This is a genomic window from Pantanalinema rosaneae CENA516 (assembly GCF_050753385.1).
Taxonomy (GTDB): domain Bacteria; phylum Cyanobacteriota; class Cyanobacteriia; order Leptolyngbyales; family Leptolyngbyaceae; genus Pantanalinema; species Pantanalinema rosaneae.
Map to the genome: position 1 here is coordinate 1 of NZ_JBLZFZ010000033.1, position 57,671 is coordinate 57,671.

Annotated in this window: 52 protein-coding genes and 1 tRNA gene (1 of these 53 running past the window's edge); 31 read left to right on the forward strand and 22 right to left on the reverse strand. The window is 49.9% G+C overall.

Annotated elements, in window-relative coordinates:
• Positions 1–112 precede the first annotated feature (112 nt).
• The 6 genes from ACN4EK_RS18625 (at position 113) to ACN4EK_RS18650 (ending at position 6,725) form a co-directional block, all read left to right on the forward strand.
• Positions 113–1,222 carry an S-(hydroxymethyl)glutathione dehydrogenase/class III alcohol dehydrogenase gene (locus tag ACN4EK_RS18625; RefSeq protein WP_431659619.1) on the forward strand — a complete coding sequence of 370 codons (1,110 nt, stop codon included), beginning with the start codon at positions 113–115 and terminating at the stop codon, positions 1,220–1,222.
• Positions 1,223–1,385: 163 nt separating this feature from the next.
• Complete coding sequence (locus ACN4EK_RS18630; RefSeq protein ID WP_431659621.1) at positions 1,386–1,625, forward strand: hypothetical protein; 240 nt, start codon at positions 1,386–1,388, stop codon at positions 1,623–1,625.
• A gap of 11 nt (positions 1,626–1,636) precedes the next feature.
• Entirely contained in the window at positions 1,637–2,347 is a 711-nt protein-coding gene (locus ACN4EK_RS18635) for a two-partner secretion domain-containing protein (protein WP_431659712.1), read from the forward strand.
• 119 nt (positions 2,348–2,466) lie between these two features.
• On the forward strand, positions 2,467–2,862 hold the full coding sequence (tnpA, locus tag ACN4EK_RS18640) for an IS200/IS605 family transposase (RefSeq protein ID WP_431658256.1): 396 nt from the start codon (positions 2,467–2,469) through the stop codon (positions 2,860–2,862).
• On the forward strand, positions 2,855–4,123 hold the full coding sequence (locus ACN4EK_RS18645; RefSeq protein WP_431657960.1) for an RNA-guided endonuclease InsQ/TnpB family protein: 1,269 nt from the start codon (positions 2,855–2,857) through the stop codon (positions 4,121–4,123). Before tnpA ends, ACN4EK_RS18645 begins: the two co-directional genes overlap by 8 nt.
• A 304-nt stretch (positions 4,124–4,427) precedes the next feature.
• Positions 4,428–6,725: a CHASE2 domain-containing protein gene (locus ACN4EK_RS18650; RefSeq protein ID WP_431659623.1), complete on the forward strand. Its 2,298-nt coding sequence runs from the start codon at positions 4,428–4,430 to the stop codon at positions 6,723–6,725.
• Positions 6,726–6,788: 63 nt separating this feature from the next.
• Here the strand turns inward: ACN4EK_RS18650 and ACN4EK_RS18655 are convergent, their stop codons facing one another.
• Together ACN4EK_RS18655 and ACN4EK_RS18660 are read right to left on the reverse strand one after the other, a co-directional pair.
• Complete coding sequence (locus ACN4EK_RS18655) at positions 6,789–7,004, reverse strand: hypothetical protein (RefSeq protein ID WP_431659624.1); 216 nt, start codon at positions 7,002–7,004, stop codon at positions 6,789–6,791.
• Positions 7,005–7,164: 160 nt separating this feature from the next.
• Positions 7,165–7,401, reverse strand: a complete 237-nt coding sequence (locus ACN4EK_RS18660) for a hypothetical protein (protein WP_431659625.1) — start codon at positions 7,399–7,401, stop codon at positions 7,165–7,167.
• Positions 7,402–7,744: 343 nt separating this feature from the next.
• Here ACN4EK_RS18660 and ACN4EK_RS18665 point away from each other — a divergent pair, with 343 nt between their 5' ends.
• The 4 genes from ACN4EK_RS18665 to ssb all read left to right on the forward strand — a co-directional run bounded on the left by ACN4EK_RS18665 (position 7,745) and on the right by ssb (position 10,861).
• Positions 7,745–9,076, forward strand: coding sequence for an ATP-binding protein (locus ACN4EK_RS18665; RefSeq protein ID WP_431659627.1), 1,332 nt, complete (start codon positions 7,745–7,747; stop codon positions 9,074–9,076).
• A 9-nt stretch (positions 9,077–9,085) separates the two neighbouring features.
• Positions 9,086–9,517, forward strand: coding sequence for an acyl-CoA thioesterase (locus ACN4EK_RS18670; protein WP_431659628.1), 432 nt, complete (start codon positions 9,086–9,088; stop codon positions 9,515–9,517).
• Positions 9,501–10,169 carry an endonuclease III domain-containing protein gene (locus ACN4EK_RS18675; protein WP_431659629.1) on the forward strand — a complete coding sequence of 223 codons (669 nt, stop codon included), beginning with the start codon at positions 9,501–9,503 and terminating at the stop codon, positions 10,167–10,169. Before ACN4EK_RS18670 ends, ACN4EK_RS18675 begins: the two co-directional genes overlap by 17 nt.
• Before the next feature lie 149 nt (positions 10,170–10,318).
• Positions 10,319–10,861, forward strand: a complete 543-nt coding sequence (gene ssb, locus ACN4EK_RS18680; RefSeq protein WP_431659630.1) for a single-stranded DNA-binding protein — start codon at positions 10,319–10,321, stop codon at positions 10,859–10,861.
• A 46-nt stretch (positions 10,862–10,907) separates the two neighbouring features.
• On the opposite strand, the gene ACN4EK_RS18685 is transcribed toward ssb, so the two are convergent.
• On the reverse strand, positions 10,908–11,408 hold the full coding sequence (locus ACN4EK_RS18685; RefSeq protein ID WP_431659631.1) for a DUF29 domain-containing protein: 501 nt from the start codon (positions 11,406–11,408) through the stop codon (positions 10,908–10,910).
• 93 nt (positions 11,409–11,501) lie between these two features.
• Here ACN4EK_RS18685 and ACN4EK_RS18690 point away from each other — a divergent pair, with 93 nt between their 5' ends.
• On the forward strand, positions 11,502–12,578 hold the full coding sequence (locus ACN4EK_RS18690) for a zinc-dependent alcohol dehydrogenase (protein WP_431659632.1): 1,077 nt from the start codon (positions 11,502–11,504) through the stop codon (positions 12,576–12,578).
• 31 nt (positions 12,579–12,609) lie between these two features.
• Here the strand turns inward: ACN4EK_RS18690 and ACN4EK_RS18695 are convergent, their stop codons facing one another.
• Positions 12,610–13,455 (reverse strand): hypothetical protein, encoded by an 846-nt coding sequence (locus ACN4EK_RS18695; RefSeq protein ID WP_431659633.1) that lies wholly within the window; start codon positions 13,453–13,455, stop codon positions 12,610–12,612.
• Positions 13,456–13,964: 509 nt separating this feature from the next.
• Between ACN4EK_RS18695 and ctpB the strand changes: the two genes are divergently transcribed.
• Positions 13,965–15,275 carry a carboxyl-terminal processing protease CtpB gene (ctpB, locus tag ACN4EK_RS18700; protein WP_431659635.1) on the forward strand — a complete coding sequence of 437 codons (1,311 nt, stop codon included), beginning with the start codon at positions 13,965–13,967 and terminating at the stop codon, positions 15,273–15,275.
• 83 nt (positions 15,276–15,358) lie between these two features.
• On the opposite strand, the gene ACN4EK_RS18705 is transcribed toward ctpB, so the two are convergent.
• From ACN4EK_RS18705 to ACN4EK_RS18715, 3 genes are all read right to left on the reverse strand, one after another.
• The gene (locus ACN4EK_RS18705; protein ID WP_431659636.1) at positions 15,359–15,901 is read right to left on the reverse strand and encodes a MogA/MoaB family molybdenum cofactor biosynthesis protein; all 543 of its coding nucleotides are present in this window, start codon (positions 15,899–15,901) and stop codon (positions 15,359–15,361) included.
• The gene (locus ACN4EK_RS18710; protein WP_431659638.1) at positions 15,870–17,210 is read right to left on the reverse strand and encodes a sensor histidine kinase; all 1,341 of its coding nucleotides are present in this window, start codon (positions 17,208–17,210) and stop codon (positions 15,870–15,872) included. The genes ACN4EK_RS18705 and ACN4EK_RS18710 overlap by 32 nt, the downstream gene beginning before the upstream one ends.
• Before the next feature lie 291 nt (positions 17,211–17,501).
• Entirely contained in the window at positions 17,502–18,416 is a 915-nt protein-coding gene (locus ACN4EK_RS18715; protein WP_431659640.1) for a GlcNAc-transferase family protein, read from the reverse strand.
• 150 nt (positions 18,417–18,566) lie between these two features.
• Here ACN4EK_RS18715 and ACN4EK_RS18720 point away from each other — a divergent pair, with 150 nt between their 5' ends.
• The 3 genes from ACN4EK_RS18720 to ACN4EK_RS18730 all read left to right on the forward strand — a co-directional run bounded on the left by ACN4EK_RS18720 (position 18,567) and on the right by ACN4EK_RS18730 (position 21,185).
• Positions 18,567–20,216, forward strand: coding sequence for a peptidoglycan recognition protein family protein (locus ACN4EK_RS18720; RefSeq protein WP_431659641.1), 1,650 nt, complete (start codon positions 18,567–18,569; stop codon positions 20,214–20,216).
• Positions 20,217–20,234: 18 nt separating this feature from the next.
• Positions 20,235–20,723: a TIGR00725 family protein gene (locus tag ACN4EK_RS18725; protein WP_431659643.1), complete on the forward strand. Its 489-nt coding sequence runs from the start codon at positions 20,235–20,237 to the stop codon at positions 20,721–20,723.
• A gap of 186 nt (positions 20,724–20,909) precedes the next feature.
• A complete protein-coding gene (locus ACN4EK_RS18730) occupies positions 20,910–21,185 on the forward strand; it encodes a DUF7219 family protein (RefSeq protein WP_431659644.1) in 276 nt (91 codons plus the stop codon).
• 164 nt (positions 21,186–21,349) lie between these two features.
• Here ACN4EK_RS18730 and wecB read toward each other — a convergent pair whose 3' ends face one another.
• Both wecB and ACN4EK_RS18740 read right to left on the reverse strand, forming a co-directional pair.
• On the reverse strand, positions 21,350–22,465 hold the full coding sequence (wecB, locus tag ACN4EK_RS18735; RefSeq protein ID WP_431659645.1) for a non-hydrolyzing UDP-N-acetylglucosamine 2-epimerase: 1,116 nt from the start codon (positions 22,463–22,465) through the stop codon (positions 21,350–21,352).
• Between the two features lie 150 nt (positions 22,466–22,615).
• Positions 22,616–22,990, reverse strand: a complete 375-nt coding sequence (locus ACN4EK_RS18740) for a hypothetical protein (RefSeq protein ID WP_431659646.1) — start codon at positions 22,988–22,990, stop codon at positions 22,616–22,618.
• Positions 22,991–23,614: 624 nt separating this feature from the next.
• Here ACN4EK_RS18740 and ACN4EK_RS18745 point away from each other — a divergent pair.
• The gene (locus ACN4EK_RS18745; RefSeq protein ID WP_431659647.1) at positions 23,615–24,295 is read left to right on the forward strand and encodes a bL12 family ribosomal protein; all 681 of its coding nucleotides are present in this window, start codon (positions 23,615–23,617) and stop codon (positions 24,293–24,295) included.
• A gap of 140 nt (positions 24,296–24,435) precedes the next feature.
• Positions 24,436–24,792 (forward strand): hypothetical protein, encoded by a 357-nt coding sequence (locus ACN4EK_RS18750; RefSeq protein WP_431659648.1) that lies wholly within the window; start codon positions 24,436–24,438, stop codon positions 24,790–24,792.
• Positions 24,793–25,060: 268 nt separating this feature from the next.
• On the opposite strand, the gene pruA is transcribed toward ACN4EK_RS18750, so the two are convergent.
• Complete coding sequence (pruA, locus tag ACN4EK_RS18755) at positions 25,061–28,057, reverse strand: L-glutamate gamma-semialdehyde dehydrogenase (RefSeq protein ID WP_431659650.1); 2,997 nt, start codon at positions 28,055–28,057, stop codon at positions 25,061–25,063.
• 268 nt (positions 28,058–28,325) lie between these two features.
• Between pruA and ACN4EK_RS18760 the strand changes: the two genes are divergently transcribed.
• The 3 genes from ACN4EK_RS18760 (at position 28,326) to ACN4EK_RS18770 (ending at position 31,514) form a co-directional block, all read left to right on the forward strand.
• On the forward strand, positions 28,326–29,336 hold the full coding sequence (locus ACN4EK_RS18760) for a multicopper oxidase domain-containing protein (RefSeq protein ID WP_431659651.1): 1,011 nt from the start codon (positions 28,326–28,328) through the stop codon (positions 29,334–29,336).
• Positions 29,337–29,467: 131 nt separating this feature from the next.
• Positions 29,468–30,496, forward strand: a complete 1,029-nt coding sequence (locus ACN4EK_RS18765; protein WP_431659652.1) for a helix-hairpin-helix domain-containing protein — start codon at positions 29,468–29,470, stop codon at positions 30,494–30,496.
• Positions 30,497–30,590: 94 nt separating this feature from the next.
• Positions 30,591–31,514 carry an FTR1 family iron permease gene (locus ACN4EK_RS18770; protein ID WP_431659653.1) on the forward strand — a complete coding sequence of 308 codons (924 nt, stop codon included), beginning with the start codon at positions 30,591–30,593 and terminating at the stop codon, positions 31,512–31,514.
• Positions 31,515–31,529: 15 nt separating this feature from the next.
• Here ACN4EK_RS18770 and ACN4EK_RS18775 read toward each other — a convergent pair whose 3' ends face one another.
• From ACN4EK_RS18775 to prfB, 4 genes are all read right to left on the reverse strand, one after another.
• Positions 31,530–31,997 carry a diacylglycerol kinase family protein gene (locus tag ACN4EK_RS18775; RefSeq protein ID WP_431659654.1) on the reverse strand — a complete coding sequence of 156 codons (468 nt, stop codon included), beginning with the start codon at positions 31,995–31,997 and terminating at the stop codon, positions 31,530–31,532.
• 153 nt (positions 31,998–32,150) lie between these two features.
• Positions 32,151–32,672: an rRNA maturation RNase YbeY gene (ybeY, locus tag ACN4EK_RS18780; protein WP_431659656.1), complete on the reverse strand. Its 522-nt coding sequence runs from the start codon at positions 32,670–32,672 to the stop codon at positions 32,151–32,153.
• 10 nt (positions 32,673–32,682) lie between these two features.
• Complete coding sequence (locus ACN4EK_RS18785) at positions 32,683–32,895, reverse strand: DUF3285 domain-containing protein (RefSeq protein ID WP_431659657.1); 213 nt, start codon at positions 32,893–32,895, stop codon at positions 32,683–32,685.
• Between the two features lie 135 nt (positions 32,896–33,030).
• Positions 33,031–34,144 (reverse strand): peptide chain release factor 2 gene (prfB, locus tag ACN4EK_RS18790; RefSeq protein WP_431659714.1). Its coding sequence is split into 2 segments (ribosomal slippage): positions 33,031–34,071 and positions 34,073–34,144, totalling 1,113 coding nucleotides; the frame shifts between segments, so codons are not numbered across the junction.
• A gap of 323 nt (positions 34,145–34,467) precedes the next feature.
• On the opposite strand from prfB, the gene ACN4EK_RS18795 reads away from it, so the two are divergent.
• Positions 34,468–35,253, forward strand: coding sequence for an RNA polymerase sigma factor SigF (locus tag ACN4EK_RS18795; RefSeq protein WP_431659658.1), 786 nt, complete (start codon positions 34,468–34,470; stop codon positions 35,251–35,253).
• Between the two features lie 130 nt (positions 35,254–35,383).
• On the opposite strand, the gene ACN4EK_RS18800 is transcribed toward ACN4EK_RS18795, so the two are convergent.
• The 3 genes from ACN4EK_RS18800 to miaA form a co-directional block, all read right to left on the reverse strand.
• Complete coding sequence (locus ACN4EK_RS18800; protein ID WP_431659715.1) at positions 35,384–36,289, reverse strand: 4-hydroxybenzoate solanesyltransferase; 906 nt, start codon at positions 36,287–36,289, stop codon at positions 35,384–35,386.
• A gap of 111 nt (positions 36,290–36,400) precedes the next feature.
• A complete protein-coding gene (locus ACN4EK_RS18805; protein WP_431659660.1) occupies positions 36,401–37,489 on the reverse strand; it encodes a hypothetical protein in 1,089 nt (362 codons plus the stop codon).
• A gap of 341 nt (positions 37,490–37,830) precedes the next feature.
• A complete protein-coding gene (gene miaA, locus ACN4EK_RS18810) occupies positions 37,831–38,883 on the reverse strand; it encodes a tRNA (adenosine(37)-N6)-dimethylallyltransferase MiaA (RefSeq protein WP_431659662.1) in 1,053 nt (350 codons plus the stop codon).
• A gap of 152 nt (positions 38,884–39,035) precedes the next feature.
• Here miaA and gyrB point away from each other — a divergent pair, with 152 nt between their 5' ends.
• Complete coding sequence (gyrB, locus tag ACN4EK_RS18815) at positions 39,036–40,976, forward strand: DNA topoisomerase (ATP-hydrolyzing) subunit B (RefSeq protein ID WP_431659664.1); 1,941 nt, start codon at positions 39,036–39,038, stop codon at positions 40,974–40,976.
• Between the two features lie 62 nt (positions 40,977–41,038).
• Here gyrB and ACN4EK_RS18820 read toward each other — a convergent pair whose 3' ends face one another.
• Both ACN4EK_RS18820 and ACN4EK_RS18825 read right to left on the reverse strand, forming a co-directional pair.
• Positions 41,039–42,079 carry a sensor histidine kinase gene (locus tag ACN4EK_RS18820; protein ID WP_431659665.1) on the reverse strand — a complete coding sequence of 347 codons (1,041 nt, stop codon included), beginning with the start codon at positions 42,077–42,079 and terminating at the stop codon, positions 41,039–41,041.
• 67 nt (positions 42,080–42,146) lie between these two features.
• Complete coding sequence (locus ACN4EK_RS18825; RefSeq protein ID WP_431659666.1) at positions 42,147–42,857, reverse strand: response regulator; 711 nt, start codon at positions 42,855–42,857, stop codon at positions 42,147–42,149.
• A gap of 166 nt (positions 42,858–43,023) precedes the next feature.
• Here ACN4EK_RS18825 and ACN4EK_RS18830 point away from each other — a divergent pair, with 166 nt between their 5' ends.
• From ACN4EK_RS18830 to ACN4EK_RS18845, 4 genes are all read left to right on the forward strand, one after another.
• Entirely contained in the window at positions 43,024–44,877 is a 1,854-nt protein-coding gene (locus ACN4EK_RS18830; RefSeq protein ID WP_431659667.1) for a tetratricopeptide repeat protein, read from the forward strand.
• Positions 44,878–44,936: 59 nt separating this feature from the next.
• Positions 44,937–45,013: transfer RNA gene (locus ACN4EK_RS18835), tRNA-Met, on the forward strand.
• A 170-nt stretch (positions 45,014–45,183) separates the two neighbouring features.
• Positions 45,184–46,743 carry a slr1306 family protein gene (locus tag ACN4EK_RS18840; RefSeq protein WP_431659668.1) on the forward strand — a complete coding sequence of 520 codons (1,560 nt, stop codon included), beginning with the start codon at positions 45,184–45,186 and terminating at the stop codon, positions 46,741–46,743.
• Between the two features lie 16 nt (positions 46,744–46,759).
• Positions 46,760–48,193, forward strand: a complete 1,434-nt coding sequence (locus ACN4EK_RS18845) for a DUF697 domain-containing protein (RefSeq protein WP_431659669.1) — start codon at positions 46,760–46,762, stop codon at positions 48,191–48,193.
• A gap of 363 nt (positions 48,194–48,556) precedes the next feature.
• Here ACN4EK_RS18845 and ACN4EK_RS18850 read toward each other — a convergent pair whose 3' ends face one another.
• On the reverse strand, positions 48,557–48,697 hold the full coding sequence (locus tag ACN4EK_RS18850; protein ID WP_431659670.1) for a hypothetical protein: 141 nt from the start codon (positions 48,695–48,697) through the stop codon (positions 48,557–48,559).
• Positions 48,698–48,904: 207 nt separating this feature from the next.
• On the opposite strand from ACN4EK_RS18850, the gene ACN4EK_RS18855 reads away from it, so the two are divergent.
• Positions 48,905–50,698 (forward strand): cytochrome D1 domain-containing protein, encoded by a 1,794-nt coding sequence (locus ACN4EK_RS18855; protein WP_431659671.1) that lies wholly within the window; start codon positions 48,905–48,907, stop codon positions 50,696–50,698.
• A 179-nt stretch (positions 50,699–50,877) separates the two neighbouring features.
• On the opposite strand, the gene ACN4EK_RS18860 is transcribed toward ACN4EK_RS18855, so the two are convergent.
• A complete protein-coding gene (locus ACN4EK_RS18860; protein WP_431659672.1) occupies positions 50,878–51,972 on the reverse strand; it encodes a Gfo/Idh/MocA family oxidoreductase in 1,095 nt (364 codons plus the stop codon).
• 272 nt (positions 51,973–52,244) lie between these two features.
• Between ACN4EK_RS18860 and ACN4EK_RS18865 the strand changes: the two genes are divergently transcribed.
• The 3 genes from ACN4EK_RS18865 to ACN4EK_RS18875 all read left to right on the forward strand — a co-directional run bounded on the left by ACN4EK_RS18865 (position 52,245) and on the right by ACN4EK_RS18875 (position 56,405).
• Positions 52,245–53,912 (forward strand): hypothetical protein, encoded by a 1,668-nt coding sequence (locus tag ACN4EK_RS18865; protein ID WP_431659717.1) that lies wholly within the window; start codon positions 52,245–52,247, stop codon positions 53,910–53,912.
• A gap of 138 nt (positions 53,913–54,050) precedes the next feature.
• The gene (locus tag ACN4EK_RS18870; RefSeq protein WP_431659673.1) at positions 54,051–54,539 is read left to right on the forward strand and encodes an MgtC/SapB family protein; all 489 of its coding nucleotides are present in this window, start codon (positions 54,051–54,053) and stop codon (positions 54,537–54,539) included.
• A 228-nt stretch (positions 54,540–54,767) separates the two neighbouring features.
• On the forward strand, positions 54,768–56,405 hold the full coding sequence (locus ACN4EK_RS18875; protein ID WP_431659674.1) for an ArnT family glycosyltransferase: 1,638 nt from the start codon (positions 54,768–54,770) through the stop codon (positions 56,403–56,405).
• 49 nt (positions 56,406–56,454) lie between these two features.
• Here the strand turns inward: ACN4EK_RS18875 and ACN4EK_RS18880 are convergent, their stop codons facing one another.
• A complete protein-coding gene (locus tag ACN4EK_RS18880) occupies positions 56,455–57,390 on the reverse strand; it encodes a phosphodiester glycosidase family protein (RefSeq protein ID WP_431659675.1) in 936 nt (311 codons plus the stop codon).
• 80 nt (positions 57,391–57,470) lie between these two features.
• Here ACN4EK_RS18880 and ACN4EK_RS18885 point away from each other — a divergent pair, with 80 nt between their 5' ends.
• Positions 57,471–57,671 carry the start of a pentapeptide repeat-containing protein gene (locus tag ACN4EK_RS18885; protein WP_431659677.1) on the forward strand. It continues 630 nt past the right edge of the window, so only the first 201 of its 831 coding nucleotides appear in the window; its start codon is at positions 57,471–57,473; its stop codon lies off the right edge, out of view.

Here is a 57,671-nt window from a genome sequence, read left to right on the forward strand (position 1 = left end):
AATTGTGATTTACGAGAATTGATTCAGGTTGACGTGTATTTAACCTGTTAAAAATATTTTGATGAAGCCAGGGTGAGACAGGCTTACAACAGTTTTTCTGGAGGAAATGATTATGGATATTAAAGCGGCGATCGCGTGGGAAGCTGACAAGCCTTTAAGTATAGAAACCATTCAACTGGAGGAACCGAAAGCGGGAGAGGTTTTAGTTGAAATCAAAGCGACTGGAATTTGTCATACCGATGCTTATACGCTGTCAGGGAAGGATCCAGAAGGACTATTTCCGGCAATTTTGGGGCACGAAGGAGCAGGAATTGTGGTGGAAGTGGGTGATGACGTTAAAAGTTTAAAACCGGGTGATCATGTCATTCCACTATATACTCCAGAATGTCGTAATTGTGAATATTGTCTTAGTCAGAAAACAAATCTCTGTCAGGCGATTCGGGGGACACAGGGAAAAGGTGTGATGCCCGACGGCACCAGTCGCTTTTCTCAAAATGGCAAGATGATTCATCACTATATGGGAACATCAACCTTTGCGAATTACACGGTGTTACCAGAAATTGCCCTTGCCAAAATTCGTGAAGATGCTCCTTTTGATAAGGTCTGTTATATCGGTTGTGGCGTGACGACTGGAATTGGTGCAGTCATTAATACGGCAAAGGTAGAACCGGGATCAACCGTGATTGTGTTTGGATTGGGTGGGATCGGACTCAACGTGATTCAGGGTGCGCGAATGGTGGGGGCTAATCGGATTGTGGGCGTAGATATCAATCCGGCAAGAAGGGAATTAGCAGAACGGTTTGGGATGACTGACTTCGTAAATCCCCAAGAAGTTGAGGGAGATTTAGTGACCTATTTAGTCGAATTAACTAAGGGGGGAGCAGACTATACCTTTGAGTGTATTGGCAATGTCAATGTCATGCGTCAAGCACTAGAGTGTTGCCATAAAGGGTGGGGCATTAGCACCATTATTGGTGTAGCGGGGGCAGGGGAAGAAATTAGGACTCGCCCCTTTCAATTAGTGACTGGTCGAGTTTGGCAAGGTAGTGCGTTTGGTGGGGCTAGAGGTCGAACGGATGTCCCCAAAATTGTCGATTGGTATATGGAGGGCAAAATCAATATTGATGATTTAATTACCCATACGATGCCGATCGAACGGATTAATGATGCTTTTGATTTAATGTATCGAGGAGAGTCAATTCGTAGCGTTGTGACCTTTTGAACCTACTATCAGCATACGCTGGTGATATTCGGCGGCAAAATGCAAAGTTCTGGTGATTCCTCGTTGCAAACGATTAAAGATTTACGATCTGAACGATCGCTTCTCCGGGGGGCAGCCTGTTGTCAGGCTAAATAGTAATACACCCTCTTAATGCTGCCCAACTATGAGAGCGATCGAACTCCGGCTTTGGCTTCTGCGTAGTTTTGTCTTCGTGTCAGCTTTGACCGCTGCCTTCCCATCTGCTCAAGCCCAAATTGTGCCGGATAGTACATTGCCAGAGAACTCTCGTGTGGTGACAGATTGCAGCCAATGTGTGATTGAGGGGGGAACCGTCCGAGGGGATCATTTATTCCATAGTTTTCGGGAGTTCTCTATTCCCACGGCTGGTACTGCCATCCAGTAACAGTTCAGAATATTCTGACACGAGTAACGGGGAATACGATTTCTCATATTGATGGACTATTGAAAACGAATGGAACTGCCAACTTATTTCTCCTCAATCCCAATGGCATTCATTTTGGAGCTAATGCCCGGTTAGAAATTGGTGGCTCCTTTCTAGCCAGCACTGCCAGCAGTCTTCGGTTTCCCGATGGCAGCGAGTTTAGTGCGATCGATCCGCAAGCTCCTCCATTGTTAACGCTCAACATTACCCCCGGTTTGCAGTATGGTGCTAGCCGAACTGGGGCAACGCTGATCAATCAAGGTAACCTCAGGGTTGGACAGGATTTAATTCTGAATGCCGATCGGTTGGAGCTACAGGGATCGTTACGCGCCGGTCGAAATTTAACCCTTCAGGCACAGGATACTGTCCGGATTCGCGATACTGTGAGCGCTCCTTTTCTGGCTCAAGCCCTGGGAACTCTGATGATTCAGGGCGATCGTACAGTCGATATTTTTGCCTTGAATCATGCTGATAGTGGCATCTTAGCGGGGAGCAATCTGATCCTACGCAGTGCTAATCCCGTGATTGGGGATGCACATTTTACGGCTGGAGGAAATGTGCATATCGAACAACTGAATGGTCAACCTGGACTCTTATATAGCCCACAGGATCCAATTATTCGCTCGAATGGGGATGTGATTTTAGGGGGATATACGGGTGCCTCATTACCAAAAACGAGCTAAAGCCCCTGAGTTCAGGCATGGGGATATAAGCGATTCGCGGCTTTAGCCGCCTAATGTAAGTAACAAAGCGGCTTCTGTGGCTTTCCCGGATTAGATAGCTCACTGCTGTATAATGAAGCATGAGCAAATTCAAGTCAAACAATAACGTTGTTTATTCCTGCAAATATCACGTTGTCTGGTGCCCTAAGTATCGACGCAAAGTTTTAGTCAATGGGGTAGAGGTTCGGCTTAAAGAACTGCTTCAAGAGATTTGTGCCGAATTCACGTCAGAGTTGATTGAAATGGAGGTAATGCCTGATCACGTTCATTTATTGGTTGAGGTAAACCCACAATTCGGGATTGCTAAGCTGATTCGATACCTGAAAGGTAGAACATCACGCATTTTAAGACAGGAATTTCCTTGGTTAAAATCTCGACTACCTACACTGTGGACTAATAGCTATTTCGTCTCGACTGTTGGCGGTGCGCCCATTTCAGTCATTAAGCAGTACATCGAAAATCAAAAAAATGTCTAGCTTTGGATGCCAGCAAATTCTAATTAGTTCAGACTCAGAGCTTCGAGCAATTCTTGAGTTTATTTGTGGTGAGTCGGCAAAACTGAGTAACTGTGGCAACTATCTATCCCGACAGTTGTATTTCAAGACTGGTAAGGCTCCCAGTAAGTTTGACTTGCATCGTGAAATGAGTCGCAATCCTCACTTTCAGGCGTTGCACTCCCAGGTCGCACAACAATGTCTGACCACTGTTGCAGAGTCCTTTAAGTCTTTCTTTGGACTACTGAAAGTTGTCAAAAATGGCAAGGTAGACCAAAGGCCAAAATTGCCGGGATACCGGAAAGGTGGGTTGAACTTAGTCACGTTCCCTGGTCAAGCAGTCAAATTGAAGTCTGAAGGGTTGCGTTTTCCGCTTGGCAGTAAAGTTAAAGCGTGGTTTGGAATAGATGCGTTCTATCTGCCAATGCCATCCAACCTTGAATACAAATCAATTCGGGAATATCGAATCCTCCCTCGCAATGGGCAGTTCTATTTAGAACTCGTCTACAAGCTACCTACAGTGGAAGCTGAGGTTGATTTTGACAAGGTGTTAGGCATTGACCCAGGGCTGGATAACTGGCTAACCTGCGTCTCTAATATTGGGACAAGCTTCATTGTTGATGGGCTGCACTTAAAAAGCTTGAACCAGTGGTACAACAAACGAGTATCTGTCCTGAAAGAAAATCAGCCCCAAGGCTTTTGGAGTCAGCAATTAGCTGGCATCACAGAAAAACGGAATCGACAAATCAGGGATGCTGTAAATAAAGCGGCTCGACTCGTTTTGAATCATTGTTTGGAACATGGAATTGGCACAGTTGTTTTTGGCTGGAATAAGGGACAACGGCAAGAAATAAACCTTGGCAGCAAAACTAATCAGAAGTTTGTCCAGATTCCAACGGGCAGGCTGAAAGATAGGATTGCTCAACTTTGCCAGCAATACGGTCTGAAGTTTGTTGAGACAGAGGAGAGCTACACTAGCAAGGCAAGTTTTCTGGATTCGGATGAGCTACCTACATTTGGCGAAAAACCCGAAGGGTGGCAAGAATCAGGGAAGCGTGTCCAGCGTGGTTTATATTGTTCTGCTGATGGCACAAAAATAAATGCTGACTGCAATGGAGCAGGCAACATTCTTAGAAAAGTAGCGGCAAAACTCAGACTAGATCTGAGTGGAGTCAGTAGGGGTGCTTTGATTGCGCCTTTGAGAATCCGTTTGTGGGTTGCTCAAGAATCCCCGTCCCTTTAGGGCTGGGGAGTATCAATGGCGGACAAACGTTAACCGATCTCCTGCCCTTAGTCACTCAGTCCAGCAGTCAGGGTCGGCAAAACCGTGATCGCGCAACGAATCCTTTGAGGGAGCCAGCAATAACGGAAATTGTAGAGGCTCAGGGGTGGGTAATGGGGGCGAATGGGGTAGTTTACCTGACAGCCCAAATTGGGGGAGTGGGCTACAGTCAGGGTAGCAACTCCCGATCGATTGCTCCGGACAAGCACCCAATGGTAGGCAGTAGGGAATTAACATCATGTCCGACTAATGCCAGATAAATCGCATGTGGGCAAAATTTAATCGGCAAGTATGGAAATGGCGTGGGGTCTGGATTACGGCTCCGATCGTCGTGGGTATTTTGATGCTGTTGCGCTTGGCTGGAGCCTTACAGCCGATGGAGTTAGCGGCACTGGATTGGGGCTTTCGTAGCCATCCGACCTCTCCAGTGGATGAGCGGATCGTGATTATTGGGATTACAGAGGCGGATATGCAAGCAACTGGCAATTGGCCGATGACCGATCGCCAACTTGCCCAATTACTCACAAGCGTGAAACAGCAGCAGCCCCGCTTAATTGGTTTAGATTTGTACCGTAACTTCGCGATCTCGCCAGGGACGGAGGAGTTAGAGCAACTCTTCGCTTCAACGCCGAATCTGATTGGGATTCAAAAGGTGGTAGGTAATGAATATGGGGCGATCGTGCCGCCACCTCCGGCTTTGCAAGCATTGGATCAACCAGATGATCCGCGCATTGGGGCAAATGATCTGTTGCCCGATGCCGATAGTAAGATTCGGCGTAGTCTCCTATCCTTGCGTCGGGATGAAAACAGTCCACTTGTCTTGGGGTTTGGCACCTTATTGGCGCTGAAATATCTGGAAGCGGAGGAGATTGATTTAGCGCCGATCGAACCTGTAGCAGATCACCCTGATCAATATCGCCTGGGGTACGCTACCTTAATGCCGTGGCAGGAAAATGATGGAGGGTACGTGAGAGCGAGCACAGGGGGGTATCAACTCCTGATGTGGTCTAATCTGCGCTACTTAGGACAGCGATTTGAAACGGTGTCGATGACCAATGTCTTAACGGGGAAAATTTCGCCTACGCTTCTGCGCGATCGCATTGTCTTAATTGGAGTGATTGCCGAAAGTGCAGGCGATTATTTCTACATTCCCTATAAGGAGTCGTTTTTTAGTAATTCCTTTCAACGGGCGGCAGGGGTTGAAATCCATGCAGATACAGCCAGCCAAATCTTACGAGCCGCTACTGAAGGTCATCCGTTAATTCGCTCCTGGGCTGATCCGATCGAAGGAATATGGATTTTACTCTGGGCAACGATCGGGGCGACTATTACCTGGGCAAATCGCTACAAAACCCATACACCGCTCCTATCTCACAGTCGGGGTCTGGGTCGTCTGATGCCTAAAAAGCGGTTGTTTTCCACCGGCTTGAGTATTGTCAGCTTAAGTGCTGCTTTAGTGATTGGTAGTTATCAAGCTTTATTGCAAGGATGGTGGATTCCGGTGATTCCGCCTTTGTTAGCCTTATCGACAACTGCGATCGCTATTACGGCATATATGGCTCGGAGTGCAGCAGGTATGCGCCAAACCTTTGGACGGTATGTGACCGATGAGGTTGTCGCCAATATATTAGAAACTCCAGCCGGTCTAAAGTTGGGCGGGGAGACTCGCAAAGTCACGATCTTAATTTCTGATTTGAGAGGGTTTTCGGCATTGTCGGAACGCCTATCACCAGAAAAAGCAGTGAGGTTGATTAATTTTTATCTGGAAACCATGACCGAAGTGATCAACCACTACCAAGGGACGATCAACGAACTTATGGGAGATGGCATTTTTGTCCTGTTTGGTGCCCCCATCCAGCGATATGACGATTCCCAGCGGGCGGTTGCTTGCGCGATCGCGATGCAACTGGCGATGGACAGAATCAATGAGCAAAATGTGCAATTAAATCTGCCCCTTTTAGAAATGGGAATTGGTATTAATACGGGCGAGGTTCTAGCCGGAAATATTGGTTCCCAAAGGCGAGCTAAATATACGGTACTAGGTAATGCCGTAAATCTGGCTTCTCGGATTGAGTCTTACACTGTAGGTGGACAGGTATTAATCTCTCCAGCCACACTGCAAGACGTGGGAGATATTCTGCGACTTGATGGGCAATTGCGCGTACAACCCAAAGGGTTTCAAGAGCCGATCGTATTGTATGAAGTTGGGGGGATTGGGGGAAATTTTAATCTATTTCTGCCCAAGATTGATGAGGCATTAATTGAGCTAAAACGAACGATTCCGATTCAATTTACAGTGTTAGAAGGTAAGCATTTAACGGGTCAAGTCTTTCTCGCTGAGATCACGCAGTTATCGACCTATACTGCTGAATTACAAACCGAACACCCGCTCGATGTGTTAGATAACTTGAAATTAAACCTAGTCACCGGAAAGGCTCGTGCTAGAGGGATGGGTGACATTTATGCCAAAGTTATTGAGCGGTTGCCAAGCGATCGCTGTCGCATTCGATTTACAGCGATTCCACCCGAGGTGACGGCGTTATTTTATTACCTGCGAGAGTGAAAAGGTGTGAACAGGCATTTTGTAGAACTACCTGTTCCCAACGGATATTTATGTTACAAGGCATCAGTAACCAAGATGGCTAAAGGGTGGATCGCTGATGGGTTGAAACTTTTCAGCGGCGGCTGACATTGTTAATCCATCTGCGAATTTGACAACAACTAACTCAGCGAGTTCAGTGGTTTGGCTAATCGGATTTCTGTCACGATTAATCACTACACCGATTCGTCCATCTTCTGCCTGCACTTTATCGCCAATGGCATAAATTTTATTGTTATCCATGTTAAAGATCCTCTAACGTTGCAGGTTATTCACAACAGCATCGTTTTATGGGTTGTGTATCGTTTGGTAAGAGTAAAACAGTCTCCCATCAACATTTTGTGTAACAACATGGTGTAACAATCTAATTGCAACATCCTCGCTCTTTAGTTATAGATTCATATCACGGTCGGTGATCGTAATGTTCCTCAATCCAAATTCGCATTTCCGCTTCCGAACTAAGATTGGTAGTGTGATTGGTCTGGGCATCGTAAACATGCCAGTGGGGATTGCCGCCGCGATCGTGCGATCGCCAAACCTGTAAATTACTCCGATCACTAAGAACGGCGATCGCCTGTTGCCAACGACGGTTAATGTCAGCAATCCAGGAAAAAATTGATTTTGTTTGAGAGATATTCATGACTGAAGTACCACCTTTAGCAGGCGACCCACCGCTACCCTTCAGCCTAAATGCAGAGACAGAGGATTGGGGCAACGTTGGGAGTAATATTGCCATCCGCAATTCGTGAGTAGCCCGAATTTGAGGAACTAGCGTGATGCGATTCTGGCTGTGGTTTTAGAGTTCCATCAAACCTGGTGGAATCATGCATTGGCTTAACGAAGCTTCAACCAGGTTTGCTAGGAAAGTTGGCAATATGTAGGGGGATTGGGGGTGATTTATGCACAGTCTCACTGTACGATCAGCCAGAATAACCCGGATTCACCCATCTGATTCGCCCGTTCGGGTGATTATAAGCACTGACATGGATTCTGCGATCGTGACGGCTGACCTACTGCTCCAGCAAACCGCCTCTCTGCTGCTCTATCAATCGGTTTTAGAGTCGGAGGTGGGACACGCCTTTCTCCAATTGTTACAGACAATTCACCAAGCCCAGCCTGACTCAGAAGACGATCGGCGGGACTGTTTACAGTGGTATGGGCAATGGTTTAAAGCCTTAGCCACCTGTAACCAAAGCTGGCAGGATTATCTGATGCTGCGGCTGTTGCGGGATGACAATCCCTTTACCCGGCAGGTGCAGCGCCTTGAGTTAGCGCAGTTGCCGATCGCGCTGGTCAACGCGGTACAGCATGATCTACAAGTGTTACAACAACTTTGCCAGTGTGATAGCCATGACCTCAGTCAATGGGTGATGGCAGCGACGCAAGGAGCAATTACCCCGGTTGTCTGGCAAGCAGAGGCGAGTGCAGCGATTCCAGATTGGTTGCGATCGGCGATGCAGTCGCAGCAAGATCCGGCAGGTTGGTTAATGATCCTGGCAAGCTACTATCGCCAGCAGGGAACTGGCCTGTTTGCGGATTATGAAGCCCTGCGCTGGCAGGCGGGTACTTTAGTCGGAATTGCCTATCCCGACCCGATTCAAGTCTCCAACTTAGCTGGATATGAATTGCAGAAAGCGGCTTTACTGAAGAACACGGAATTTCTGCTTCAGGGGTATCCGGCGCTGCATGTTCTCCTGTATGGCAGTCGAGGATCGGGGAAATCTTCGTTGGTGAAAGGGTTACTCCACCAATATGCCGATCGCGGCTTGCGGTTGATTGAAGTGGCGAAATCGGATCTATGTGATTTACCGACGATCGTCGATCAGGTACACGATCGTCCGCAAAAATTTATTTTATTTGTGGATGATTTGTCGTTTGAGGAAGATGACGAAGCCTACAAAGCTCTGAAGGTCGTGTTAGAAGGTAATCTGACCGCCCGACCTCAGAATGTGGTGGTGTATGCCACATCTAACCGTCGCCATTTAATTCGGGAATTCTTCGGCGATCGTCCCCGTCCCCAGGATGCTGATGAAATCCATAACTGGGATACGGTACAGGAGAAGTTGTCGTTTAGCGATCGCTTTGGGTTGACGCTGACCTTTGAACCGGCTGACCAACCCACCTATTTGCAAATTGTGCATCATCTCGCTCAACAAGCGGAAATTACCCTAGATCCGGCAGACCTGGACTACCAAGCTCTGCAATGGGCAACCCGCCATAATGGGCGCTCTGGTCGCACTGCCCGTCAGTTTGTTGATTTCTTACAGGCGGAATTGGCGATTTCGACTCAACCCTTTAATTCAGGTAGCCATTAGGAATTCAGTATGGCGTTCATCCATCAGCGAATTGTGCGGTTTCAAGATACCGATGCGGCTGGAGTCGTGTATTTTGCCAATATTTTAGCAATGTGCCACGAAGCCTACGAAGCCTCGCTGGTGGCTACCAAGATTGACGTGAAGCAGTTCTTTAGTCCCTCGGGGGTAGTGATTCCGTTAATCCAGGCTCAGGCAGATTTTTTCCACCCAATGTTTTGTGGCGATCGCCTGAGGATTCACCTGATCCCAAGGACTCTGAGTGACAATGAGTTTGAAATTCATTACACCATCTGGAATGCTGACAAACCCGATCGTCCTCTGAGTCAGGCAAGAACCCGTCATGTCTGCATCGATCCAGCGACCCGCACCCGGACGGCTTTGCCACCGGACATGATTCATTGGCTACATCAATGGCACCGTGACCATGCCCCAGAATCCTAATTTTGATATCGATCGCGGCATTCCCCTGATCCGGGAAGCGGTACAGCCCTATCCTAAAGCGGCAATGTTTGCGTTAGCGGAAGCCGGGTTTGATTCCGTGTTTGAACAGTTGATTGCCTGCATGATCTCGATCCGCACCTACGATGAGGTGAGTTTGCCGGTGGCACAACGCTTGTTTGCCCATGCCCGGACTCCGGAGGAAATGCTCCAATTAAGTCCAGCCGAAATTGATCAGTTAATTCGCGACTGTACGTTTCACGATCGCAAAGCTGTCCAAATTCACGCGATCGCCCAACAAATTGTCACGGAATATGATGGTGTTCTACCCTGCGATCTGGAGTTGATGCTGTCCTTTAAGGGGGTGGGTCCGAAGTGTGCCCATTTAGCGTTAGGCATTGCCTGCAACCAGGCTTATATCAGTGTCGATACCCATGTGCATCGGGTAACAAATCGTTGGGGCTATGTGCAGACTCGGACTCCCGAAACAACGATCGTCGCCCTCGAAGCTAAACTTCCCCGCGACTATTGGATCGAAATAAATCGCTTACTTGTCCCCTTCGGCAAACATATTTGTACTGGACAACTTCCCCACTGTTCCACCTGCCCAGTTCAGGATATGTGTCAACAAATTGGGGTTGATCAGCATCGATAGTTAATACTTTATTTATACATACAAGTAAAGTTCCGATTCATAAGTTAGATATAAACTTTAGTAGAAAAAAGTAATTTGTGTCCGGATGGCTACTATCAGTTTTGAAATTACACTATAAAAGTTAATCTAATACTTATAGGAGCGCATAGATGTGGCTTAATACAGTCAACTTAGCTGGTCATGCAGGTGAAGATCCAAGAGTGCTTTATTTTGAGAGTGGTGAGGTCGTTTGTAGATTACCCATCGTACTTAAATCATTGAGTAAGAATAAAAATGTACTTCTTGAATGGATAGATTTAGAATTTCTGAATGAATTAGCTGAAACTGCGGCATCATGTATTTCAAAAGGGAGAATAATTTATGTGGTGGGTTCTATAAAGCTATCCGACTGGGAAGATATAAGAGGTAACAATAAGAAACAGCCAGTAGTTTTTGTAAATCAATTTTATCTTCTTGATTCAGAAGTAAGTCTCAATGCTAATCCAGAGCTTTTATTACCTAACCTTTCCAATCATTCTAATAAATCTTTTGAAATTGATGATTATGATGAATACTATGAGGGCTTCTATGGAAGATTTAGCCCCGAAGATGAGTATCAATCATACCGTGAAAATGATACTTCAATGGACTATGGATATTTAGATGATATTGATAATATTTATGATCAATTTCATAGCCTCGGAGATTGCTAATTATAGATAAATTGAAAGATTCTATTTGGCAACATTACTTTTATTGTTAATCAAATTCACTGATTAGTTCACTCAGTTCACCAGGGTAAAAGCGATCGGCTAAGATCTCGTCATTTGTATAGGGACAGGCAGACGGAAAAGTGGTTATAGGTAAATTAGTGTCTGCGATCGCTAGATCTTTACCATTCTCGAAAGCGTCTAACAAAGCCTCTGCTAAATATGGTTTGAGACTAGGGCTATCTTTTAATAGTTGTAAAATCTCTCGACGCTGGATGCGAATCGTTGCTAACCAACTCCGGCTTCGGCATTGGGGTTGATATTGCCATTTCAAGAGATGTCCAATTAAAACACTTAAACGATTGCGTAATTCCTGACGTTGCTGTTTTCCCAACGCTTCAATTTCCTCAATTAAATTGAGCCAGTCAAGCTGACTCCACTGACGATTACGGAGCAGTAATGCTTGGGTTTGGGTCCAGGCATAAAAATCTGTTTCGTAAAGGTTGTCTGCAAGCTCAATCATTCCTGGGTTTCTTTCCGGTGCAGACATCGTTTATTATCCAACTTCGATAGCTCCATTGTAAGGTGGTCAACACTCAGTAATAAAATCAATGAGTGGTTCTGATGCAAGGGCAAAATAACTTTGTTAGCAGCGTTACTGTACGGAAAAGAAGATTTACGGTTGGAGCAGGTGGCTGATCCGACTCCGGCGGCGGGGGAAGTGGTGATACGGGTGGGAGCCGCGACCACCTGTGGGACGGATTTGAAAGTGTGGCGGCGAGGTGGACATGCCAAGATGCTGAAGCCACCCACCTTATTTGGGCATGAAGCGGCAGGCGAAATTGTGGCACTGGGAGCGGGAGTCACCGATTGGCGGATTGGCGATCGCGTGGTTGCCAATAACTCGGCTCCCTGTATGGACTGTTTTTTCTGCCGGAAAGCGGAATATTCTCTCTGCCAAAATTTACTGTTTAATAACGGTACGTTTGCCGAGTACCTGAAAATTCCTGCCCCGATCGTGCAACATAATTTGCTGCGAATTCCGGATGGGATTGCCGATGCGCTGGCAGCCATGACTGAACCCCTTGCTTGTGTGTTGCATGGAGCGGCACGAGCCAATGTGAAACCGGGCGATCGCGTAGTGGTGATTGGCGATGGCGCGATCGGGCTGATGTTTGTGGCGGCTCTTGCCTCTGGTTTAGGCGATTGGACAGGAGATCATACTCAACCCCGGTTTACCAGACCCTTTACGGAAGTGTTTTTGTTTGGAGGGAGTGACTCCCGCCTCAAGGTCGGGCAACAGTTAGGAGCGGCAAAAACATTTAACTACAAACAGGTGGAGGATGTGCCGCAGTTAGTCAAAGATCTGACCGATGGCTGGGGGGCGGATATTGTGATTGAAGCGACTGGAGTCCCCTCGGTATGGGAAATGGCGATCGCCTGTGCCCGTCCCGGAGCCACGATTAATTTATTTGGCGGCTGTCCGCGTGACACGACGATTACCGTGAATACAGAACAACTGCATTACAGCGAACTGACTTTAAAGGGTGTGTTTCACAATACGCCTAAATACGTGCGATCGGCGTTAACGTTACTGGCTAGTCAGGCATTGCCATTGGATCTATTGATTAGTCAGCACCAACCTTTGAGCCATCTGGAACAGGTCTTTGAGGATATGAAGCAGCGCCGGGTGATCAAGGTCGCGATCGCGGCGAATTAGCAGGTACACTCTGGACTGAAGCCAATGGCTTTTAGGGCTTAGGGGGTGACTTGAGATCAATCTTGGGCGGAATAAACGACACCTGTCCATTTTCCGTTTTCACCTGACCGCCCAACGCGATAATTTCCCGTTTTGCCCGTTCCTGGGTTTGCTTGTCTTGAACGGCAACTGCCTGGTCATAAATCGAACTCCAGGAGTAAAACCGGACTAATACACTGTTCGGATCTTGACGGAGAAAATTGGCGGTTGCCTCGTATAGCAGCAGCACCTCATGTTTGGGAGGCAATCCAGCCTTTTGCCATGCCTGATCAGAGGTTTCCCGTACCCATTTCGCCGCCATGTCATGGGAATAAATGGAACCGGGCACATCCCCAAGTAGGAGTAATTGATCTAATCCCTTAAACCGCCATACCTGAAATGCGGTTGGTTCAATAGTGGGAGAGAGCGCATCAGTGCCACGGGTCATGTACTCGATCGCCAGTTCCGGCTTACCTAACTGGTAGGACAATGTACCGGAGAGAAACAGATAGATATCCACAAAGCGGGGATCCCGTTGAGTAATAAGGTCGAAGTACTGGGGGCTTAAGTTATACCCGGTTTGAGTTCGGGCTGGGGTATCTCCGTAATATTGCAGAAAATTGAGAAATGTCCAATCTGCCAGCAGGTTGTCAAACCCAAAGGTGGGAGTTTGCTTCAGTAGATTAAGGTTGACGGCTTCCTGAGCTTCGGCTTGCTTAACATCCGTGACCCAAAGAGACGGGCGGTTTAACTGGGTGCGCTGCATGAATATGACACCGACTAAAGCCGCGATCGCGATGGCTCCTGTCACGATCGGTTCTACCCATTGCCGTTTAGTTCGTTGGGGATGACTGACCATCCTGCCCCCTTCACTTGCGATTGCTTCTATTCTGACAGGCGACCGCAGCGCTGCGGATCGCGATCGTCGCCAGTCCCATGCCCCCAATTTCAGTAGTATTTCTGAGGGTTTTCACTTCTTCACCAACTCTTTAGTGTTAACTCATCCAAACTTCAGTAAAGTTTACAATCTGCCCCCTATGCCAATCGGTAGAGGTTCGGTTAGATTGACGGAAGAACTTTACCAAGTTCAGCGTTAGATGCCGGAAGTGATATCTGATCTCCCCTGGGGACACTTTACAAACTGTTGCGGTTGATATGGATTTTGTCAACCTACCCCGCTACTGTAGTGTCATGGCTAAAATGTCATAACCAAAAGCACCAATAACTTTTTGCAAAGTTTTCCTGGTTAGGCTCCGGTGTCACTGTAGGAGGTACTACTGGCGATCCATTCAGCCTTCAGGTAGCTCTTGCAATCTGCTCTATGCCTTCTTGACTAACCTAAAATTTACTCTCATAGCTAGTAATTCGATGAACCGATCCCCCAAGCATCCGTCCCTTTCTCAAGTTGCTCTGTGTGGTGGAGCGATCGCGGCGATGGCTGCGGTTTCTTTGTTTGGTCCTGGTTTGGGTCGTGTCCGGGCGGCTTTGGAAGATAGCCCCAAAACCGTTTTGGACGAGGCGTGGCAAATTGTGAATCGTGAGTATGTTGACGGCACGTTTAACCAGCTTGATTGGCAGGCGGTGCGGCAGAGTTTACTCGGCAAAAACTATACGACTCGGGAACAGGCGTATTCTGCGTTACGAACCGCCTTGGAGAAGCTGGAAGATCCCTACACCCGCTTCATGGATCCAAAACAATATGAGGCGTTGAGTAGTCAGACGGCAGGGGAATTATCGGGGGTTGGCATTCGGCTGGAATTGAATGAACAGACCAAAGTGCTAACGGTGGTAGAACCGATCGAAAATTCTCCAGCGCTGAAAGCCGGGATTCAACCGGGCGATCGCATTGTGGCGATCGATGGCAAGCAAACGAAAGGGATGACTGTTGAAGATGCCTCAGATTTAATTCGGGGGGATGTTGGCACCAAAGTAACGTTGCAAATTGAGCGAGATGGTCGCAATAAGCTGACAGTGCCGATTACTCGGGCGCGAATTGAGTTACCTACAGTGCGCTATGCCCTGAACCAAACGGGTAAAAATCGGATTGGTTACATTCGCCTGAATGAGTTTAGTTCCCATGCGGCGGAGCAAATGCGGCGGGCAATTCAAGATTTGTCGGCTCAAAAGGTGAATGGCTTTGTCCTGGATTTGCGGAGTAATCCCGGCGGCTTGCTCCAAGCCAGTATCGATATTAGCCGGATGTGGATGAGCCAGGGCGCGATCGTCAAGACGATCGATCGCAAGGGCAATGATGAGCAGATCACCGCTAATCAGACCGCCTTAACAAAGTTGCCGGTGGTTGTCCTGGTGGATGGCAATTCTGCGAGTTCCAGCGAAATTTTGACCGGGGCTCTGAAGGATAATGGTCGGGCAACGGTTGTCGGCAGCCAAACCTTTGGCAAGGCGTTAGTGCAGTCAGTCCATTCCCTCTCGGATGGTTCTGGTCTGGCGGTGACGATCGCCCATTACTACACTCCTAACGGCACAGACATTAGCCATAAGGGCATTACTCCCGACATCAAGCTGGATCTGACGGAAGAGCAACGACAGAAGTTAGTGTCTAATCCCAAAATGATTGGCACCAATGAAGACCCACAGTATGTGCGGGCTGTCACTGAATTGGAACGGGTGATCTTAGCGCAACCGCAAATGCCGGGTAAACAAGCCAGCACCCGTTAGGCTCGGCTATTAATTGCTAAACAGTACAAAGTGTAGGGATGCTCTTAGGAGTGTCCCTATACCCGTTAAAGGCTCTAATATCGCTACTGCCGGAGTTGACTGACTAAATGCCGTAGTTCTGGCAAGATCAGTTTCTCCATCGCTAGCATGACGGCGTTCGTGGAACCGGGGAGCGAAAAGACGAGTTTTTGCTGAAACACACCCGCGATCGCGCGGGAGGCAATGGCGCGGGAACCAATCTCCTGATAGCTTAACCAGCGAAACAGTTCACCAAAGCCGGGGAGCGTTTTTTCCAGACAACCGGCGATCGCGTCATAGGTGGTATCTCGGGGAGCGATGCCAGTGCCACCATTAAAAATGCAGGCATCCAGTTCGGGCTGTTGGCTCAATTGGGTAAGCTGCATCTGAATTTGCTCAGGTTCGTCTTTGACCAGCCGATAGACCCCAATTTGATGACCCGCCGTTTGCAGGAGTTGTTGAATGGTTGCTCCACTGCGATCGGTTTCTGGGGTGCGGGTATCGCTGACGGTAATGACCGCACAGACGATCGTGATCTCGGGCGAGGTAGGGTGCGGTAAGTGATCCATCAATACGTCAAGGATGATGAATAGGTAGTAGAACTTCAAAGGTAGTTCCCTTACCCGGTTGTGTCCAGAAACTAATCTGTCCAGCGTGTTTTTCGATGATAATTTGACGGCTAATCGCCAGTCCTAATCCAGTTCCTTGACCGACGGGTTTTGTCGTAAAAAAGGTGTCGAAAATCCGCTCCTGAACGGCGGCAGGAATGCCACTGCCATTATCACTGATCTGGATCGCTACCCAACCATCGGCATGGCGATCGGTCGGATGGCTACAGGATTGCGTCGTAATCGTAATTTCTGCTTGCCAGGAGTCATGGGGTGGTTGCTCAATCAAGTCGGTCAGAGCATCGATCGCGTTACCAATCAAATTCACAAATACCTGGCTTAATTGTCCTGCGTAGCCGCTAATGCTGGGAATAGCCTGATAGTTTTTAGTGACTTGAATATGATGTTTCAGTCGATTACTGAGGATTAATAAGGTATTGTCTAAACACTCCTGTAGATCAACGGGGCGTTTGCTGCCTTCATCAAGGTGGGAAAAATTTCGCAGCGCACTAATAATCTTTTTTAAACGTTCTGCACCCATTTTCATACTGTTAATTACTTGAGGTAGATCGTTAACCACAAACTCAAATTCGATCGCTTGCTTAAATTGTTCTACCTGAGTCGAAGGTTGAGCCAGTTCAGTATCGTAAACCTGTAATAGTTGTAATAAATCCTGACTGTAATTGGATAGATATTCCAGATTGCCCCAGATAAAGTTGACTGGATTCATAATTTCATGGGCAACTCCAGCCACCATTTCTCCCAAACTTGCCATTTTTTCAGTTTGTAGCAGTTTGGCTTGCGATTGTTCATCTAATAACTGTGTAGTTAATTGATGAATGCGGGACTGGGCTAAAAATAAATGGTGAATATCTAATAAGCGATATTCCGTGGCATTCAGTTGCACCACGATCGGTTCATATAACACCTCCGGTGGACGCTCTAGCGATTGTTGGACGGCTGCCACGATCGGGGTATTGCCGGGTAAGACGAGGACGGGAATGCGACCAAATTCATACATCACCCGCAGCGATCGTTTAGAAAAAATTTCTAACCCATAGGGACGGCTCATCGATTCTAAAAACCGTCGGCGCGAAATCATGCCTAAAAACTGTCCGGCATCTCGCAGAATCACCCCTGGCAATAGTGGGTTAGCTTTGAAGGTTGCAGTCACTTCAATCCCTAAACAATCTGCTTCAACTTGATAATCATGTAAGACTAAATCAGCTAATTGTGATTGTAATGTGAGGCAAATACGAGATAGATCGGGTGTAGAAACGACGGACGCTGGCTCTAGAGTTTGCATCATGACTTACGGCTAAGATAAGGAACACAGGTGATTAATGCTGTCGTTAATATCCGAAAATTTACTTTTGCAATCAAATAATTAACTTTCTAACCAATGCTTAACCAATAGTTAACCATTGGGCAAATTGATACCTTTATTCAAACCACAAAACATCAAAAAACGAAATAACTTAATCCTAATTTTCGATGAAGTTTGGGTAAAACCAACTTGCCTATGGATTGGAGCGACTGGACTGGACAATGTTTCCCTGGTTAAGCAGGGCTAGGAACGCAAATATGGGTTGTTCAAGTATTAATGATGTAGCGAGATCGTTGGAATGCCTTGACGTGCTGATTCGCTCAGCGATCGCTGTTGAAAATTGACCCCACTAAAGGCTTGATAGTCCTGTAAACTGCGACTGTGCCCTAAGCCGTAGTGGGCAAGTTCCCCCAACTCCGGCTCTGAGCCCAATAGCTGTCGGAGGCGTGTTTGGGCAATTTGTTCCAGTTGCCACCAGTGGGAATGGTCTTCCCAGTGTTTTGGTTTACCAGACCGTCCATATTCGTGATAGCAAACAATTTGGTTGGGGTGGTAAATATCCCATCCATGCGTCCATGCCCGCACCGCTAAACTGGTTTCTTCACCCTGAAAGTAAAGCTGGGGATCGTAGGGAACCTCTTGGATAAATTGAGCCGAGGCGAACCAAAATCCGGCGGCGATAAACATGCCTAACTGCGGACGAATGTACTCAGCTAAACTCCGTTGACTGACTAAACTTAAGGTTCCTGATTCTGTAAAATGGGCAGCCCCCAGAGCCGTTGGCTCACCATTGGGATAGAGAAAATCGGGTGGGGTGTAGGCAGGAGGATAAGCTGTCAGGATGGCTTTTGGACTGGGGCATTGATGGATCAGGTGCAATAGCAGATCGTCCCAACCATAGACAAACCGCATGTGGCTATCGATTTGCAGGGTATAAGGTTCCCCATCCCACATCGCCTGGGTTTTTGCCCGTGCCCAGCAGACCCCCTGGCTGCGATCGCTATCAATCAACAAAATTTGGCAACGTCCCAGGTGTTGCCAGGGAATCGCATCCACCCCCAGCTTGCCCTGCCACACAATGCCAAAGGACAGGCGATCGGGGTGGGCAGCCTTTTGGATCGCATCCTGTACGGTGGCGATTAACTCGGGATCACGATAGCTGGCGATTTGCACGAAAATTTGTGACATAAGTGACCCAGCCCAGTGGGAGTCTCAGTAGCGGCTAAGTTCGCGCTCGATCGGCATCCATGATAACTTTTCCCTTCCTCTTTCCCATTATTCATTTCCTGATGTACTCTGGTGTCGATGACTGGCAGACAATGACAGTGAGGTTTCGCCATGCTGAAAGTAACCCAGGCTCCACAGGGCCCCATTTTGGTTGGTCAAGAATTTACAATCATGGGGACTGCCTCAACCGATTATGCTGGCAGAAACCTGAGCTTGATCATTGACGATCGCTTCCAAACGGCGGGGCCTCAGATTGCGGCAGATGGTATCTGGCGGGTACGCTTTGTGTTTCAGCAAGCGGGTAATCGGCGGATGAGGATTGCGGTGGGTAACGAAGGGGTGGATGTGCCACTTCAGGTGGTGACTAGCCTACCGCCAGGATTTGCTCAATTACAGTTTCTCAATCCACCTACCCAGATTGAGGCAGGGCAAACGGTAACGTTAATTGGGGAAGCGAATAACTATCCCGAAGGGGCACAACTGATCCTACGGGCAGATCAACGGTTCGATCTTGCCCGTCCCTATGTGCAAACGGCGAAATGGCAAGCGTCGGTGTTATTTACCCAAACGGGCAGACGGTTACTCGAAATTATTGGCAGTGGGCAGGACAAAGCCCAAATTTATCTGGATGTGGTGGCGGCAATTCCTCAACCTCCCCGCCTCAAGTTCACTACCATTCCCGATCGCGTCCAAACCGGGCAAACAGTCGTAATTGCGGGGGAAGCCGCCAATTATCCTGATGGGACGCAGTTATTGCTGCGAGTCGATCGCACCTTTGAGATTTCTCGCCCGACGGTAACCGCCCAAAAATGGCAAGCCCCCGTTGCCTTTAGTGCAGCTGGAACTCGGCTTCTGGAAATCATTGCCTCGGAGCAGGACAAAGCTGAAGCGACGATCGATGTGATTACGCCACCGCAACCGCCGAGAACGCCCCGAGTCAGCTTTACCAGTGTGCCGTCCCAACTCGCCGTGGAACAGGTGGCGACAATTAGTGGCAATGCCGAAAACTATAATGATGGTGCTCAGTTGGTCTTGCGAGTTGATCAGCAGTATGAAGTGGCTCGTCCGCAAGTTCAGGCGGGGAAATGGCAGGCTAACCTCTTGCTGCGGCAGGCGGGGCAACGGTTAGTAGAAATTATTGGCTCGGAGCAGGACAAAGCCCAGGTGACTATTACCGTAGTGGCACCCCCGACGACGACTTTTCGCGTCTTCCCGCGCAGTACCTGGACGAGTTTGCCCACCCCGAATGAGTTACCGAACCTTCAGCCGTTGCGGATTACGCTGCACCATACCGCCCTCAGTGGGGCACTGTCGGGAAGCGCGACCCAGGCTCAGGAAATTAGCCGGATGCAACTGATCCGTAACAGTCATGTGAATGGCAATGGCTGGAGCGATGTGGGCTATCACTTTATCGTCATGCCCAGTGGCAGAGTCTATGAAGCCCGATCGGAGCGCAAACGCGGTGCCCATGATGTGATTAATGATGGTTTGGGGGTGGCATTTGATGGCATTTACACCTCTCAGACGATTACTCAGGCGCAATATGAAGGGGCAGTGGCGCTCTGTACCTTACTGTGCAAACGCTATGGCATTAACGATCCCGTAACTCCTGTCCCGACTCCTACCGCCGATTTTGGCACTCGCAGTCTGCCCCGGATCTGTGGACACCGAGATCGCGTTAGTACCGCCTGTCCTGGCACAGAGGGAGGACGAACGGTGCGGTTGCCAGAAATTCGGCAAGCAGTGAGGGCAAATCTGTAGCCCTAATTGTGCCAATCCATGCAAATTATTGGCGTGATGGGGCCGGGTGAACAGGCAACGGTGCAGGATCAGCAGGTTGCCTATGATCTGGGCTACCAGATTGCCCAGGCGGGTTGGGTCGTGCTGACGGGTGGGCGCAATACTGGGGTGATGGAGGCGGCGAGTCGGGGAGCGAAGGCAGCAGGTGGTTTAACGATCGGCATTCTACCCACCCGCGATCGCCGTCAGATGTCCACCGCCGTTGATTTGGCGATCGTCACTGACCTGGGAAATGCTCGCAATAATATCAATGTGTTATCCAGTGAAGTGGTGATTGCCTGTGGCATGGGGGCGGGAACGGCTGCCGAAGTTGCTCTGGCGATCAAAGCGGGTAAACCGATGATTTTGCTCAACACCGCTTTAGAATTTCAACAGTTTTTTCTCCAATTATCGAATCAAACGGTGTTTGTGGCGGAAACGGTGACTGACGCGATCGCGATCGTTCGTCAACAACTTAACTCTGATTAACAAAAAACGATTACCAGGTCGATGTTCGCTAGCGCACACCAATTCAACCCTGGAGTGGTTTACAACTAATTTAGGGAGGTATGCGTTATTGGAATCACGCTACGATCGCATTAAGAACGATGAATTTTCCGTTCGCTCTCCCCGTTTGTGTCTGGTTAGCGTCCACCTTACCCCCAACTTCTGCCTGTGGCTGACACTACCAATAAAGATAATTTCTTCTATCCTACAGCCCGTTACCGAGGCGAGTTCACGCCCGAACAACTTGCCTTCAATGCGAATCTGCAAGAGTTTGCCCAACGAGTATCCCTGATTTGTGGTTTGGAAACGGGTGGCAAAATTTCCTCTAAAGATGCTTATTACGAAATTAAGCAAATGTGGGAGCAATTACGGCTTTCTAAACGAGAACTGTTAGATGCCGCCGCTCCACCGCGACCAGAGTTACCCGACGACAATGAGACGTGAGATGAAGCAGATGGGGAGCATGGGGAAGATTAGGAAGGTGGGGAAGGTAGGGGAGATCAGGGAGACTAAGATGTTTACTGTGCCAACTCCCACACTATTCCACCTTTGCCATCTACCTCACCTGCCTCATCCTCCTTACCCTCCCCATCCCCTCCCGAGAGGCACTACAGACCAAAAAACTGCTTAACAATCTGCAAAATTCTCTCGGCGGCGTGACCATCACCGAAGGGATTAACGGCGGTTGCCATTTCGTTGTAGGCAGTTTGGCTGGCTAATAACTCACTAGCTGTTTCCAGAATGCGATCGGGATTTGTGCCAATCAGTTTGGCGGTGCCTGCCATAATGGCTTCGGGGCGTTCGGTAGTTTCTCGTAACACTAAAACGGGTTTGCCTAAACTAGGGGCTTCTTCCTGCAAGCCACCGGAATCGGTGAGTAGCAAATAGCAACGCTGAATCGCTCCCACCAGTTCAGCATAATCTAGAGGTTCGGTTAAAAAGGCGCGAGGATGATCGCCCAAGATCGCTTGCAGGGGTTCGCGCACAGTGGGATTGCGGTGCAAGGGTAACAGCAGAGCGGTATCGGGAAACTTATCTAGAATTCGCAGAAATCCTTGGGCAATATCCTGTAGTGGTTCTCCCCAGTTCTCGCGGCGATGCACCGTTGCCAGTAAGACTCGATGGTGTTGCCAATCTAACCCAGGGATGTTGCAATTCGGTTGCTGCGCGGCAACGGCTAACAGTGCATCAATCACCGTATTTCCAGTTTGATGAATGTCACCCACAATGCCGGATTGTTGCAAATGCTCTACAGCCAGAGAAGTTGGCGCGAAATTTAGCCGTGTTAATTGGGAAATTAATCGCCGATTCGCTTCTTCAGGATAGGGATTATAGATATCATCGGTACGCAATCCTGCTTCCACATGCCCCACAGGAATTTTTTGGTAGAAAGCAGCTAGAGCGGCGGCAAATGCGGTAGTCGTGTCACCCTGTACTAACACTAATTGGGGTTGTAGGTCTTGAAATAGAGTCTCCAATCCTTGCAAACTGCCGCAGGTAATACTGGTCAGGGTTTGCTTCGGTTGCATAATTGCCAGATCAAATTCTGCTTGCAATTGAAATAGTTGCATGACTTGATCTACCATTTCCCGATGCTGTCCTGTGAGAATCACATGAGTATCAAACCGGGAACAGGCTTTGAACTGTTGAATCACCGGAGCCATTTTGATTGCCTCCGGACGAGTTCCCACAATGATGCTAATTGGAAGGGGCGGTTGCGACATCAGGATCGAAGGTTGAGAACGACAGGAATAAAAAACCTTTTCTATCCTAAAGGGTGATTGCAATGACTAAACAATAAAAAACCCGGTCGCAACCGGGCATAACGGGGAAACATTGTACGAAGGAAGCTAAACGTTCTGCAAATCAATCAACTATTCACGAACGGCACAGGTTAGGGGGCAGGAGGCATATACCGAAGTGTGATTGGGGTTAGCTTCACCACCTAACCAGCGCAACCAGTGAACTTCATGGGGATGCACACCTTTTAGAGTTAGGGCGGCAGCACCGAGGAGAATGCCCAGGATGTTAATTCCAATGATGCTACCAGCAACTAACAAAACGGCACTAACTGGCATGACAGATTGAAGAATGACTGCTAACAAAGAGCCGATCGTTACCATTAAAATGACTAACGGAAAGCCAACAACCAACAAACAAACTGTTAGTGTAAATGCCCAAACTAAAAAGCTTTTTAGCATTAACAATGCATACACCTTTTTAAAGCTTTGGCTCTGAGATAACGCCATGCCTCTTCCTCCTGGGGTTTGCAGCAATTGAATTAAGCGGAATTCTTTGGAATACTTACAAAAAGTGATCCCCACCACTTGGGATCGGTGTAGACATCAGTATAGGGAAAATACAGAGGGAAGATAAGCCGTTGTTGGATAATTTAACAGTCGTTTTCAGTTGTTTATGTTTTTTTGGGTAGCGTTTTTCGACTGAAAGTGCTGTCTGAAACCTGCTGTAGTTCTGGGGTGAAACGATATAACTGGAGCTAGATCTGGCTTCTAGAGAAATTCTCCGATCGCGGTTTGATTGGGTTGTCATCCTCAATTTCACAGCGTTTCAGTCAAATCCCTATAACTTTACGTTTCTTATTGAAATCCGGGCTTTCTCTCATATTGCTGTTGTTGGACTGAATGCAGAATTATGCTTGATTTCAGGAGCTTTCAGCTGCTAATCGCAGATCAATTCTGGCTATACCTGATGCACTGGCAAAAAACGTTGCAATTCCCGATCGCCCTGAATGGCAACTGAAAACTCTTTTTTGGGACAATAATTGATAGGAGTCAAATCCTGTTTGGCAATTTATGAACTGAATTGACTGAGGTTAAGATCGCGGCAATCAAATATTGCGAACGGCGGTGATTATGAAACCATTGAGCAAAACCATTGCCATTATTCTGTTAATGTTGGGTGCGCCGTTAACGATCGCGATGTTAGTTGAGGCGGCTAATCCCAAAGCACCGGATCGGGATGGGGCGATCGCAGCTGTCATTTTATTTGGTTTACCACCAACGGTGTTGGGTAGCTGGATGTTAATTGATGGGCAGCGAAAGGATCGATTAGCGGCACACGATCGACTTCAGTCCCACTTCTTTCAGATATTGCAACAACAGCAGGGTCGAGTTACGCCCTTAAATTTGGCAATGGCAACGGGAGTATCGGGTCAGGCGGCAAAAGTCTTTTTGGATGCAAAAGCGAAGGAATTTGATGCCAATTTTGAGGTGGATGAGACGGGCAATGTTCTCTACTGCTTTAGTTTAGGCAGCTACCCACCGGCGATCGCGGCAACTCCTTCATCCTTAGATCTACCTGTGGGGGGACGGACGGAAACGATCGAGGTGATTCTGGAAACCGTCCCATCGTCACAGAAAATTGCGGCAATTAAAATTGTGCGAGAACAGACGGGTTATGGCTTAAAGAAAGCCAAAGAACTGATAGAAGCGGTTCCTGTCACAATTTGCCAGTCCGTCTCCCTGGCGGAGGCGGAGAAAATTCAGCAGCAATTCACCGCGATCGGGGCTACGGTGCGAATTATGACGAAATGAAACGGCGATCGTTCGGTTACTACGATCCTTGTTACAGAACGACATCATTTTCACTGGGATAGAAACTATATAGTGAGTTCAGATTCCTCTGGTCAACGCTACGTCAACCGGGAATCTGATTCAGTTAGGAGGCACTTGCCATGAATTCCGATCGCTCGGCATCGTCTGATGGTTACGCGGCAACGAATCAAGCGTTTTCGTCTCAGGTTTCTAAATCGGTGTTAATTGGCTCCTCGGTGCCGACTGATCCACCCCATGCCAATACCACGATGCTGAATTACGATGCCCTGCCTGCTAATCCGCGCCCTGCTAATGTGACCCTCCTGGCAAATGACACGATCGTGCCCACCGATCGACCCCCGGTTAACGTCTATTCCTTACTCGACAAAGCGATCCCGACTCAGAAACCCTATGTTAGTAAGACGCTACTGATTTCTGAGTCACTTCCTACACCTCCGCCTTCCATTCATACAACCTTGCTGAAGGACACCCCTTAACCTTGGCGAAGCTCGGCTCGGTTCCCTCCTTGTGAAGGCTACCGTGTATACATAAGTGATCAAATCTAGCCGAAGCACTGACGAACCGCCCCCCAACCCCCAATTCTGGGGGAGCCGAACCATTCAAAGTCCCCCAGAATTGGGGGCTTAAAGCCCTGCGGGCATACCAGAAAAGGGGGCTAAAAGGATCAAACGAAGTCAGCCTCAATTTGTGTGTACACAGTAGCCTTGTGAAGGAGGGTTAGGGAGGAGCGGCTCGATCGCGGCTCTAATCGGCTCCCTCGATCGGGGCGAAGCCTTGCCGTTGGATATTCTCCGTCACCACCCGAGGTTCCAGGAATTGCAGCAGATAATCGGGACCACCCGCCTTAGACCCAACCCCCGATAGCTTAAAGCCACCAAACGGTTGTCGGGCGACGATCGCCCCGGTAATGCCGCGATTGATATAGAGGTTGCCGACTTCAAACTCGCGTTCTGCCTGCTCAATATGTGATGGAGTGCGGGAATATAGTCCTCCGGTTAAGGCAAAGTTGGTGCCATTGGCGATCGCTAAGGCTTCCGTAAAGGTCGCGGCTCGTAATACGGCTAATACAGGCCCGAAGATCTCTTCTTGGGCGATCGTGTGCTCTGGTTGCACATCCCGGAAAATTACCGGCCCAACAAAATAGCCACCATCGGGAGCCGCCATTTCCAGGGCGACTTCACTCTGCATTCGTCCTTTTTCGATGTACTCCTTGATGCGATCGCGGGCATTGGCATCAATTACCGGACCCACTTTGCTGCTGGGATGTTCGGCAATACCGACGTTGAGCGATCGGGTGGCTTCCACCAATCGTTGCAGGAACAGATCGTAAATGGGTTCTAGAACAATCACCCGTGAACAGGCAGAGCATTTCTGCCCACTGTAGCCAAAGGCGGACTGCACTACGCCTTGCACCGCTTGATCCAGATCGGCACTTTCATCCACGATGATGGCGTTTTTGCCGCCCATTTCAGCGATCACCCGCTTCAGATGTTTTTGTCCCGGTTGCAAGATCGCGGCATCCTGATAAATCCGGCAACCCACCTCCTGCGATCCAGTGAAAGTAATCATGTGGACATCGGCATGTTTAACCATGTGTGATCCCACGGTGGAGCCTTTACCAGGAACGAATTGGAACACTCCCGCCGGAATTCCCGCTTCCACCAGAATTTCGGTCAGTTTGGCGGCGATCACCGAAGAGACTTCCGCCGGTTTCAGTAAGGTGCAGTTGCCAGCCACTAACGAGGCGACGACCATCCCGATTGGAATCGCTAAGGGGAAATTCCAGGGGGAAATGACTAGCGAAACTCCTCTAGGTTGGTAGCGGTAGCGATTGGTTTCTCCTGGAAAGTCGTAAGCCACTCCCTGTTCTAATCGTTCCATTTCATCGGCATAGTAACGGCAGAAGTCGATCGCCTCTGACACCTCTGGATCGGCTTCCCTCACAACTTTGCCCGTTTCCAAGACCATCCAAGCAATTAACTCCTGGCGACGTTGCTCCATTAAATCAGCCGCTCGCCGTAGAATATTCGCCCGTTCCCTGGCAGGCGTGTTCTTCCAGGCTGGAAAGGCAGCTTTTGCCGCTTGAATCGCTTGGTCTGCCTGTTCCACCGTGATTAAACCAATCCGCCCCACCTGTTCGGCACAGTTAGAGGGATTCAAGGACTCAACATAGTTGGCAGTGGTGACATATTCCCCATTAATCAACGGCAAATAGGTTTTACCCAACTGTTGCCGCACCTGTTGCAACGCCGATCGCACCGCTTCCCGTGGCTTGACTTCGGCATAATCCGTATCCGCCACATTCTGAAATCGCTGGGGATGATCCGTGGCAACTCCATCGCTCCCCATCTCCCCAACCTGCCCCATCTCCGCCATCACCGGAGCCGCTAACAACTCCTCGATCGGGCGTTCCTCCAAATTCTGCCGCAGGAAGGAACTATTGGCGGTATTCTCCAGCAATCGCCGGATCAGGTAGGACATACCGGGAATCAATTCACCATAGGGGCAATAGACCCGCACCCGATAGCCTTTGTCCGCGATCGCCTTGGCTAACTTATCCGCCATGCCATAGAGCACCTGGCATTCAAAATTACGGGGGGGAATCTTCAGACTCTCAGCGATCGCGATCGCATGGGCTTGAGTACGGACATTATGACTGCCGATCGCCGCATACAAATGCTGATGATTTTCCAGTAACAACCGTGTCATCGCTTCATAGTTGGCATCGGTTGCAGCTTTGTCATTAAAAACAGGTTGCTGCCAATCTTTTTGTACCGCTTTAATCGTTTCCTGATCCCAATACGCCCCTTTCACCAACCGGACTGTCACCGGAGTCCCCCGGTGTTTTGCCCACTCAATGACATCTTTTAAGTCAACCAAACTGTCACGTAAATAGGCTTGCAGAGTGATGCCAATATCGCTACGAGAACGAAATTCCTCTTCCAATAACAGTGCTTTGAGAATCTTTAAGGTGATGTCTTTGTAGGCATACTGCTCCATGTCAAAATGGACGGCTGCTCCCAGTTCTTTTGCTCGTCGCAGCAAGATCCGGATGCGATCGCTGACCTTCTCCTGACTGCCCTGTTCATCCAAGGGATCAAATTGGGAATAAAATGCCGTCAGTTTGACTGATACTTGCACCGATGACAGGGTTTCACCATTGGCTTGATCAATCTGCGGCACCGTTGACCACCGTTGAGCCGCCTCACTCAGTTGCGTCATCAACTCTAGATAACGCTCTAGATAGGATTTCGCCTCGACTTCAGTGATCACCGCTTCCCCTAACAAATCCACCGTGAAGGTCATCCGGTCTTTGCGTAGCCGCTCGATCGTTTTAATCACCTGTTGGATGGTTTCCCCGGCAATATACTTATGTGCCAGGGTTTCCACCGCCGTCGAAAGGGTGGTCGCCGCGATCTGTCCCGGCATGGAATCGGGATTGGCAAATCCCAACAGTCCTTTTAAGGCGGCGGGTAGTTCCACCGTGGCATCGCCCAAATATTCCTGTAGGTGACGGGCAATTTCTGGTTTACTCCGCAGGGATGGCAAACAGTCAATTAGCCGAAACAACTGGACTCGCAACCCCGGATGGCTCATTGCCCAACCCAATAGCTTGTCATCCCAGCGCATTTGATCGCGCATTTGTGCCAGGAACGATCGACTTTCACGAGTTGCCGACAGCAGTTGACGGGCGATCGCCTGAGTTTGTTGTTCGTAAGGGTTGGCAGCAGACGTAACCACAGCGAGGACTCCTATGAGCGCAATGATGAGGAAGCGGATTGATTAGAGTTCTTTATCAATTCTACCGCCGCTAGTTTAACGTCGGTTATTGATCTGGCTTCCTTCTGTTCACTGTTCACGAACTCGGGATCACGGACTGTTCACTACCAACTTCTTAATGAGAAATCTTGCTAAGTAGATCGAGATAACGTTAGCATCCGAATGCAGAGTAAATCGCAATACTGTCGCAGGTATTGCTGACGGTAAGGCATAGGCGATCGAAACCCGCATGACAGAGCAAGATGAACTAGGGAAAGTAAATTGGCAACGGCGACAACTCTTAAAACTAGGACTGGGCGCAGGTTTGGGAGTGGCAGGAGCCGCGATCGCTGTCAAGAATTTTTGGAAACCGGACTCTGACTCAATGGTGCATGTACCACCAATGGGTAAGGATACCTGGAAAGGGGATCCGGCGACGAATCCCATGCGAGTATTGCGGGATTTTGACTATGGTACGGTGAAGCAGGTGGATGGTCGGACGGTGCGGGAATTCCGGGTAGAAGCGAAAACTACCCCGATTCAGTTAAACAGTGCCACCTCGTTTATCACCTGGAATTTGAATGGTCGCGTTCCCGGTCCTACCCTCCGAGCCAAGCAGGGCGATCGCATCCGGGTGATTTTCTACAACCAGGCTGGACATGCCCATTCCCTGCACTTTCATGGGGTGCATCCGGCTGAAATGGATGGGATTCGTCCGATTCGGAATGGCGGTGTGATGATCTACGAATTTGATGCCGAACCCTATGGAGTCCATCTCTACCACTGTCATGTGTCTCCGGTGACGCGGCACATTGGCAAGGGATTGTATGGCATGTTTATTATTGATCCGCCAGAACCTCGTCCTCCAGCCGATGAAATAGTCTTAGTTATGGCGGGGTATGACACGAATGACGATCGCCGGAATGAGTTATATGCCTTTAATGGCATCCCCAATTACTACATGGAACACCCGATTCCGATCCAACAAGATCAACTGATTCGGCTGTATGTCCTGAATATGATTGAATTTGATGCCGCCGCAACCTTTCATCTGCACGCCAATTTATTCCAGGTTTATCCCACTGGACATACGATGATCCCTGCCTACGCGACAGATGTGATCACGATGGGCACAGCAGAACGTCATATTTTAGAATTTTCCTTCCAGTATCCCGGCAAATTTATGTTTCATCCCCATCAGGATGTGATCGCGGAGTCGGGATGTATGGGGTGGTTTCAGGTAATGCCAAAGAATACTTAAAGTTTTCGCAAGTTAATTGACATTAATTCTCAAAGATAGCAGGATGAAATTGGTAGACTTTGACAGATTGCCACGACTTAACTGAATTGGTTGTGGTGAACGAATATTGACATGGAAGGAGTATTCAGACAATGGGGTTTTCGCGACGATTTTTTCGCTATCTGGTTGTAGGGGTTGCCTCACTCTGGTTAATGATTGGGATTAAAGCCTGTGCTAGCCCAACCACGCAGCAAACCACAACCCCGTCGCAGCCCACCGCTACCAGTACCGAGGTCGCGAGTAACCCGATCGGCGCGAAGAAAATTAATATCAACACTGCAATCTTGTCTGAACTAGACAAATTAGAGGCGCAATTAGCGGTTCCAGCCCTATCCCACAAAATTCAAGCCAGCCGACCCTATGGCAGCACTGAGGAACTGGTGAGCAAGAATGTGGTGAGTCAGGCGCAGTTCGATCAAATTAAAGACCAACTGACGATCGAGGAGATTGTGCTGACTGGGGAAGCCAAAGATATCGACTACATGACGAAACTGGGACTGATGAAAGGTCACATGCTTGTGGCGGGGGAATTACTGGCTCTGCAAAAACCGGAGCAGGCAGAACCCCATCTTGGTCATCCTGTTGAAGAAATTTATGTCGATCTAGAAGAACAACTGGGTGAACGGAATGTCACTCCGTTTAAGGATGTGTTGACGCGGGTGCAGGATCTGGTCAAATCGAAACCCAATGATCCGCAGATCCAAACGGACTATCAGGCAGCCATGACTGCGATCGATCAAGCGATCGCGGCTCTCCCAGAGACCCAACGTAGCAATCCCAAATTCGTCTTGCCTGTGATCAACGGTATGTTGGAAACGGCGACAGCAGAATATACGGCGGCGATCACCGATGGTAAGGTCAAAGAAGCGATCGAGTATCAAGATTCACGCGGGTTTGTTGCCTATGCTCAGGATGAACTCTACACGAGCATTGAACCCCAGATTACCAAAGCCGATACCACTGCCCATGATCAGATGACAGCGGCATTTAAGCAACTGCGAACCGCCTGGCCGGAGCCGATTCCACCCGCAACTCCAGTCATGACCCCCGACCAAGTGGCTGCCAATGTGAAGCAGATTGAGCAGGCAGGGACTCCGGTATTAAAAGCCTCTGCATCATAAATCTATTGTGCTTTAACGCTACCTCCCGTCCCCCTTGGTTTAAGGGGGATTTTGAATTGGTTTCCTTTCTGAACAAGGCTACGGGATATATTCCATGAATTTCGGCGCGTTCTTACCAACATTTGTCATTACCCTGCGGGAAGGGGTAGAAGCTGCCCTGGTGGTGGGCATTGTCCTGGCATGTTTGAAAAAAGCGCGGCAGTCTCACTTGAATATCTGGGTCTATTTCGGTGTCCTGGTCGGAATTCTCGCCAGTGCCATGATTGGTCTACTGTTTGGCTGGATCATTCAAGCTCTGGGAGCCATTAGCCCGGTTGCCGAACAATTATTAGAGGCAGTCTTTGGCGTTTTGGCGATCGTTCTGCTGAGTTGGATGCTGATCTGGATGACGCAACAGGCTCGGTACATGAAGTCTAATGTTGAAGGATCGATTCATGCTGTACTCAATCAGAGCAGTTTGGGCGCGGCCTGGGGCGTATTTGGACTGATCTTCTTTGCTGTCCTGCGGGAAGGCTTTGAAACAGTGGTATTTATTATTGGCAATCTGCAACAAGGATTTTTCGCCAGCTTAGGGGCACTGATTGGTTTAGGTGCGGCAGCCGGGATTGGCGTGTTGCTGTTTAAGTGTGGGATTCGCCTGGATCTACGGCGGTTCTTTCAGGTGATGGGGGTCTTATTACTATTAGTCGTGGCAGGGCTAGTCGTGACGACCCTGGGACATTTAGATGCCGTCATGCAGACGTTAGCCAGCCAGAACCGAGCCTCAGAATCGCTCTGTTTCTACTATGAGCGCTTTACCCGAGTCCATTCCTGTGTTTTGGGTGCTGCTGTTTGGGATTTGTCTAAAATTCTGCCAGAAGATAATTTTCCGGGAGCAATTCTCAATGCTTTATTTGGCTATACCCAACGGCTTTATGTCGTGCAGGCGATCGCCTATGGTCTGTTTCTACTGACGATCGGGGGCATTTATTTTCAAAGTCTGTCTGGGCGGCTAGGGTCTGCTAAAAAAACGACCTGAATTACCTCGGGTGGCTCAGGATAAGAGAGCCGATACTTTCATCCACAGCCTGGGTAGGAGTAAGGTAACGGCTACGCCGATCGATACTAAGGCAGAAATTAGGACGGCGGCGGCAGCACAGTCTTTGGCGATTTTGGCTAACTCGTGATAGCTCTGTTTGACCGTTAAATCAACCACCGACTCGATCGCGGTATTGAGCAACTCCATGGTTAGCACCGCGCCGATCGTCAGTCCAATCACCGACATTTCTACGGCACTGAGATGCAGGTATAACCCTAAACCAACGGCTAAAGCCCCTAAAACAACGTGAATCCGAAAGTTGCGTTGGGTCTGAAAGGCGTAACTCACCCCTGCCCAGGCATACTTAAAACTGATCAGCAAACTGGGAGCCACACGCCATGCTAGATCCCGCTTAAATTTTGCTGTCTCTGCCACTTTGCCATTAGAAGGATCGGAATTTTGCGTGGAAAGTTCAGATGGCATAGACCGAAACGAGGAAAGGGATAGTTGCCTGTAAAGCAGGTTGGCGCAGGATCATAGTTATCTACGATCGCGGCTGACTGGAACAAGACGACTGGCAGAACATCAGGTCATGGCTGAAGCTAACATCATCTTAAGTCCAGGTTGCCCAACAGACTATGACGAATATAATCCGTCCTGAATTGAAAGACCAACCGTATTCAGCAGCTTTTGCTGTTGCTTTAACATTTGCCATAAACTCTCATCATCGGGGTGATCCCATCCCAGTAAATGGAGCAGACCATGTGCCGCTAACCAGGCTAGTTCGGTAGACATCGCATGTCCCTGGGTTTCAGCCTGCCGTTGTGCCGTCTCCAGGGAAATCACAATATCTCCCAAGTATAGGGGTTCCTCTGAGTCGAAATCATCTACCAGGGGAGCCTCTACTTCTAAAGCAGCAAACGCCAGGACATCGGTGGGTTTATCCTGCTGGCGATATTGGGCATTCAGGGTTTGAATTTCGCGATCGTCGGTTAGTCGCAAACTCAGTTCATACGCCTGAATGGACGATAGATCGGGTTGCAACACAGTCAACCACTGCAAAAACCAGTTCTCCCAGGTTTCCGGAGGAATGGAGGTGGATAAATGATTCGGCTCCAACTCAGCCAGACTCGCCTGGACACATACTTCAACCTGCATAAATCCTGTGCTATCGCGTTAGATAAGCGAGCCCAACGAAGACTGACACCAACGCGATCGTGGTCAGAACAAAGTGTTTTAAGGATTTGCCCCGTTTCCGCACCATATTTCGCATTGCCAACTTGACATAACTGGGTGGCGGCGTTGTAGGCGCAGGATTACTGCTTTCTGGTGTTGTCTCTGCCGGTGATGAGACTGTTGATGCTTGAACGTCTGTTTCCATAACAACCTTTGGGTCAGGCAACCTTGCTTTAACTAAAGTAACAATTTCTGGCAACTATCTGCCTGATTGAAACAGCGATCGAGTTAGAGGAGTGGCAACCGATGCGATCGTCCCTCCTCTAGCCAGCGTTTCCGCTTAAACATCTACAAGCTGATTTTCTTGGCGGAGATAGGCTTGGATAAAGGGATCAAGGTCGCCATTCATGACATCCGTAATCGCGGTGGTTTCGGCTCCCGTCCGCAGATCTTTGACCATCTGGTAGGGATGAAACACATAGTTGCGGATCTGGTTGCCCCAGGACGCTTCCACCATGTCTCCCCGAATATCCGCAATTTCCTTGGCTTTTTGTTCCTGGGCAATTACCAGCAATTTAGCTTTCAACAGAGCCAGCGCCTTTTCTTTATTCTGAAGCTGCGATCGCTCTTCTGTACAGCGCACCATTAATCCCGTGGGAATGTGAACAACTCGAACGGCAGTTTCTACCTTGTTCACGTTTTGTCCGCCCTTGCCGCCAGCCCGAGATGTGGTGATCTCCAGATCTTTGTCAGGAATCTCAAGTTGCACCGAGTTGTCTAAAATCGGCATCACTTCTACCCCCGCAAAGCTGGTTTGGCGTTTGCCATTGGCATTAAACGGCGAAATCCGCACCAGGCGATGAGTCCCCTTTTCCGCTTTCAGATAGCCATAGGCATAGCGCCCCTCGACTTCCAGCATGGCAGATTTAATCCCTGCTTCGTCTCCTTCCGAGAGTTCCGCTAGATGGACTTTATAGCGGTGATCCTCTGCCCAACGGGTATACATCCGTAACAGCATTTCTGCCCAGTCCTGAGCATCGGTGCCGCCTGCCCCAGCATTAATTGTTAGTACCGCCCCATAGGCATCATAGGGATCTGACAATAATTGCTGAAGTTCCCACTGATCGAGTTCTCGGCTCAGTTGGATGACATTCGACTGGGCTTCCTGCAACAGCGATTCATCCTCCTCCAATTCCAGGAGATCCAGAACGGCTCTGGCATCCTCTAAGCTGTTGCGCCACTGCTCAAGCTGCTGAAGATGGGACTTCAGATCATTCAGTTCTTGCAGGGTTTGCTGGGCACTCGTTTGCTCATTCCAGAAGTCGGGCTGGGCAGCGAGTTGCTCTAAATCTCGAATTTTTGCCGTCAAAGCGGGTACGTCAAAGATAGTCCTGGGCTTTGCCCAGGCGATCGGACAACGTTTCTACCTCGCGTTTAATTTCCAATGCTTCCATAGATAGTCGATCGTTCACAAGACGCTTCTCATTTGATCTTAGCGGTTTGGGTTGAGATGTCATGTCTTTCCCTGGGAAAAGTAGGCATTGCATTACGTTGTTTGTCCAAACGTAAATCGACGCGATCCATCGGGCTTGCAGTCATTAACCCGGTAGGGGCTGCCTAAAAATTCCCGCTTAATCAGGGGTTTTGCCGAGTCGTTTACGTGTTTATGCCGAAACCCGCCGAAGAGGGCTGGCGGAGTACCGTAGATCGACGATGGTTTCTCTCCTACGAAGTACAGACAATAAACTCAACTCTGATGTGAAAGGTGACTTGCAAGATGATGGCTACTCAACCTTGTGTTCGCTCGCGTGGGATGGATCTCTTAGTTGCTTACCACCGCAATCCCTCCGTCAAGCTTCGGAATCAGCTCGTCCAGTTAAACGCTGGTCTAGTTAGAAAGATTGCTCACCGGATTAGCCATCAATGCGCCGAGCCTTACGAAGATCTGGAACAAATTGGCTTTCTGGGGCTGATTCGGGCAATCGAACGGTTTAATCCCAGTCAAGGATGTGCCTTTAGCTCGTTTGCCGTTCCCTATATCCGGGGTGAGATGCTGCATTTCCTTCGCGATCGTAGTGGTACTGTTAAGATTCCCCGTCGCTGGCAACAACTCAACAAAGCGGGACAAAAAGTTCGCGAAACCCTGGAGGAAGCTTACGGTCGCCAACCGACGGACGAAGAAATCGCTACAGAACTCGGTGTTTCCGTCTACGAATGGCGCGAAAGCAAGTTAGCCACCAAGAATCGCCTCCCCCTCAGCCTGGATGCCACCGTCTCCCAGCAAGTCGATTCCCCGACCACCCTTGGCGAAACCCTGCCCGACACCCGTTGCTTGAGTATGCAATACCTGGAAGAAGATCGGCAGCAACTTCAGCAAGCGCTCAGCCAATTAGAAGATAAAACCCGGCAGGCGATCGAGTTTGTCTTCATCAAAGACTTGTCTCGCAAAGAAGTAGCTGAACGGATTGGCGTTAGTCCCATGACCGTGACCCGCCGCATTCACCGGGGCGTTCAGCAAATGGTGTCCTTTCTGCAACCCCAAATGCTGCAAACCGACCCGTAAGCCTTAAACCTGTAGCTGAATAACTCCAGATTTATCACCTTTCCATTTTGTATCTGGCTTGCTCCCTGGATTAGCACCCCCTGCTAGTCCAGTTTTTTTATGGCAGTGCAGGTATGGCAGCAGCGACGTGTTACAGCAAAGTGCCCGCTACCATGCCCGCTAATAGCACTAGCCCAATCCAAACATTTTGGCGAAAGAGTTGCCCATAGGTGGCGTGGGGAATGGTTTTGAAGGATAAGCGATAGTATTGCCGTGCCCACCATCCGGCGGCGATCGCTAATGTCACCCAGAAGCCCCCACTTAACTGCATGACTATACCAAGACCCGCCAGTAGGACTACGGTTCCCGCTAGAAAGCTGCCGACGGCATGAGCCGCATACCGTCCAAAAAATAGGGCGCTGGAATTTACCCCAATCCGCCGATCGTCCTCGCGATCGGACATGGCATAAATCGTATCAAAGCCCAGTGTCCACAAGACGGTAGCGCCCCAGAGTAACCAGGTTGGTGTTCCCAGACAAGCCGTTGGTGCAGGGGTAGAGCCACAACTGACAGCACTCCAGCTAATCAACACGGCAAATCCCCAGGCGATCGAGAGCACCAGTTGGGGAATGGGAAATACACGTTTGGCTAGGGGATACAGCACAATGACTGGGACAGCCGCGACACAGAGCCAGAATGTCAAAGGATTCAGGTACAGGGACAAGACCCAGGCGCAGCCAAAGGCGATCAATGCCACGACTAAACCAATCTGAATGGACAACGATCGGGCGGCTAGAGGTCGGTGGCGGGTTCGTTCCACTTTTGGGTCGATATTGCGATCCCACAAATCATTGACAACACAACCAGCCGCACTGGTGGCTAGTGTGCCAAGTACAATCACCCCAATCAACGGTAGGGGTGGATAGCCCTCTGCCGCTAATACGACTGCCCACAGGGCTGGAATCATTAAAATCAAGCGTCCGGCAGGTTTATCCCACCGCAACAAGCGAATAATGGTTTGCCAGGTTGGTTCAGAGCGATCGGGCTGAGTTAGCATCACAGATCAGAAAATCCACTAGGGACGATTCTAATCCAGTTCTTCAACATCAGGACTACTGGCTCTTTCGCTCCCCCATCTTCCCCATCTTCCCCATCTCCCCATCTCCCCCTACGTCTGAATTCCCTGTTCCGCCCGATCGACCAGTTGCTTAGCGCGATCCCAAATTGCCCACAGGGTAAATTTGAGGGAAATTTTGCTGCCATTTAAATACGTCGTCACCTGATATTTTTCAGTTAGCGTCTGCCCATCTACCCGGGAAACGGGGAAGAGTTGATCGTAAGAGTCGCTGCCTCGTAGCCATTCCACGTTATCTCGTTTGAATGCCTGGTATGCCTGCCAGATGGTAATCCCGAATTCGTAATCCCGTAAAGCTTCTGCCAGGTCAGCATACACAGCATGTTGAGCGCCTTTAGGTTGCTTTGCCATTTCTGCCAGGGTACTTTTCAGGGTTTGGACACGATCGACGTAGTCCTGGTAGTCGATGCCCACCTGTCCGATTCCTTGTCCGGCGGCGACTTGGGTGGGCAAATCTCGCAAATATTGGGCTGTTGTTTCAAAGGTTTCTAGAGTGGCTATTGCCTTTGACTCCACGGCAATGCGTTGTTGAATCGCCATCTGGTTACGGCGGTAAGTTGTCAGTTTTGCTTGGGACTGAGATGACACACTGCTGGCGGTGGGAATAGTTTTGAGTTGATCGATCGCCTGTTGCCACTTGCGATCGGCACTTTGCCAAACCGCCAGGGCATGGGGGGGGCGTTGGACTGTGACCGCCGCCTGCCAGGCTAAGGCTTGCGCCGATTCGAGTTGTGATACAGCCGTTTGTTCCGTTTGCAGGCGATCGTTAATGGCAGCATAGTTGGCTTGGTAGACAGCCAAGCGTTGCTGGGCTTGGGCATTCTCTGGGGCTGTGGCTGGAATCGCTTCTAAGGCACGAATGGCTTGTCGCCACTTGACTCGGGCTTTCTGCCAGGTTTCGGCTGGATGAGGTGGATTTTGCACCATCACTGCCGCTTCCCAGGCAAGCTCACGGGCTTTGGCTAACTGCTCACTGGATGCCACTGGCAAGTCAGATTCTGCTTCATCGTGGGATATATCGCTTTGGCGAGAATTAGCCGGTAATAGTAATGGATTGATGGAACATCCTGCCAGGAAAAGCGCAGGAATGCTAGCAGCCACTACAAACGGTACATGTTTCATCTTGGGATTAGGGTGCAGAACTGACAGAACAATGTACTGACCATTCAGTGTTTCAGTGTTTTGCTTTTCAGATCAGGAATTCCCTGCTCGATCGCCTATTGTAGAAGCCCAATCCTGAACAGCGCATTCAACCTAAGAGTTAGGGATCTAGCAAAGTCTATATTTCGCTACTCTAGATTTTTTATGCCATCACGGATAGACACTTCACAGAATCTATTTGTAACTACAGATTAATTCTGTATTTTCTCTGTTGCAAAATAATTCTGAAGGATGGAGTTTGCAGTAGGTTTAGCAGAGAAAGTCGATCTGGATTGGAGCAAGGGTAGCTTAGGAATTCTCCATCAAATGAATAGATTGTTCTGTTGCAGAAATAATTGAATGTGCTGCCAAACTATCTCCAATAAATCCGGGCGATCGCAATCAAACCAGGCGATTTCTGGATCGGCATGGAACCAGGTCCGCTGACGTTTGGCAAACTGGCGAGTATGCAGAACAGTGAGTTCTTGGGCTTTCGCGAGGGAAAGATCTCCTGCCAAATATTGCTTAAATTCGGCATATCCTAACGTGTTCAATAAAGGTAAATCCCAACCATATTTTTGGCAGAGAGATTCTACCTCAGTCACGAAGCCTGCGGCTATCATCTGGGCGGTACGGGAGGCTATGCGGGAACGGAGGTCATCAGGATGCTGGCAATCTAAGCCAATTTGCAGAATTGGGTAACTGGGGGGCTGTTCGCCCTGTTGGGCTGACATCGGAATGCCCGTTGTATAGAACACCTCCAATGCCCGTAAGGTGCGAGTTTGGTCGTGGGGATGAATGCGGCTGGCTGCAATCGGATCAACCTGCTGAAGACAGGCATAGCCATAGGGCTGACCCAGGGCTTGCAACTGCGATCGCAATTCTGGTTGAGGTGGCACTCGGGGTATTTTCATCCCTTTGACGATCGACTTAATGTATAAACCAGTTCCCCCTACCAGCAGTAGCGGAGCCGCCATATCAGTCTTTAAGGCAATCCGAACCTGACTTGTCTCCTCCCGATCTCCCTCATCCTCCCCATCTTCCTTATCCTCCCCATCTTCCTTATCCTCCCTACTCCCCTCAATCAATGCCTGTGCCTGCTGCTGATACTCCGCTACGGTCAAATTTTCGGTCGGATCACAAATATCAATTAGATAATGGGGGACGGTTTGCTGCTCTGCCAGAGTCGGTTTAGCGGTGCCAATGTTAAATTCTCGATAGATTTGGCGCGAATCGGCACTAAGAATGGCAGAATTCAACCGCTCTGCTACCGCGATCGCCAGCTTGGTCTTCCCAGTTGCCGTTGCTCCGCAGATGACAATCAAGCCTGGTACAAATGTATTGTGATTGGTTATACTAGAAGTAGACGTTGACATTCGAGAGCATCCGTGATCCATCCCCTGTTTAAATCCGATAGGAGAGGGTACTAAAATCGCTTATAAGCCATTTGTGTTAGAATTTTGGACAGTTTTGGTCTTTTGGCTCTCAAGGCAGGTTTAGACCGTTTTACTGGTTGGAGCGCTAATTCATGACAAGCAACTACGGTGCCGAGCAGATTCAAGTCCTGGAGGGCATTGAGCACGTTCGTAAGCGTCCGGGGATGTACATTGGCAGCACCGGACCCAGAGGGCTTCACCATCTAGTGTACGAGGTTGTGGACAACTCGGTTGATGAAGCACTGGCAGGATACTGCAAGAATATTCAGATTACCTTAAACCCCGATCACTCGGTCACTGTAGTTGATGATGGTCGTGGTATTCCTACGGACATCCATCCCCGCACGGGCAAATCAGCCCTGGAAACTGTGCTAACGGTGTTAGGAGCCGGGGGAAAATTTGGAGAAGGTGGCGGTTATAAAGTTTCTGGGGGACTACACGGGGTCGGGGTATCGGTTGTGAATGCCCTATCGGAATGGGTGGAAGCCACCGTTTGGCGAGATAAGCAGGTCTATCTGCAACGGTTTGAGCGGGGAGTGCCCAAAACTGATTTACAGGCAGAACCCACTGCGACTAACCGGACTGGCACATCTATCACCTTTCAGCCTGATCCCACTATCTTTACTACGGGGACGGTCTTTGACTATGCCACGTTGGCAGGTCGCTTGCGGGAACTGGCGTTCTTGAATGGTGGGGTAAAAATTACCTTCACGGATAACCGCCCGGAGTTTTTCAAACAGGGTGAACCCCATGTAGATGTGTATTACTACGAGGGGGGCATTCGGGAATATGTTGCCTACATGAATAGTGATAAGCAAGCTCTGAATGAAGAGGTGATCTACATTCAGGGTGAGCGTAACAATGTGCAGGTGGAAGTGGCATTGCAATGGTGTACCGATGCCTACACAGACAATCTATTAGGTTTTGCCAATAATATTCGGACGATCGATGGTGGAACGCACTTAGAAGGCTTGAAAGCGGTGCTGACTCGTACCATGAATGCGATCGCCCGCAAGCGCAACAAGCTGAAGGAAGGGGACTCAAATCTAGCTGGGGAAAACATCCGAGAAGGCTTGACGGGTGTAATTTCGGTGAAAGTACCCGACCCTGAATTTGAAGGGCAAACCAAAACCAAACTGGGCAATACTGAAGTGCGCGGCATTGTCGATTCGTTGGTGGGTGAGGTATTGACGGAATATCTCGATTTCCGACCTGGGGTTGCAGATGCGGTGTTGGATAAGGCGATCGAAGCTTTTAAAGCAGCAGAAGCGGCTCGGAAAGCGCGAGAACTGGTACGCCGCAAATCGGTATTGGAGTCCTCTACACTCCCCGGTAAGCTGGCGGATTGTAGTTCCAGAGATCCGGCGGAGTCAGAAATCTTCATTGTGGAAGGGGATTCCGCCGGTGGGTCTGCTAAACAAGGACGCGATCGGCGCTTCCAGGCTATCCTGCCGTTGCGCGGGAAGATTCTCAATATTGAAAAAACTGACGATGCCAAAATCTACAAAAATACTGAAATCCAGTCCTTGATCACGGCACTGGGGTTGGGAATCAAAGGGGAAGAATTTGATGCTTCGCAACTGCGCTACCACCGGATTTGTCTGATGACCGATGCGGACGTGGATGGTGCCCATATTCGGACTCTGTTACTGACCTTCTTCTATCGCTATCAACGATCGTTAGTGGATCAGGGTTATGTCTATATCGCTTGCCCACCCCTATACAAGATCGAGCGCGGACGAAATCACTTCTACTGCTACAGCGATCGCGAACGGGATCAGCTCGTTGCCACTTTCCCCGAAAATGCGAAATATGAGATTCAACGCTTCAAAGGGTTAGGGGAAATGATGCCTGCCCAACTCTGGGAAACCACGATGAATCCTGAAACTCGGACGCTGAAGCGGGTGGAAATTGAAGATGCGGCAGAAGCCGATCGGGTCTTCACTGTATTGATGGGCGATCGGGTGGCTCCTCGGCGGGAATTCATTGAAACCTATGGCCCGAAACTGAATTTGACCGATTTGGATATTTAAAGATGATTGACCGAATGCCAGACCCCGACAATTTGGAGGAATAAATTTTTCTGGAAATGACCTTAAGCGAGGGGTAACGAAAACCGGAAGGTGCTACCGCGTCCTACCTGACTTTCTACCTCGATCGTGCCCCCTTGCAGTTCTACCAGACGGCGAGAGATCGCTAAGCCAATTCCGGTGCCCCCCGATTGCCGATCGCGCGATCGATCGGCTCGCCAGAAGCGTTCAAAAATATGCGGCAGTTCTTCCGGAGCGATGCCCTGTCCGGTATCCGTGACGGCAATCCAAAGTTTACCGAATTCACTCCAGGCAGAAATGGTAATAGAACCTGCCTGGGTATACCGCAGGGCGTTTCCGACCAAATTGACTAATATTTGTTCAACTCGCTCTGGGTCTGCCAGCACAGGCGGCAAATCTGCCAGACAATTTAGTCTTAAAGCGGGACCGTCTTCGAGCAGTTGATCCGAAAACTTTTGGACTAACGCTGTCAGTAGGGGAAATATTTCTAAGCGTTGGGCGCGAATGGGTAGGTAGCCAGCTTCAGCTTGCGATAACTCTTGCAAGTCATTCACCAATCGCCGTAACCGAGCCGTTTCTTTGGCAAGGCGGTGATAAATATCCACTGATGGCTCGATCGTGCCATCAGCTAACCCTTCCAGATATCCCTGAACTACCGTCAGTGGTGTTCTTAACTCATGGGTTAAGTCCCCAATTAATTCCCGCCGTCGCTGCTCCACGCCTTCTAGGGTTGTCGCCATCTGGTTAAAACTGAGGGCAAGTTGATTTAACTCCGGGATATCGCTATTGGGTAAGCGTTCCTGTAAATGCCCAGCTGCTACCTTTTGAGTCACCCGTTCAATTTGGACGAGGGGTTTAGTGATCCGTTTGGATACCAGATAACTCAACCCTCCGGCGGCAGAAGCACCCACCGCCACCGACCAGATGGCTCCCCGGCTCCAGGCGGATTCAAACCCCTCCACTAAACGCTGCCGCACTAGAAACAGATTGAAGCCACTAAATTCCATTTGCTGCAAATGCAGCACAAAAAAGCGGGGCGAGTAGAGTTTGCCAACAATCACCAGCGTACTTAATCCCACTACCATGACGGTTAGGTGAGAGAGAAATAGGCGGCCTCGAAGTCCTAGTTTTCCCATCAGCGATCGCTAGCCCCTATGTGGGTGAATCTTCAAATTTGTAACCGACCCCAATCACTGTTTTAACGAATGTGGGGTTGGCTGGATCAGGTTCAATCTTTTTCCGGAGCCGCGCAATGTGCGTATCCACCACCCGTTCATCGCCAAAAAAGTTGTCGCCCCAGAGTTTATCGATCAGTTGTGCCCGGTTCCAGACTCGACCGGGATAGCTCATAAAAGTTGCCAGGAGATCAAATTCCAGGGTTGTCAGATCCAAGGGTTCCATTGACTCGGAATCGTCCTCACACCGTTGCGCCGATCGCTGATCTAAATCAATTAAAAAGTGTTGCGTTCGGTATGTTTGAGTTTGCCCACCCTGGCGTAAGGTGCGCCGGAGCAATGCTCGTACCCGCGCCACTAACTCCTTGGGACTGAAGGGTTTGACCATGTAATCATCGGCTCCGGTAGACAGACCAATGATGCGATCGATCTCTTCTCCTCGCGCCGTCAACATCAAAATAAATGGATCCTTAATCCCAGGCTTTTGGCGAATCCGGGCACAGACTTCCAGCCCATCCAAACCGGGAATCATCAAATCCAGAATAATCAGATCGGGCTTCTGCTCCTGAAATACCTGCAAGGCGGTAATCCCATCCCGACAAATCCGGCAGGCAAAGCCTTCTTTCTCCAAATAAAGCTGAATGAGCTGGGCAATTTCGGCTTCGTCTTCAACAATCAGAATTTCCATATCAACCTAGCGTTAATCCGTCAGTGACTCATTCATAGGTAGCAAGCATTTTTCTCTACCTATGCTATTTACTGATCGTCCCTATCATAGCGGCGACTTTTCTCCCCCGATGACCATCTCAATTCTAAAGACTAGGATGGTAGCAATAGATTCAGTTAACTGCTTTATGGAACCCGTGGCACAGCAGGAAGGTTTGCAACGGATTGCCCAACGACTTCAGGAAGATTTGCGACTACTGCTCATTCCTGTCCCCGTTCAGATCCAGTGTGTGCTGAAACAGGGCAGTTTGATGGTGTTGGGGCAGCATCCCGCCGGAACGACCCTTGATCCGGCACAAGTGTTTGGCAAGCTAGAGCAATCGATCGCGACATTACCCTCTGAGTTGACGATCGGGTTGTATGACACCGCACCGCCATCAGTCATTCCCACCAAGTTGTACTTGCGGGTATTGGGGCAGAAGCAACCCTATACCTTTCATACGTTTGACTTTGTGCCTAAACTGCCAAGACCTCAGTCTGTAGAAATCCCAGATTTGGCATGGCATGAACCCAGTTTTGTTGACTCTCTGGTGGACGATGAGGTCAGGGAGCAAAGCGATTTCAATGACCTGCATTCTCGCCAATCCCACGATCCCGATCGGTTTGAGGATGAGAGTAGCCTGGTCTATTCCAGCGATTCTGGTGACATGGATAGGGCTGATCCCCTGGGATGGACACCGACTACCGACATCTCAACCCAGACTAGGACTCGATCGCGTTCCTCTAAATCTTTTCCCTGGCTGATCGTGGCAGGTGGTTTGGGGGCAGTAGTGATGGCAGGAGCCGGATTTCTGCTCAGTCGTCCCTGCGTGATCGGAGCCTGCGAACCGCTACAAACGGCGCAACAGACGAGTCAGCAGGCGGCTGAACTGGCAAAAACCGCTAAATCTCCCGCCGAATTGGCACCCCTTCAGCAGCAGTTAGTGGCAGCCCAGCGATCGCTCGACCAGATTCCCTCCTGGTCAGGACACTACGCGACAGCTCAAGCCCTGCGGCAAAGTTTGGAGCAAGTGACCACCGCCGAGCAGCAGGTGGAAACCGCTCAACAAAAGATGCAAACGGTGCCCCAGCCGATGAGTGAATGGCAGGCAACCCAAGCCCTCTGGGAACAGGCGATCGCGCAGATGCAGGCGATTCCTCCCGAAAGTGCGCTCCATGCCTTTGCCCAAGAACGACTGGCGGACTATCAGCAACGTTTAGCCGCAACCAATCAGCTAATGGCAATGGAGCAAACAGCGCAGAAACAACTACAAACCGCCAAGGATACCGCCCAGGTGGCAGAAGCGCGGCAGGGCATTGCTCAAGAGCTTTCAGATTGGCAACTGGTGCAATCCACCTGGCAGGTAGCAATCAATGCTTTGAAACAAGTGCCGCAGATGACCACCAGTTATGCCGCCGCGCAACAGTTGCAGCCGAACTATCAAGCCAAACTGGCTGCCGCTCGATCGCGATCGGGGCAGGAACAACTGGCGAAACGCTCCTATGCTCAGGCGGTGAACCTCGCGAATCAGGCAACGGCGAGACAGAAGCAAAACCAATGGTCACAAGCGTTGGTCAGTTGGCGACAGGCGATCGCGGCGGCGAAGCGTGTACCGACGGATACTGCCCAATATGCCGAAGCCCAAAATTTAGTCACAAGCTACACCACGTCCTTACAGCAGGCAGAAAACTTGGTGCGAGTCCGCACAGATCTGGAAAAAGCTTGTGCTGCCATTACACCTCGCATCTGTAACTATCGGATCACCAACGATCTGATTCGAGTCACGTTGACCCAAACCTATCAGCGCACTCTCATGGCAAAGGGCTATGTCAGTTACTCAGAAGGCGATTATGACACGATGCAGGGTATTCGTCGTCACTTAAAGACCTTAGAGAATGCGCTACAGATCATCTCGGATAATGCTGGTTTGCCAGTCGAGGTTTATGCCGCCGGTGGCTCGGAATTGATCGGCTCTTTTAGCCCCGGCGGATCGAATAACTAAAAAAGTTGGGAAATGGGGTTGCCAGTTTCAAGACCTTGTTGTTATGATTGATAAGCCGACGCGGGGTAGAGCAGTCTGGTAGCTCGTCGGGCTCATAACCCGAAGGTCCATGGTTCAAATCCATGCCCCGCCACCAAATAACACTTAGTAAACCCTGTTCCGCAGAATGTGTAACAGGGTTTAACTTTATGTTGATCCGATCGCCAGTCTCCCGCATCCACCGTTACAATCCTGAATACCAGGAGCTTCACTCCCCTGGCACATCTAATATTTTGTAAATCGAAGGAATTCTCTGGGTTAAATCCTATGATGACAAAACTACAACAACCCCTCCTGGTGGGTGGCGTGGCTCTGGTAATGGGGGTCTGGTTTCTCAGTGCCCTGGAACACGCGATCGGGGAGTGGAGTGTGTATGGGCTATTTCTAGCTGCGATCGGGGTCGGGGTCTGGTGGTTACGCCAACCTGTGATTACTCCGGCTAGAACACGTCCGGCTCCCAGTCAGATTGATACCAGTCTGGTCGAACGGGAGATCACCCTTGCCCGTCAGGTGATTAGCCAACTGGCAACGGAGGCAGATACCCCAGAAGCGGCTGGCTCTCTGGCGCAGGCTCAAGTGTCTCTGTTACAAGAGCGGTTGACTCAATTAGGAACGGAACTCCAACGAGACGATCTGCGCTTTATGGTCATGGGTGGCAAAGGTTCAGGGAAAACGACCCTGATTCACCTGCTGCAAGCGACCTGGGTGGAGCAAACGGGGAAATCGATCGATTTGTATGAAGCCCCCAGTTTTTCGGTGACAACGGCGACTGGGTTGACGGCAGATACGATCGCCATGCAGCAAGCCACGATCGCAGATTTGATGATTTTCCTGGTGACAGGAGATATTACCGAGTCAGAGTACCAAACCCTGAAACAATTGGCAGAGCGCAAGCGGTTGATGCTGGCGTTTAACAAACAGGATTTGTATTTGCCAGAGGAACGCCAAACGATTTTCACGCGCTTGCAGGAACGGGGGCAGACGGTATTACCAAGTGCGGACGTGGTGGCGATCGCGACGGCTCCCAATCCCTTGAAAGTCCGGCAACATCAGGCTGATGGTGAAATTCAGGAATGGTTAGAAGATCAGGCTCCTGATATTGCATCCCTGACGCAACGGTTGGATCAGATCGTGCAACAGGAAAGTCAGCAGTTGGTGTTAGCCAGTTGCTTTGATCAAGCGATGGCTCTAAAACAGCAGGCAAACTCGGCATTAAATGATCTCCGTCGTGCCCAAGCCTTGCCGATGATTGAACAGTTTCAGTGGGTGTCGGCGGCAACGGCGTTTGCCAGCCCTCTGCCCACCCTGGATGTGTTAGCGACGGCAGCAATCAATGGTCAAATGATTCTCGATTTGGGCAACCTGTATCAGCAGAAATTCTCCCTTCAGCAAGCCCAAAAAGCCGCAGCAACGCTGGGCAGTTTAATGCTGAAGTTGGGCTTGGTGGAACTGTCTACTCGGGCGATCGCGGGTCTGCTCAAAACGAATGCTGTCACCTATGTGGCGGGGGGCTGCATTCAGGGGATTAGTGCTGCTTACCTGACTCGGGTTGCCGGACTGACCTTAGTGGAATACTTCCATGCCCAGGAGCCCAATTTAACGGCGGCTGAAGCCAAACCATTCGCGATCGATCGACTGAGCCAGATTTTGCAAACCGTCTTCCGCCAGAATCAACAACCGTCCTTACTGCAAGTGTTTATTGGTCAAGCCAGCGATCGCTTGCTGCCGAAATTAGCGGCGAGTTCTGGTAGCTTAGGGGTGGAATCCGCCTCCTTGACTGGACAAACTGCCAGCATTCTAGAGCAGAATGGAGCTAGTAGCTGTTGATTGATGCATAGGCTTCATGCAACCTCTGTTTCCTACACCTGAGACTGCTTCCCGATCGGCTGATGGAGCTGATCGGGAAGTGTCGTATCTGGTACAGGCGCGTGCCAGTGTGCGGCAAGTGCTGAACCGCTATACTCCTTATTTACGAGCGGCTCGGACTCGTCCGATGAATTTAACGCTCCAATCTACGCTGAAAGCCGAGATGGATCGGTTGTCAGTGACGTTGAATAAGCTGGAGCAGGGAATTGTGCGGATTGCCGTCTTTGGACTGGTTAGCCGGGGCAAGTCGGCAGTATTGAATGCCCTCATGGGAGAGAAGGTGCTGCCCACCGGACCACTGAATGGGGTAACACTGGAGCCGCGATCGGTGTCCTGGACACTCCATTCGGATTGGCTACCAGACACGCCGATCGAATTGATCGATACACCGGGACTGGATGAAATTGATGGTCAGACGCGGGCAGACATGGCGCGAGAGGTGTCGCGGCAAGCGGATCTAATTTTGTTTGTGGTGGCAGGGGATATTACCCGGACGGAATATCAAGCGTTATGTGACCTGCGACTGGCGCAAAAACCATTGTTGTTAGTGTTTAACAAAATTGATCTGTATCCCGATCAAACCCGCCAGGAAATTTACCAGAGTCTACAACGGCTAGCCGCCAGAACTCAGGAGGGTGAGGAACTACAACAACTGCTATCCGCTAATGAAATTGTTTTGGTGGCGGCGGAACCTGCCCCCCTGCAAGTGCGAGTGGAGTTGCCGGATGGTCAGGTGCGTTATGAATGGGAAGCTCCACCGATGCAGATTGATCCGTTGCAGCAAAAGATTGCGGCAATTCTGGAGCGGGAAGGTCGCACGTTAATGTCTCTGAATGCGCTGGTACAGGCAAAGGAAGCAGAAGAACTGTTAACCAGCCGAATTCTGGAATTGCGTCAGCCGGAAGCCGAAGCCTTGATTCAACGCTTTGTCACCTATAAGGCGCTGGCGGTGGCATTAAACCCGATTGCGATTCTGGATGTGTTTGGTGGTTTTGTCTCTGACCTGGCGATGATTCGTGCCCTCTCGGAACTGTATGGGTTGCCCGTGACTCGCCATGAAGCGGCACAACTTTGGAAAACGATTTTACTCAGTTCTGGTGGGCTGTTACTCACTGAGATTGGCAGTGGACTGATGTTTGGCATTGGCAAAACGGCAACGGCGGCTGCCGCCGGAGTTGATAGTTCGGCAGGGATTTCAGCCTACCTGGGAGCCGCGATCGCTCAGGGGGCGATCGCCGGATTTGGCACCTATTCCGTCGGTCGAGCCATTCAGGTTTATCTGGAACAGGGCTGTAGTTGGGGATCCCAGGGAGCCAGTACCGTGATTCAGGAAATTCTCAGCCAGCTTGATTCCCAAACAATCATCTACCGGTTGCGGCAGGAATTAAGTCAACAGCTCGGCATGTTTTAACGATATGTTTTAATGATGTCAAGTTCTTGTGATATCACAGTCATAGGGCTGTCAAATCAACTTTGTATGGTAAGAGCGTCCTACCACAAGGTGTTTAGCCATGCTTCCCATTCCCTTTGCAGCACTGATTGTAGGCTTGTTAGTTTTCTCCGGTTTTCTAACGGTGAGCTACCTGTTTCCCAGTAAACGGTAAATCGAATGGCTCTCGTGTCTTCTAAGCAGACCTGCGCTTCAACCCAGTTCACTGCGACCCGGAATCTAAGCTATCGTCAAGAGTGATGGTTGGATGATTTACCTGATGCATCAATGAATCCCCCTGAAATTCAGTCGTTTCAGGGGGACAGGTGTTTAAATGCTGAAAATTTAGCCTAATACATAGGCGGAGCGGAGCGCCCAAATAATCAAAACTCCAATGCTGCCGAGAATCAGAATTGATGAAACCACGATCGCCGCTGGGCTGTCTGCCCCGTCGAACTTCATAATGCCACGATTCAGGTCTGTCATGGTCTATGCTTCTCCCGTTTCAGGTGCTTCCGCTTCCAATTTTAGCTAGACTGATGGCAATTTCCAGTCCTCTGTAAAGTTTCTGTTACAGCTTTAATAAGCTGAACTGATCAATCGCTGGTTCTGATCCATTAGAGATAACTTTTTTGCGCCGATCTGAAATTTCTCGGCTATCGTGGCTCAGGTGTGATCTAGTGAGATTGCGATATGGCGCAGTCAAGTTTGTTACAGCTAGCCAGAGCTGGAAATGCGGATGCGATCGCGGCGTTGATGAATGCGAGTTTGCAGGCGATCGGAGTGTCGGCACGAGCCGTATTGCGGGATGGCAATTTGCACATTCTGTTGGAATCCGATCGCATGTTGGCGCAACTGCCCTCGATTCAGTTCATCCAACGGGGGATTAGTCGGTTAGGGATTGGTTGGGTTTCCTCGGCGATCGTTTATGGTCGTTTGGTGGGACAGAGTTCACCGATTTGGGTACAACGGATCGATTTGCGGACGACTCCTCTAGTGAATCCGTTCTTTCTAGAACCTGATGTGGAACTGGAAGCCGCGACTCCGCCCTCGATCGGTCGGCGGTTACGGCAATGGCATCTGCCTCGGCTAGAGCAGTTATCTCGACCCGAAAACGTCAAGCTGTTGCATCTGTTCTTGCTGGGTGTACCGTTATTTGTGCTGTTTAGTACGTCCTATATTTGGAGTCGCTATGTCGCTGGGAACGGCGGTTTAGCTCCTACCAGTCAAACCCAGTCGGCAAGTCAGACAAAACCAGGGACTCGATCGCAGGCTGATGGGTTTAACCAGGCGATGCAGCAAGCTACGATCGCCGTAAATTTAGGCAAAACGGCGGCGACTCCGGCAGAGTGGAATGCGGCGATCGATCAATGGCAACAGGCGATTAAGACGTTACAAGCCATGCCAGCCAACCATCCTCGTGCTGCGATCGTGCCACAGAAAGTCGCAGAGTACCGCAACTATATTGCAGAGATTGCGCGAAATTATCTCAGTACAACGGGCTTAACGCCGGTAACAACGATTACTGGCGGGCTGACACCAAAGTCTGTAGTGTTTTCTGGCAAGGATTTATTCTTTGCCCAGAACATGATGTATAGCCACACGATCAATGTCTATAATCGCCAATTTAATCTGGTCAAAACAATCTCTGATCGGGTGACATTGGCAGACTATGGCTATCCGCAGTTCCCAGGCACCCAACAGGGGTCGCCAGTGGAAGCTGCCTTTAGTCCGGATGGTAGCGATGCCTGGGTATCTAACTACCAGATGTATGGAGCTACCTTTAGCAGTAATGCCGATGATGATTGCAGCCCTTCGGGCAACCATAACCCCAGCTTCCTGTACCGGATTGGCACCAAAAATCTGAACATCGATCGCGTCGTCCAGGTTGGGGCAGTGCCGAAGTATGTTGCAACGACTCCCAATAGCCGCTATGTCCTGGCAAGTAACTGGTGTAGTTGGGATGTCAGTGTGGTAGACCCCCAGCAAAACAAAGAAATTCGGCGGATTCAGCTAGGGCCCTATCCCCGTGGCATTGTGGTGGATGCTAAATCGGAGAAGGCGTATGTTGCCATCATGGGTTCCTATGATATCGCGGTGATTCACCTAAAGGACTTTACGGTAGACTGGCTGCGAGGCGTTGGGCATTCTCCCCGCCATCTCAGTCTTGACCCATCTGGTCAATATCTCTATGCCACGCTAAATGGGGAAGGGCGAGTGGCTAAAATTGATTTGCATACGGGCAGCGTCGTCAACAAAATCGTGACGGGGAATGCGCCTCGGAGTATGGTGATATCGGATAACGGTCAATTCCTGTACGTGGTGAATTACGATTCCGATACAGTCAGTAAAGTCCGGACTCAGGACATGCAGGTGGTGCAAACGGTCAACACCAACTCTGCCCCGATCGGAATTACGTATGACTCCAAAACCCATCAAGTTTGGGTCGCCTGTTATTCCGGTAGCATCCAGGTCTTCCAGGATTAAGGGTTTAGGAGATTTCTGAGCAAAATATTCCCCCTGTAAAGGTTTAGCATTCGGCTGATTATCTCTGACCATTGTTAAAGACGGTTGACCGAATGCCAAATCCCTACAGTTTGGGGATAAATTCTTTGGGAAATGGTCTTAGAAGAACTGGATTCCTTCCCTGTACTACCGATCGATGGCTAGACTGCCATGGTGGGGGCTGCCATCAATCTGGCTTCCAGCTCTTTGGTTTGCCAGGCCTGACCATCGAGTGCCATTTGCTCGATTAAGCTAGCCAGCCGTAGGGCTTTCAGTGCCTGTTCTCCACCCACCGAAGGTTGATTGCCTCCCCGCACGCAACTAACGAAATGTTCCAATTCGGCATGGAGTGGCTCGATATTGCTGGTATAGACCTTCTCAATTAAGCCATCCTGCCGATACAGAACCTGTCCGTAGTCGGTCGAATAGTTAGCCGTGGTTTGGCGATGGATCAGGATTTCGTTATTGAGGAAATCGGCTTCTGTAAGGGAATTTTTGCAGTGAGCAGCAATCCGGCGAATTTTGCGGTGAGTTACCTTGCTGGAGGTGAGAGTGGCGACAATGCCATTGGCAAACCCCAGGGTGGCGGTGACGTAATCGAGATAGCCCGAACCGTGGGCGCGACTGCCACTTGCCGTGAGTTTGACCACAGGAGCGGCGGCCAGTTCCAGCAAGAGGTCAATGTCATGGATCATTAGATCCAACACGACAGAGACATCGTTTGCCCGATCGGAGTAAGGACTCATGCGATGCGCCTCTAACGCCAGCAACTCTTCGGTTTTCAAAACCTTACTGAGTTCCTGAAAGGCGGGATTAAAGCGTTCAATATGTCCGACCTGCAAAATACATTGCGATTCTGCTGCCGCATTGACTAGCGATTCGGCTTCGGCAATACTGGCGGCGATCGGTTTTTCGATTAAGACATGCACCCCTGCCTGCAAACAGGTCATGCCAACGGCATGATGTAAGCGGGTCGGGACGGCAACACACACCGCGTCTACATGAGTTAATAGATCCCGGTAGTCTTCAAAAAATCGAACTCGATATTTACTGGCTGTATCAATTCCCCGTTCCGCATTGACATCGGAAACACCGACCAACTCAACATCCTTAAGGAAGCTAAGGACGCGAGTATGGTGTTGTCCCATATTGCCCACACCGATCACCCCGACCCGGATGGGCTCTGGATGACTGCGTTGTATATGTGGACTGGGTAAATGCGCGTTAACATAGCCTGCTGACAAGCTGTCTTGCACTCCTGTATCTCCTCCACCACCGAGAAATGGGCTACTGAGCTACCATGCGCCACTTGAGCCATCCAGATAGTAGCATAGTCGCTCTATTTGTGAAGAATTTCAAAGTTCGTGTGGAGTTCCCGAACGGACGTAAAGTTTGCTCAACTTTGCAGTTTTTGAACATTCCTGGTTTTAGGATTCATGAATGCTAGAACGTTAGGGAATCCTGATCCTAGAAGGAACCACAGTAATTATTTATCTCTATGAATAATTTCACAGGTTTGTGATTTGTGATGAAATGCTTTTGGCACCATCAGTATCCCAACATTCGACGCACCGGCGGAGCGATCGCCCTGGCAACGGTGCTAGCCATTGGTGGTTTAGCTTTAAAACCGGCTTCGCTTTTGAATGCTGGTGTCTCTGAATCTCCGACTGGCAATCAACAAGCCAAAGTCCAGGCAACGGCAGCCACCCGAAGTCAGCATCGCGACCAACAAACTCGCCAAATTCGCCCGGATAATTACGATGTCCAGCGCTTTCCGGTGACGAATCAACATGAGTCCCATTGGCGCAATATTCTTTGGACAACGGCTGTCGTAGAACCGCAGGAAGCCTTTGTGGCGGATAGCCTGAGTCAGATTCTCAGCCTGATGACTCGACGCGGGTTGTCTGACTCGCAAATGCGGACGATCGACATGGCAGTGAAAGTTGGGACTCAGCTTTATCTGGTCGATCGCTCGTTATACGCCGGGGTGAAGCAACAGTTTATTCGGGCAGTGGAACAAAGTGCTGATCCGGAGTGGGTGGCGGCATCTCTATCCGGGCTTGCCAAATTTGGGTTGACGAATAATGAATTGCAACGTTTGATCGCCCAGGTAAAACGGCGGTTTCCGAATTGGTCGCGCAATGTCCATTTGCAAACTACCGTTCAGGATATTCAAGCCACCGTACAACCTCCAGCGTTGCCACCGTTAGCCGATTTACTGACCTGGACGATCGCCCCTAAACAACTGCATGCCTATGCGATTTGTCGTTCCGATCGGGATGTGCTGTGCCGTTTGATCCTGAAGGATCGCAATGGTGAATTTATCCGGCAGGGCGGGCAACTTTGGTCTGTCCCTCTGTTGCTGCGATCGATTCATAACTTAAATTGGAACTTTGTCCGGGGGCAAACTCCGCAGGGGATTTACCGGATCGAAGGTTCAGTGCCCCAGCCGGATGATGAGTTTTTTCGTGCCTATGGACAATTTTCGTTAGTGAATCTGTATGTGCCGTTTGAAACTGGAGCAAGACAGTTTTTGCCGGGACGATCGGGTCACTTTACTGGCAGCTTAACCGACTACCTGGGGCTACTTCCCCCCTCCTGGCGCAATTATTGGGCAATTCAGCAAACGTTTTGGGCAGGAAAAATTGGTCGTAGTTTGTTCCGGATTCATGGGACTGGAGACTCACCGGATTTCTTTAGCCGCAAAGCCAAAAACCCCGATAGTTTTAACTGGAATCCCACGATCGGCTGTCTCTCGGCACTGGAACTGTATAACGAACAGGGGCAATTACTGGAAGCCGATATGCCCAAGATTCTGAAGGCATTTGAGATGGTGGGGGGCAGGAATTACGCAGGGTATTTGGTGGTTGTGGATGTGCCGGGAGATATCAAAACCCCGATCGCCCTGGGGGAAATTGAGGCGATGCTCCCTCCGGCTAAAACGGCAGCTAACCCGAAAAATAACGCTAAATCCCAGAAGTCAGGTAAGCCCCAGGCTCCGGCGAAGCCTGCAAAATCCACCCAACCATCAAAGCCTCCAGCCAAAGCGAAAGCGGCATCTACTCAGCCGACAGCCTCACGGGTGGTGCAACTCAATTCTGTGGCAACTCTCCCAAATGCCGCACCAATACCCGCTAACCTTCCGGCGACTGAACCAGCCGCAACGGAATTAAGCCCGATCCCGATCGCCTACTAAATCATCTTGATCCTAAGATGGGCAATCAGGGGTCGTCTCAAGTTTCTCTAGAGGCTCAATAATAGCTTCCCTTGTTTCCTGTTTCCCCTTAGCTGATAATGCAAGTCTTCCTTGCTGCGATCGAGAGTAACTGAATTTGTGACTGCACCCATTCATCTGTCTCCCAGTGGTTTGCCTCTATGGCTGGATTGGTCACTGCGGTTAGCCCTAGCCACCTTAATTGGAGCAACGATCGGCTGGAACCGAGAAAGAACGGGCAAAGCGGCTGGACTCCGCACTCACATGCTGGTGAGTTTAGGGTCTGCCCTATTTATTTTGATGCCTTTGGCGACTGATGCGTCACCATCTGCCGATGCGTTAAGTCGCACAATTCAGGGAGTAGCTACTGGCGTAGGCTTCTTAGGGGCAGGGGAAATTGTGCATCAATCGTTGCCGAACACAGGTAAAGCCAAAGTCAAAGGGCTAACGTCAGCCGCAGCGATTTGGGTGACGGCGGCATTAGGCACAACCGCAGCCTGCGGGGTCTGGCAGTTAAGTTTAGTGGGTACGGTAATCACCTTGCTGACGTTGACTGTCGTAAGACGAGTTGGACAATTTGCCCAGAATTCCCGTGAGGATGATGGATAAAGAAGTATGGGAGTACCGATCGCGATTTGCCAGGATGAACTCATCCAAAGTAATTTAAGTTGTTGATTCGAGCCCCGTCTACCAGTTTTCTCCCAAGAAAACAGATTTTGATAAAACACTTTGATCAGATGATGAAGACAACGATGAAGGCGTGAAGCGGTCAGGTGTGTTAGGAGGTGGGATGGCTGATCCGGCTTTCTGCATCTTCACCCTTTGAGGAGTGAGCGAGTGAAACATCAGCAGATTGATCGATTTTGGACACTGGGGCTAATTCTGGCAGCCGGGTTGCTGTTTAGCATTAACTTGGGGGCACTGCCCTTGCGGGACTGGGATGAGGGGATTGTGGCGCAGGTGGCTCGGGAGATGTGGAGAGCGCCTGAAGGCTCATTGACCTGGCTATATCCCACCCTTGGGGGCGAACCCTATCTCAATAAGCCCCCGTTAGTGTACTGGTTGATTGCCCTGACCTATCAGGTGGGTGGCGTAAATGAATGGACTACTCGCCTTCCGGGAGCCATGCTGGCGGCACTTTCAGTACCACTGCTGTATGGCATTGGCAAAGAGTTATTTCTTCGCCGAACCTCTGCTGTTCTGGCAGCATTGATCTACCTGACGCTATTGCCTGTGGTGCGTCACGGTCGATTAGCCATGCTGGACGGAGCCTTAGTTTGCTTCTTTTTGATCATGCTATTTTGTCTGCTCCGTGCCCGTCGAGATCTCCGTTGGGGATTAGGCGTAGGGATTGGATTGGGGCTAGTGTGTTTAACCAAAGGCATTGTTGGGCTGCTATTAGGTGCGATCGCGCTCGTGTTCATTCTGTGGGATACGCCTCGCCTGTTGACCTCTGTATACCTCTGGACAGGGATTGGGCTGGGGGGGATGCCAGTGGCTGCCTGGTATTGGGCACAGTGGTTGCGCTATGGGGAGCAGTTCCTCAGTACCCATCTGATTAGTCAGTCCCTGAGTCGAATTTGGATCCCGATCGAAAATAATCATGGTGCGCCCTGGTATTACGTGCTGGAGTTGCTGAAGTACACCTTGCCCTGGCTGATCTTTCTGCCGCAGGGATTCCATCGCGCCTGGGAACACCGCAATTTAGGGTGGGCAAAATTAGTCTTAGTGTGGACGATCGGCTACTTAGGGGTAATTTCTCTCATGAGTACCAAATTGCCCTGGTACATCATGCCTCTATATCCCGCCTTAGCCTTGGTTGCCGGAAATCTCCTGTCGGAATCCTGGAATTTAGCCGATCTGACCGGCTGGTTTCGCCCAGTCCGTCGTCCCTATCCGATCGCTTGGGCGGCTTGTTTGGGACTGTTGGCGATCGTTGGCTGGAGCGGTTGTCTGTATTTCAATTTTTTCGCCCCTATACCAAAACCTGAGCTGGCATTGATTTTGATTACCGTCGCGATCACAATGACCACAGCGGCAATTCTAGTCAAATGGCGAGACTCCCAGTTTATTCCAGTGTTGCTCTGGGGGATGTATATTGCCTTGATGTTTCTCATGGCATCTCGCTATTGGGTCTGGGAGTTGAATGAAGCCTATTCTGTCAAGCCCGTTGCCGCTCTGGTGCAGCAAGGTACTCCCGCTGGCGCTACGGTGATTACTTCCTATCCAAATTACCGCCCCTCGCTGAATTTCTATAGCGATCGCCGGGTACTTCCCGTGAATGAGGTCTACCGCGATCACCAACCCGCCCTGACCACAAGTGCTGCGATCGCGGAATATTGGCAACAGACTGACCACCCTTACTTGCTGGTGGATGCCGCAACGCTAAACCAATTATCCCTGAATGCTGCTCACAGGATGGGTGAAATTGAAGGATGGATCTTAGTCACCCATCAGTCAGCCAAGACACGATAGGTGTAAAGGTGGGATGGGACAGCATCACGATCTGGTTGAACGGCGATCGTCACGGTTGGCGTGGTAGTGCTGGCAATTCACTACTGATTTGGGGTAAAGCATAAATGCCTAAATGATTGGCAACGGGACGCTCCCACATGGGAATTTTGGCGTGAATGGGCGCATTTAACACGGCGGTTCCTGTCGGGGTGGTTGTTACTAAGGTGGTGGAGCCGCCCCCATCCAAATTAATCGCCGCATCGACCTGAAGTTCTTGCAAAATTGCCGTCAGTTCCGGGAGGGTAGCGCCTTCGCTATAAAAGGCTTGCTTGCCATCGATCGCGACTAACCATAATGTGGTTCCGGTGCGGTTCACGGCTGCACTTAGACGGGGATAGGGACGATGGCGATCGGCTATTTGCGGATCGGTTGGAACGGGTTGACCCTGCTGAAGCAGAAGGGTATTGCCAGCAATGGCTTGGGTCGTGCGGGTGGGACACTCGCCAGTGGCTTGAATTGCCGCCCGTTGGCGATCGGAAATACAGAGTACGACCCAGTTTAAATTCAAAGTGGCATAAGAGATGCCGTTGGCAATCGTGCGACCAATAGGAGAGACGCGATCGCCAGTACGGGGGTAGTAATTCCAGGGTGTTTCTTCGCTGAAGGGCGTGAAATAACTGGCATTAACTGCCACTTGCAGTTTAAATTCTTCTAAAAACTGTGATGTTGTTCGGGCGATCGTTGCCCCATCCATACTGGGGTGTTCCGGTGTCACTAATAATTTAATCCCCGGTGCGGTCAGGTCTATAGTCAAGATGTGAACCAGCATTGGGCGGGGAGTGGCACGAAATTCGCGGCGATAGTGAACGCCCTGAAACAACGTGCGTTCCAGTGCAGTTTGGGGTGGACGTTGCAGCGACAGTTTGCCATAAAGAATTAGAGGCATTGTCAGTAAACCCATACCGAGGGCAACCCCAAGCTGATGTAGCCAAAAACGACGATTCACAACCTCAAGTCCTGTGAGTCAATTTTCTCTAATCTGCCCGGTTTCTCCCCGAACTGCCAACTCATTTCCTTTGCATTGATATGCCAAATTTGCGATCGCTGAATTTTGTCAATCAAGATTTACGGAACCGTTCCTTTCGCCAAAAAGCCTTAAATGGGGCAGATTTCCGGGGAGCCGATATCCGAGGCTGTGACTTTAGTCAGGCTCAGTTAGTCGGAGCAAATTTTACCCATGCCAAAATGGGACAGTCTCGCCAGCAAATCGTGCGGTTATTGATCTTG

Coding starts and splice junctions, on each gene's coding strand:
- ACN4EK_RS18645 (WP_431657960.1), top strand. CDS start 2,855: ATGTCTAGCTTTGGATGCCAGCAAATTCTAATTAGTTCAGACTCAGAG.
- ACN4EK_RS18760 (WP_431659651.1), top strand. CDS start 28,326: ATGACAGAGCAAGATGAACTAGGGAAAGTAAATTGGCAACGGCGACAA.
- ACN4EK_RS18845 (WP_431659669.1), top strand. CDS start 46,760: ATGCAACCTCTGTTTCCTACACCTGAGACTGCTTCCCGATCGGCTGAT.
- ACN4EK_RS18795 (WP_431659658.1), top strand. CDS start 34,468: ATGATGGCTACTCAACCTTGTGTTCGCTCGCGTGGGATGGATCTCTTA.
- ybeY (WP_431659656.1), bottom strand. CDS start 32,672: ATGCAGGTTGAAGTATGTGTCCAGGCGAGTCTGGCTGAGTTGGAGCCG.
- ACN4EK_RS18655 (WP_431659624.1), bottom strand. CDS start 7,004: ATGGATAACAATAAAATTTATGCCATTGGCGATAAAGTGCAGGCAGAA.
- ACN4EK_RS18715 (WP_431659640.1), bottom strand. CDS start 18,416: ATGTCACAAATTTTCGTGCAAATCGCCAGCTATCGTGATCCCGAGTTA.
- ACN4EK_RS18675 (WP_431659629.1), top strand. CDS start 9,501: ATGCCCCAGAATCCTAATTTTGATATCGATCGCGGCATTCCCCTGATC.
- ACN4EK_RS18720 (WP_431659641.1), top strand. CDS start 18,567: ATGCTGAAAGTAACCCAGGCTCCACAGGGCCCCATTTTGGTTGGTCAA.
- ACN4EK_RS18820 (WP_431659665.1), bottom strand. CDS start 42,079: ATGGTAGTGGGATTAAGTACGCTGGTGATTGTTGGCAAACTCTACTCG.
- ACN4EK_RS18800 (WP_431659715.1), bottom strand. CDS start 36,289: ATGCTAACTCAGCCCGATCGCTCTGAACCAACCTGGCAAACCATTATT.
- wecB (WP_431659645.1), bottom strand. CDS start 22,465: ATGTCGCAACCGCCCCTTCCAATTAGCATCATTGTGGGAACTCGTCCG.
- ACN4EK_RS18805 (WP_431659660.1), bottom strand. CDS start 37,489: ATGAAACATGTACCGTTTGTAGTGGCTGCTAGCATTCCTGCGCTTTTC.
- ACN4EK_RS18775 (WP_431659654.1), bottom strand. CDS start 31,997: ATGCCATCTGAACTTTCCACGCAAAATTCCGATCCTTCTAATGGCAAA.
- ctpB (WP_431659635.1), top strand. CDS start 13,965: ATGAACCGATCCCCCAAGCATCCGTCCCTTTCTCAAGTTGCTCTGTGT.
- ACN4EK_RS18625 (WP_431659619.1), top strand. CDS start 113: ATGGATATTAAAGCGGCGATCGCGTGGGAAGCTGACAAGCCTTTAAGT.
- ACN4EK_RS18785 (WP_431659657.1), bottom strand. CDS start 32,895: ATGGAAACAGACGTTCAAGCATCAACAGTCTCATCACCGGCAGAGACA.
- ACN4EK_RS18745 (WP_431659647.1), top strand. CDS start 23,615: ATGAAACCATTGAGCAAAACCATTGCCATTATTCTGTTAATGTTGGGT.
- ACN4EK_RS18725 (WP_431659643.1), top strand. CDS start 20,235: ATGCAAATTATTGGCGTGATGGGGCCGGGTGAACAGGCAACGGTGCAG.
- ACN4EK_RS18740 (WP_431659646.1), bottom strand. CDS start 22,990: ATGGCGTTATCTCAGAGCCAAAGCTTTAAAAAGGTGTATGCATTGTTA.
- ACN4EK_RS18850 (WP_431659670.1), bottom strand. CDS start 48,697: ATGACAGACCTGAATCGTGGCATTATGAAGTTCGACGGGGCAGACAGC.
- ACN4EK_RS18695 (WP_431659633.1), bottom strand. CDS start 13,455: ATGGTCAGTCATCCCCAACGAACTAAACGGCAATGGGTAGAACCGATC.
- ACN4EK_RS18765 (WP_431659652.1), top strand. CDS start 29,468: ATGGGGTTTTCGCGACGATTTTTTCGCTATCTGGTTGTAGGGGTTGCC.
- ACN4EK_RS18840 (WP_431659668.1), top strand. CDS start 45,184: ATGATGACAAAACTACAACAACCCCTCCTGGTGGGTGGCGTGGCTCTG.
- ssb (WP_431659630.1), top strand. CDS start 10,319: ATGTGGCTTAATACAGTCAACTTAGCTGGTCATGCAGGTGAAGATCCA.
- ACN4EK_RS18710 (WP_431659638.1), bottom strand. CDS start 17,210: ATGATGCAAACTCTAGAGCCAGCGTCCGTCGTTTCTACACCCGATCTA.
- miaA (WP_431659662.1), bottom strand. CDS start 38,883: ATGTCAACGTCTACTTCTAGTATAACCAATCACAATACATTTGTACCA.
- tnpA (WP_431658256.1), top strand. CDS start 2,467: ATGAGCAAATTCAAGTCAAACAATAACGTTGTTTATTCCTGCAAATAT.
- ACN4EK_RS18670 (WP_431659628.1), top strand. CDS start 9,086: ATGGCGTTCATCCATCAGCGAATTGTGCGGTTTCAAGATACCGATGCG.
- ACN4EK_RS18630 (WP_431659621.1), top strand. CDS start 1,386: ATGAGAGCGATCGAACTCCGGCTTTGGCTTCTGCGTAGTTTTGTCTTC.
- ACN4EK_RS18685 (WP_431659631.1), bottom strand. CDS start 11,408: ATGTCTGCACCGGAAAGAAACCCAGGAATGATTGAGCTTGCAGACAAC.
- gyrB (WP_431659664.1), top strand. CDS start 39,036: ATGACAAGCAACTACGGTGCCGAGCAGATTCAAGTCCTGGAGGGCATT.
- ACN4EK_RS18825 (WP_431659666.1), bottom strand. CDS start 42,857: ATGGAAATTCTGATTGTTGAAGACGAAGCCGAAATTGCCCAGCTCATT.
- ACN4EK_RS18770 (WP_431659653.1), top strand. CDS start 30,591: ATGAATTTCGGCGCGTTCTTACCAACATTTGTCATTACCCTGCGGGAA.
- ACN4EK_RS18650 (WP_431659623.1), top strand. CDS start 4,428: ATGTGGGCAAAATTTAATCGGCAAGTATGGAAATGGCGTGGGGTCTGG.
- ACN4EK_RS18855 (WP_431659671.1), top strand. CDS start 48,905: ATGGCGCAGTCAAGTTTGTTACAGCTAGCCAGAGCTGGAAATGCGGAT.
- ACN4EK_RS18665 (WP_431659627.1), top strand. CDS start 7,745: ATGGATTCTGCGATCGTGACGGCTGACCTACTGCTCCAGCAAACCGCC.
- ACN4EK_RS18660 (WP_431659625.1), bottom strand. CDS start 7,401: ATGAATATCTCTCAAACAAAATCAATTTTTTCCTGGATTGCTGACATT.
- ACN4EK_RS18830 (WP_431659667.1), top strand. CDS start 43,024: ATGGAACCCGTGGCACAGCAGGAAGGTTTGCAACGGATTGCCCAACGA.
- ACN4EK_RS18750 (WP_431659648.1), top strand. CDS start 24,436: ATGAATTCCGATCGCTCGGCATCGTCTGATGGTTACGCGGCAACGAAT.
- ACN4EK_RS18865 (WP_431659717.1), top strand. CDS start 52,245: ATGAAATGCTTTTGGCACCATCAGTATCCCAACATTCGACGCACCGGC.